This window comes from Pseudobacteroides cellulosolvens ATCC 35603 = DSM 2933 (assembly GCF_001262605.1).
Classification (GTDB): domain Bacteria; phylum Bacillota; class Clostridia; order Acetivibrionales; family DSM-2933; genus Pseudobacteroides; species Pseudobacteroides cellulosolvens.
Map to the genome: position 1 here is coordinate 403,701 of NZ_LGTC01000001.1, position 57,671 is coordinate 461,371.

Annotated in this window: 52 protein-coding genes and 1 pseudogene (2 of these 53 cut by a window edge); 41 read left to right on the forward strand and 12 right to left on the reverse strand. The window is 36.1% G+C overall.

Annotated elements, in window-relative coordinates; all coding sequences use genetic code 11:
• From Bccel_RS01880 to Bccel_RS31160, 17 genes are all read left to right on the forward strand, one after another.
• Nucleotides 1-77: the 3' end of a flavoprotein gene (locus Bccel_RS01880; protein WP_036946690.1), read on the forward strand. 220 nt of this gene lie to the left of the window's left edge; 77 of the gene's 297 nt are visible here — the last part of the coding sequence; the start codon falls outside the window, past its left edge; the stop codon is at nt 75-77.
• Between the two features lie 118 nt (nt 78-195).
• Nucleotides 196-1,104, forward strand: a complete 909-nt coding sequence (locus tag Bccel_RS01885; protein ID WP_036946335.1) for an NUDIX hydrolase — start codon at nt 196-198, stop codon at nt 1,102-1,104.
• A gap of 59 nt (nt 1,105-1,163) precedes the next feature.
• Complete coding sequence (locus Bccel_RS01890) at nt 1,164-1,835, forward strand: cysteine hydrolase family protein (RefSeq protein ID WP_036946337.1); 672 nt, start codon at nt 1,164-1,166, stop codon at nt 1,833-1,835.
• Nucleotides 1,835-3,274: a nicotinate phosphoribosyltransferase gene (locus Bccel_RS01895; protein WP_036946339.1), complete on the forward strand. Its 1,440-nt coding sequence runs from the start codon at nt 1,835-1,837 to the stop codon at nt 3,272-3,274. Before Bccel_RS01890 ends, Bccel_RS01895 begins: the two co-directional genes overlap by 1 nt.
• 39 nt (nt 3,275-3,313) lie before the next feature.
• Nucleotides 3,314-3,850: an RNA 2'-phosphotransferase gene (locus Bccel_RS01900; RefSeq protein ID WP_036946341.1), complete on the forward strand. Its 537-nt coding sequence runs from the start codon at nt 3,314-3,316 to the stop codon at nt 3,848-3,850.
• Nucleotides 3,851-4,275: 425 nt separating this feature from the next.
• Entirely contained in the window at nt 4,276-5,451 is a 1,176-nt protein-coding gene (locus tag Bccel_RS01905) for an endonuclease Q family protein (protein WP_036946343.1), read from the forward strand.
• A gap of 188 nt (nt 5,452-5,639) precedes the next feature.
• Complete coding sequence (locus Bccel_RS31150) at nt 5,640-5,822, forward strand: hypothetical protein (protein ID WP_036946345.1); 183 nt, start codon at nt 5,640-5,642, stop codon at nt 5,820-5,822.
• 72 nt (nt 5,823-5,894) lie between these two features.
• Nucleotides 5,895-7,322 carry a cytosine permease gene (locus Bccel_RS01915; protein ID WP_036946347.1) on the forward strand — a complete coding sequence of 476 codons (1,428 nt, stop codon included), beginning with the start codon at nt 5,895-5,897 and terminating at the stop codon, nt 7,320-7,322.
• 180 nt (nt 7,323-7,502) lie between these two features.
• Entirely contained in the window at nt 7,503-8,687 is a 1,185-nt protein-coding gene (locus Bccel_RS01920) for a lysophospholipid acyltransferase family protein (protein WP_160317677.1), read from the forward strand.
• Nucleotides 8,688-9,124: 437 nt separating this feature from the next.
• Nucleotides 9,125-9,277 carry a hypothetical protein gene (locus Bccel_RS30690; RefSeq protein WP_162838925.1) on the forward strand — a complete coding sequence of 51 codons (153 nt, stop codon included), beginning with the start codon at nt 9,125-9,127 and terminating at the stop codon, nt 9,275-9,277.
• Nucleotides 9,277-10,074 carry a ribosome small subunit-dependent GTPase A gene (rsgA, locus tag Bccel_RS01925; protein WP_242856982.1) on the forward strand — a complete coding sequence of 266 codons (798 nt, stop codon included), beginning with the start codon at nt 9,277-9,279 and terminating at the stop codon, nt 10,072-10,074. The genes Bccel_RS30690 and rsgA overlap by 1 nt, the downstream gene beginning before the upstream one ends.
• Nucleotides 10,047-10,292 carry a ribosome small subunit-dependent GTPase A gene (locus Bccel_RS31155; protein ID WP_242856983.1) on the forward strand — a complete coding sequence of 82 codons (246 nt, stop codon included), beginning with the start codon at nt 10,047-10,049 and terminating at the stop codon, nt 10,290-10,292. Before rsgA ends, Bccel_RS31155 begins: the two co-directional genes overlap by 28 nt.
• Before the next feature lie 482 nt (nt 10,293-10,774).
• Nucleotides 10,775-12,151 (forward strand): pyruvate carboxylase subunit B, encoded by a 1,377-nt coding sequence (locus Bccel_RS01930; RefSeq protein WP_036946353.1) that lies wholly within the window; start codon nt 10,775-10,777, stop codon nt 12,149-12,151.
• A gap of 15 nt (nt 12,152-12,166) precedes the next feature.
• Nucleotides 12,167-12,493, forward strand: a complete 327-nt coding sequence (locus Bccel_RS01935; RefSeq protein WP_036946356.1) for an OadG family protein — start codon at nt 12,167-12,169, stop codon at nt 12,491-12,493.
• A 56-nt stretch (nt 12,494-12,549) separates the two neighbouring features.
• A complete protein-coding gene (locus Bccel_RS01940; protein WP_036946359.1) occupies nt 12,550-12,948 on the forward strand; it encodes a biotin/lipoyl-containing protein in 399 nt (132 codons plus the stop codon).
• A 14-nt stretch (nt 12,949-12,962) separates the two neighbouring features.
• Nucleotides 12,963-14,105 (forward strand): sodium ion-translocating decarboxylase subunit beta, encoded by a 1,143-nt coding sequence (locus tag Bccel_RS01945; RefSeq protein ID WP_036946362.1) that lies wholly within the window; start codon nt 12,963-12,965, stop codon nt 14,103-14,105.
• A 150-nt stretch (nt 14,106-14,255) separates the two neighbouring features.
• Nucleotides 14,256-15,185: a GNAT family N-acetyltransferase gene (locus tag Bccel_RS31160; protein WP_242853230.1), complete on the forward strand. Its 930-nt coding sequence runs from the start codon at nt 14,256-14,258 to the stop codon at nt 15,183-15,185.
• Nucleotides 15,186-15,205: 20 nt separating this feature from the next.
• Here Bccel_RS31160 and Bccel_RS01960 read toward each other — a convergent pair whose 3' ends face one another.
• Complete coding sequence (locus tag Bccel_RS01960) at nt 15,206-15,562, reverse strand: DMT family protein (protein ID WP_036946365.1); 357 nt, start codon at nt 15,560-15,562, stop codon at nt 15,206-15,208.
• Between the two features lie 333 nt (nt 15,563-15,895).
• Here Bccel_RS01960 and Bccel_RS01965 point away from each other — a divergent pair, with 333 nt between their 5' ends.
• From Bccel_RS01965 to Bccel_RS01970, 3 genes are read left to right on the forward strand one after another with little or no spacing between them, the layout of a single operon-like run.
• Nucleotides 15,896-16,561 (forward strand): OB-fold-containig protein, encoded by a 666-nt coding sequence (locus tag Bccel_RS01965; RefSeq protein WP_036946368.1) that lies wholly within the window; start codon nt 15,896-15,898, stop codon nt 16,559-16,561.
• A gap of 2 nt (nt 16,562-16,563) precedes the next feature.
• On the forward strand, nt 16,564-16,734 hold the full coding sequence (locus Bccel_RS30030; RefSeq protein ID WP_154673538.1) for a hypothetical protein: 171 nt from the start codon (nt 16,564-16,566) through the stop codon (nt 16,732-16,734).
• Nucleotides 16,725-21,359, forward strand: a complete 4,635-nt coding sequence (locus Bccel_RS01970) for a DNA repair ATPase (RefSeq protein ID WP_050752993.1) — start codon at nt 16,725-16,727, stop codon at nt 21,357-21,359. The genes Bccel_RS30030 and Bccel_RS01970 overlap by 10 nt, the downstream gene beginning before the upstream one ends.
• 196 nt (nt 21,360-21,555) lie before the next feature.
• Here the strand turns inward: Bccel_RS01970 and Bccel_RS01975 are convergent, their stop codons facing one another.
• From Bccel_RS01975 to Bccel_RS01995, 5 genes are all read right to left on the reverse strand, one after another.
• Nucleotides 21,556-23,853 (reverse strand): DUF5050 domain-containing protein, encoded by a 2,298-nt coding sequence (locus Bccel_RS01975; RefSeq protein WP_050752994.1) that lies wholly within the window; start codon nt 23,851-23,853, stop codon nt 21,556-21,558.
• Nucleotides 23,854-24,081: 228 nt separating this feature from the next.
• Nucleotides 24,082-25,584 (reverse strand): RtcB family protein, encoded by a 1,503-nt coding sequence (locus Bccel_RS01980; RefSeq protein ID WP_050752995.1) that lies wholly within the window; start codon nt 25,582-25,584, stop codon nt 24,082-24,084.
• Complete coding sequence (gene prfH / locus Bccel_RS01985; RefSeq protein ID WP_036946371.1) at nt 25,574-26,218, reverse strand: peptide chain release factor H; 645 nt, start codon at nt 26,216-26,218, stop codon at nt 25,574-25,576. Before prfH ends, Bccel_RS01980 begins: the two co-directional genes overlap by 11 nt.
• An 11-nt stretch (nt 26,219-26,229) precedes the next feature.
• A complete protein-coding gene (locus Bccel_RS01990) occupies nt 26,230-27,333 on the reverse strand; it encodes an RNA ligase RtcB family protein (protein WP_036946374.1) in 1,104 nt (367 codons plus the stop codon).
• Between the two features lie 467 nt (nt 27,334-27,800).
• Nucleotides 27,801-28,802 carry a DNA polymerase beta superfamily protein gene (locus Bccel_RS01995; protein WP_036946377.1) on the reverse strand — a complete coding sequence of 334 codons (1,002 nt, stop codon included), beginning with the start codon at nt 28,800-28,802 and terminating at the stop codon, nt 27,801-27,803.
• A 238-nt stretch (nt 28,803-29,040) separates the two neighbouring features.
• Here Bccel_RS01995 and Bccel_RS02000 point away from each other — a divergent pair, with 238 nt between their 5' ends.
• The 4 genes from Bccel_RS02000 to Bccel_RS02015 all read left to right on the forward strand — a co-directional run bounded on the left by Bccel_RS02000 (nt 29,041) and on the right by Bccel_RS02015 (nt 32,712).
• Complete coding sequence (locus Bccel_RS02000) at nt 29,041-29,907, forward strand: TIGR02452 family protein (protein WP_036946383.1); 867 nt, start codon at nt 29,041-29,043, stop codon at nt 29,905-29,907.
• A 2-nt stretch (nt 29,908-29,909) separates the two neighbouring features.
• Complete coding sequence (gene pnuC / locus Bccel_RS02005; protein WP_036946386.1) at nt 29,910-30,614, forward strand: nicotinamide riboside transporter PnuC; 705 nt, start codon at nt 29,910-29,912, stop codon at nt 30,612-30,614.
• A gap of 13 nt (nt 30,615-30,627) precedes the next feature.
• Nucleotides 30,628-31,635, forward strand: coding sequence for an AAA family ATPase (locus tag Bccel_RS02010; RefSeq protein WP_036946389.1), 1,008 nt, complete (start codon nt 30,628-30,630; stop codon nt 31,633-31,635).
• Between the two features lie 129 nt (nt 31,636-31,764).
• Nucleotides 31,765-32,712: an ADP-ribosylglycohydrolase family protein gene (locus Bccel_RS02015; RefSeq protein ID WP_036946392.1), complete on the forward strand. Its 948-nt coding sequence runs from the start codon at nt 31,765-31,767 to the stop codon at nt 32,710-32,712.
• Between the two features lie 34 nt (nt 32,713-32,746).
• Here the strand turns inward: Bccel_RS02015 and Bccel_RS02020 are convergent, their stop codons facing one another.
• Entirely contained in the window at nt 32,747-33,703 is a 957-nt protein-coding gene (locus Bccel_RS02020; RefSeq protein ID WP_036946396.1) for a substrate-binding domain-containing protein, read from the reverse strand.
• Nucleotides 33,704-34,453: 750 nt separating this feature from the next.
• Here Bccel_RS02020 and Bccel_RS02025 point away from each other — a divergent pair.
• The 7 genes and pseudogenes from Bccel_RS02025 to modD all read left to right on the forward strand — a co-directional run bounded on the left by Bccel_RS02025 (nt 34,454) and on the right by modD (nt 40,098).
• Nucleotides 34,454-35,620, forward strand: a complete 1,167-nt coding sequence (locus Bccel_RS02025) for an ABC transporter substrate-binding protein (protein WP_050752996.1) — start codon at nt 34,454-34,456, stop codon at nt 35,618-35,620.
• Nucleotides 35,621-35,643: 23 nt separating this feature from the next.
• Entirely contained in the window at nt 35,644-36,267 is a 624-nt protein-coding gene (locus Bccel_RS02030; RefSeq protein ID WP_036946399.1) for a class I SAM-dependent methyltransferase, read from the forward strand.
• Between the two features lie 17 nt (nt 36,268-36,284).
• Nucleotides 36,285-36,464, forward strand: coding sequence for a DUF1858 domain-containing protein (locus tag Bccel_RS02035; RefSeq protein ID WP_160317678.1), 180 nt, complete (start codon nt 36,285-36,287; stop codon nt 36,462-36,464).
• 95 nt (nt 36,465-36,559) lie between these two features.
• Nucleotides 36,560-37,252, forward strand: a pseudogene (locus tag Bccel_RS02040) (ATP-binding cassette domain-containing protein); the annotation flags it as partial.
• 17 nt (nt 37,253-37,269) lie between these two features.
• Nucleotides 37,270-38,376 carry a FecCD family ABC transporter permease gene (locus Bccel_RS02045; RefSeq protein WP_036946405.1) on the forward strand — a complete coding sequence of 369 codons (1,107 nt, stop codon included), beginning with the start codon at nt 37,270-37,272 and terminating at the stop codon, nt 38,374-38,376.
• Nucleotides 38,373-39,152 (forward strand): ABC transporter ATP-binding protein, encoded by a 780-nt coding sequence (locus Bccel_RS02050; RefSeq protein WP_036946408.1) that lies wholly within the window; start codon nt 38,373-38,375, stop codon nt 39,150-39,152. Before Bccel_RS02045 ends, Bccel_RS02050 begins: the two co-directional genes overlap by 4 nt.
• A gap of 91 nt (nt 39,153-39,243) precedes the next feature.
• Complete coding sequence (gene modD / locus Bccel_RS02055) at nt 39,244-40,098, forward strand: ModD protein (protein ID WP_036946411.1); 855 nt, start codon at nt 39,244-39,246, stop codon at nt 40,096-40,098.
• Here modD and Bccel_RS02060 read toward each other — a convergent pair.
• Nucleotides 40,081-40,848: a nucleotidyltransferase domain-containing protein gene (locus tag Bccel_RS02060; RefSeq protein WP_036946414.1), complete on the reverse strand. Its 768-nt coding sequence runs from the start codon at nt 40,846-40,848 to the stop codon at nt 40,081-40,083. The genes modD and Bccel_RS02060 overlap by 18 nt on opposite strands.
• Before the next feature lie 234 nt (nt 40,849-41,082).
• Between Bccel_RS02060 and Bccel_RS02065 the strand changes: the two genes are divergently transcribed.
• From Bccel_RS02065 to Bccel_RS02085, 5 genes are all read left to right on the forward strand, one after another.
• Nucleotides 41,083-42,687 (forward strand): dockerin type I domain-containing protein, encoded by a 1,605-nt coding sequence (locus Bccel_RS02065; RefSeq protein WP_036946417.1) that lies wholly within the window; start codon nt 41,083-41,085, stop codon nt 42,685-42,687.
• A gap of 184 nt (nt 42,688-42,871) precedes the next feature.
• Nucleotides 42,872-43,330 carry a DIP1984 family protein gene (locus Bccel_RS02070; RefSeq protein WP_036946420.1) on the forward strand — a complete coding sequence of 153 codons (459 nt, stop codon included), beginning with the start codon at nt 42,872-42,874 and terminating at the stop codon, nt 43,328-43,330.
• A 232-nt stretch (nt 43,331-43,562) separates the two neighbouring features.
• Entirely contained in the window at nt 43,563-43,913 is a 351-nt protein-coding gene (locus tag Bccel_RS02075) for a hypothetical protein (RefSeq protein ID WP_036946422.1), read from the forward strand.
• Nucleotides 43,914-43,923: 10 nt separating this feature from the next.
• Nucleotides 43,924-45,213 carry a WYL domain-containing protein gene (locus Bccel_RS02080; protein ID WP_036946425.1) on the forward strand — a complete coding sequence of 430 codons (1,290 nt, stop codon included), beginning with the start codon at nt 43,924-43,926 and terminating at the stop codon, nt 45,211-45,213.
• Complete coding sequence (locus Bccel_RS02085) at nt 45,200-46,210, forward strand: WYL domain-containing protein (RefSeq protein WP_036946428.1); 1,011 nt, start codon at nt 45,200-45,202, stop codon at nt 46,208-46,210. Before Bccel_RS02080 ends, Bccel_RS02085 begins: the two co-directional genes overlap by 14 nt.
• 83 nt (nt 46,211-46,293) lie before the next feature.
• Here Bccel_RS02085 and Bccel_RS02090 read toward each other — a convergent pair whose 3' ends face one another.
• The 4 genes from Bccel_RS02090 to Bccel_RS02100 form a co-directional block, all read right to left on the reverse strand.
• A complete protein-coding gene (locus Bccel_RS02090; RefSeq protein WP_036946431.1) occupies nt 46,294-47,133 on the reverse strand; it encodes an alpha/beta hydrolase in 840 nt (279 codons plus the stop codon).
• A 520-nt stretch (nt 47,134-47,653) separates the two neighbouring features.
• Complete coding sequence (locus tag Bccel_RS02095) at nt 47,654-47,857, reverse strand: hypothetical protein (protein WP_036946434.1); 204 nt, start codon at nt 47,855-47,857, stop codon at nt 47,654-47,656.
• Between the two features lie 149 nt (nt 47,858-48,006).
• Nucleotides 48,007-48,177 carry a hypothetical protein gene (locus Bccel_RS30035; protein ID WP_154673539.1) on the reverse strand — a complete coding sequence of 57 codons (171 nt, stop codon included), beginning with the start codon at nt 48,175-48,177 and terminating at the stop codon, nt 48,007-48,009.
• 101 nt (nt 48,178-48,278) lie between these two features.
• Nucleotides 48,279-48,623: a S8/S53 family peptidase gene (locus Bccel_RS02100; RefSeq protein ID WP_036946437.1), complete on the reverse strand. Its 345-nt coding sequence runs from the start codon at nt 48,621-48,623 to the stop codon at nt 48,279-48,281.
• Between the two features lie 241 nt (nt 48,624-48,864).
• Between Bccel_RS02100 and Bccel_RS02105 the strand changes: the two genes are divergently transcribed.
• The 5 genes from Bccel_RS02105 to Bccel_RS02125 form a co-directional block, all read left to right on the forward strand.
• Nucleotides 48,865-51,075 carry a glycosyl hydrolase family 8 gene (locus Bccel_RS02105; RefSeq protein ID WP_242853231.1) on the forward strand — a complete coding sequence of 737 codons (2,211 nt, stop codon included), beginning with the start codon at nt 48,865-48,867 and terminating at the stop codon, nt 51,073-51,075.
• A 732-nt stretch (nt 51,076-51,807) separates the two neighbouring features.
• A complete protein-coding gene (locus Bccel_RS02110; protein ID WP_036946440.1) occupies nt 51,808-53,052 on the forward strand; it encodes a T4 RnlA family RNA ligase in 1,245 nt (414 codons plus the stop codon).
• Nucleotides 53,052-53,945 (forward strand): AAA family ATPase, encoded by an 894-nt coding sequence (locus Bccel_RS02115; protein ID WP_036946443.1) that lies wholly within the window; start codon nt 53,052-53,054, stop codon nt 53,943-53,945. The genes Bccel_RS02110 and Bccel_RS02115 overlap by 1 nt, the downstream gene beginning before the upstream one ends.
• A gap of 34 nt (nt 53,946-53,979) precedes the next feature.
• Complete coding sequence (locus tag Bccel_RS02120) at nt 53,980-55,452, forward strand: 3' terminal RNA ribose 2'-O-methyltransferase Hen1 (protein ID WP_036946446.1); 1,473 nt, start codon at nt 53,980-53,982, stop codon at nt 55,450-55,452.
• Nucleotides 55,449-57,671: the 5' portion of a polynucleotide kinase-phosphatase gene (locus Bccel_RS02125; RefSeq protein WP_036946449.1), read on the forward strand. 390 nt of this gene lie beyond the right edge of the window; the window shows 2,223 of its 2,613 coding nt (coding positions 1-2,223); the start codon lies at nt 55,449-55,451; the stop codon falls past the right edge of the window. The genes Bccel_RS02120 and Bccel_RS02125 overlap by 4 nt, the downstream gene beginning before the upstream one ends.

Sequence of the window (57,671 nt, forward strand, 5' to 3'; positions counted from 1 at the left end):
AAGAAGTTGAACCTATAGGGCCAAAAGGCTATCTGGATGTTTTGGTTATTGCTCCGTGTACAGGGAATACACATTAAGTGCAAAAATTAATTATAATCTTATATAAAAAGCATTGACAATTTAGTGGGTAAAGTAATATAATGATATTAACAAATTGATAATAACAAAAAACGAATATTAATAAAGGTGATACTAATGAGTGAAGATACAGTGTTGAATAAACAAGGGCTTACAGAAGAACAGTTTTTAAATAGTTATGATGCTGCTAAGTATGAGAGACCATCAGTTACCGTTGATATGCTTATTTTTACAGTTACTGACGAAGAAAAGAAGAACTACAGGAAATTACCTGAAAAAGTTTTAAGGCTTTTGATGATTAAGAGGGGAGATCATCCTTTCATTGGACAATGGGCACTTCCCGGAGGTTTTATCAATATGGATGAAAATATAGATGAAGGGGCCTTGAGGGAGCTAAAAGAGGAGACGAACATTGACAATATATATATGGAACAGTTGTATACATGGGGGGATGTAGGAAGAGATCCGAGGACCAGAGTTATAAGTGTTTCATATATGTCGTTGGTAGATAGTAAAACTCTTGATATCAAAGCAAGTGATGACGCAGACGATGCTAAGTGGTTCACAGTAAAAAGCAAACTTATTAAAGAACAGAAAACTATGACTGAAAATGGATATATACTTCACAGGTTAAACAAGCTAAGCCTCAATAGTGATGAAGAAAACTTAACAGCTATTGTAAAAAACATAATAACGGTCCAGGGGAAAATAACAAAAGTAGAGAGTGAAGTAGTAGAATCCCACGGAATTGCATTTGATCATCCCAAAATAATTCAATACGCAATTGAAAGGTTAAGGAACAAAATTGAGTATACAGGTATTGCATTTAACCTTATGCCTGAAAAATTTACACTAACCGAGCTCCAGCAAGTTTATGAGGTTATTTTGGATACTGAGCTTCTTAAAGCCAACTTCAGAAGAAAAATTTCAGATATGGTAGTAGAAACAGACGAGTATACAAAGGACGCAGGCCACAGGCCTTCAAAGCTTTTTAAGTTTAACCCTGACTGGGTGGGAATAGGTTAGATCATTGTAAATGGTAGCTGAGATTATTGTGTTTATCAAATAGAAGGGAGATGTATTTTATGAAAAATTTAAATAAGGACGATTTTATAAAAAGGAGCACAGACACATTAGGAGAGATGTTTGATATGCTGACAAAGCTTCCGGTTATAAGATTTAAAGATTTGCAGATAGAAAAAACTGCACTTGTTATTGTGGATATGATTAATGGATTTGCCAGGGAAGGTGCATTAAAAAGCCCAAGAGTTGAGGGAGTTATACCTGAGATTGAAAAAATGTCAAAGGCTTGTGATGAAATGGGGATTAAAAAGCTTGCATTTGCAGACTGTCATACCGATGAGTCACCTGAGTTCGGTTCGTATCCAGTCCACTGCATGGCAGGAACCAGCGAATGGGAAATAGTTGATGAGCTTAAGGAAATCGGTGGGTATAAACTTATACCAAAGAATTCCACTAATGGATTTATTGAAGATGAGTTCCAAAGCTGGCTGGAAGAAAACAAAGACATAGATACATTTGTAGTTACAGGCGATTGTACAGATATATGTGTTCAGCAGTTTGCAACAACATTAAAGACATGGTTTAACAAACAAAACAAGAAGTCCAGGGTTATAATTCCCGTAAACGCAGTACAAACCTATGACTTAGGCATGCACAATGGTGATTTGATGCAGGTTATGGCACTTTATAATATGACAATAAACGGGGTAGAAATTGTAGGAGGTATAGAATAATGAATAAAATGAATTTGACAATGCTTACGGATTTTTATGAGCTCACTATGGCCAACGGTTATTTTGAAAATGGATTGAAGGATAAATGTGCTTATTTCGACATGTTTTTCAGGAAAATTCCTGATAACGGCGGCTTTGCCATAATGGCTGGAGTCCAGCAATTAATTGAGTATATAAAAAGTATCAGGTTTGAAGAAAAGGACATTGAGTACTTAAGAAGTAAAAACATCTTTAATGAACAATTTCTGGAGTATCTTAAAAACTTTAAGTTCAGCTGTGATGTATGGGCTATTCCTGAAGGGACCCCTATATTTCCGAATGAACCTATTTTGACAATAAGAGGTCCTGTAATAGAAGCACAGTTTATTGAAACAATGGTGCTCCTTACAATAAATCATCAGAGCCTTATTGCTACAAAGTCCAACAGAATTGTGAGAGCTGCTGCGGGCAGGGAAGTTATGGAGTTTGGCTCGCGAAGGGCACAGGGTTATGACGGTGCGATATATGGAGCAAGAGCTGCGTACATCGGCGGTTGTGTTGGTACAGCATGTACCATAGGTGATAGTGAATTTGGAATTCCTGCAATAGGAACTATGGCTCACAGCTGGATTCAGATGTTTCCAAATGAGATTGAGGCTTTCAGAGCTTATGCAAGAACATATCCAGACAATTGCACCTTGCTTGTAGATACATACAATGTGCTAAAGTCGGGCGTACCTAATGCAATTAAGGTATTTAATGAAGAAATTGTTTCTAAGGGTTTCAGGCCTAAAGGAATAAGGATAGACTCAGGTGATATAACATACTTATCCAGGGAAGCAAGAAAGATGCTGGATGAAGCGGGTTTTACAGATTGTAAAATTGTGGCTTCCAATTCACTTGATGAGTACATTATTCGGGACATATTAACGCAGGGAGCACAGGTGGACCTCTTTGGAGTAGGCGAAAGGCTTATAACTTCAAAATCCGAGCCTGTATTTGGAGGAGTTTACAAGCTTGTTGCTGTAAATGAAAACGGTAAACTATTGCCTAAAATAAAACTGAGTGAGAATGTGGGTAAGATTACTAATCCAGGATTTAAGCAAACATGGAGACTGTATGACAAGGCGTCGGGAAAGGCGATAGCAGATGTCTTAACAGAGTTTGACGAGATCATAGATGAAAACAAGCCTTATGAATTATTTGATCCCGAATATACCTGGAAAAGAAAAACGGTTACCAATTTTGAGGCGAAAAAGCTCCTTACCAGGATATTTGATAAAGGTGAATGTGTTTATGAAAGTCCTAACCTTAAAGACATTAAGGATTACTGTAAAGAACAGGTAGATACCTTGTGGGATGAGGTTAAGAGATTTGAAAATCCTCACAAGTACTATGTTGATTTATCAGTATCTATATGGCAAATGAAGGAAAGACTTCTTAAGGAGTTTTCAGTTTAGTCATGCTGCAGATGTGGCATTTTGAAAGAAGGGATAATAATGAATTATGTTGGATTAAGTAAGGAAATATCATATGCTTTAAGGCATGCACCATGGGAGTATGAACTTGAGCTGGATGAAAACGGAGCTGTAGATGTTCAGCAGCTTATTGACTCGTTAAGAGAAGATACAAAATGGCAGTTTGTAACCATTAAAGATATTTTGAAGTCTATGGAGTTATCGGATAAAAAACGATTTGAAATAAAAGATGGAAAGATCAGAGCTCTTTACGGGCATTCAATACCTCAAAAATTAATTAAAGAACCCCAGGAGCCGCCTGAGATCTTATATCATGGAACTGCAAGACGTTTTGTTGAATCCATAATGAAAGATGGGCTTTTGCCAAGGGGGAGGCAGTATGTACATTTGTCCTCGGATACCGCTACAGCATCAATTGTTGGAAAGAGAAGGGATTCTTCCCCGGTACTTTTAAAAATTTATGCTAAAAAAGCATGGGATGATGGTGCTAAGTTTTACTATGGAAATGAAACCATTTGGCTTGCAGATAACGTGGATAGCAAATACATAGAGGATTAATCTGAAAATTATCCACTTTAAAAGTATTAATAGTTTTTTTCTTTGAGCTGTTGCTTTGACATGCATGCTACGTTTTCCCAATCTTTAATAAAAATATTATAAAGATTAGGTCTTCTTCTTAATTATAATTTCGCACTGGTTTGTACTTTAGAATGTAAGTTATGTACAAATCATTATCGTTTAAGCCAACAGTGCTAGCTGCGAGCTGCAATGTGTGCCTGGTACCGCAAAGATAGGCATTTCCATCCTTATCCTCTCTGCATCCAGGGTTGTCTAAAATGACTATAATATTAGCCTTTGGGTTTCCCTCACCCCATATAATCCTGGACCTTTTTATGGTGTATTATACTTTAAATAAAGTTTGATTTATGAGTAAATAATAATGCATATTAAGATATAATACTTTTTATAGAAAGGGTTATTTGATGGAAAAATACTTTGTTGACCTGCATGTACATATAGGTCGTTCGTCAAATGGAAAAGAGATAAAAAAAGCAACAGCCAATAACTTAACTTTTGAAAACATTGCTCATGACTCATTAACAAAAGGCATCAACATAATAGGCGTGGTGGACTGTATTTCTCCTTATGTCCTTGAGGATATTGATGAAATGATCGAAAGAAAAGAACTGGTTGAGCTGTCAGAAGGAGGACTTAAGTATAGGGAAAAGCAGTGTATTATACCCGGTGCTGAGATAGAGACCCATGAGAAACATGGATGTAGTGCACATTCCTTATGCTTTTTTTCTACATTAAACAAAATAAAAGCTTTTTCAACAGAAATGAGCAAGCATATGAGGGATATTAGGCAATCAAGCCTTATGAGCAGGCTTACGGGGCAGGGGCTATTTGACATTGTTGATGGCCTTGGAGGGATTTTGATTCCAGCTCATGCATTTACACCCCATAAGAGTTTTTACGGAAATTGCTGCAGCTCTCTACATGAAATATTTAATGACAGATCCTTTTCTAAAATATTCACAGTAGAGCTAGGCCTGAGTGCAGATACAGCCATGGCTAGCCACTTAAGTGAACTGGATGGGAAAACCTTTATAAGCAATTCCGATGCTCACTCAATTCCTAAAATGGGAAGAGAATATAACATATTTGAGATGGAGAATGCCAACTATAATGAGGTTTTAAAGACATTGAAAAATGAGGGTGGAAGAAGGATTGCTGCAAATTATGGATTAAATCCGCTGCTCGGAAAATATCACCGTACATTTTGTGATGTTTGCAATAGGGTAGTGGAGGGAACTCCGCCTGTTTTAAAGTGTCCTGTATCGGATAGACATGCCGTAGTAGTAGGTGTGAGGGATAGGTTGGAACTCATTAGAGATAGGGATGAGCCCGATATTGATAGTAGGCCGCCATACATATATCAAGTACCATTGGAATTTTTGCCAAAGGTTGGTCCAAAAACAATTGAAAAACTGGTTGACAGCTTTGGCAGCGAGATGAATGTTTTGCATGATGTTAGCTTTGAAGAACTTGCAAAAGTGGTCAAGGAGGATATAGCGAGGAACATTGTATTGGCAAGGGAAGGCAAGCTTGGAATCGAGGTTGGCGGAGGCGGTGTTTATGGGAAAATTGAGTTGTAAATTATTGTTTGAGGTTACAAAACCCCACAGATGGTCAACGTCTGCGGGATTTTATATGTCTAGAATGTTGTTGGATTTTAGTAATTATTGTAGAAAAATAGTAGTTAGTATGGTACTATATTAAGGAAGTGAAATGCTATATAAACTTATGTTTTACAAAACATACAATGTTTTGAAGGGGTCTAGAGATGAAAGAAAAAAAAGAATCTGATTATGAAAAACAATTAAATACAAAGATTGAAGAGCGGCTAAGCAAGATGGAAAATTCAGATTATGTATTTGCAAAGCCTTTTAGTAAGAAAGATTATTTAATTACATTTGCAGTTGCTTTTTTCTGCCTTGTACTTATAATTATTGGTGCATATCTATAGTTAAAGATTATATAAAAAGTGATAAATCTATAAGATTATGAACACTTTTAATACAGAAAGAGAGATGTCAAAGTGGGGAATAATGTTAATCAAGAAGTAGAAAAAGAGGCAGTCTTCGGAATCGCACCTATACTACAAAACGAGAAAATATATAGTTTTTTTGATGCGTTTTTGGTGCTGTCAGGCTATTGTATTGCCACATGGAGTTATACTCAGGGGTCGTATCTGGCCACATTGGTAGGTTTTAAACAGTTATTAATCGGGGCTTTTCTGGGAGCCATTCTTATGCTGGTTATTTACCAGCTTCCAGTTATTTTGTCTGTCAGATATGGTATTGATATATGGATATGGCTGCGGTCTGTTTTTGGACAATTTGGAGTTAAAGTCATGACAGTCATTATTATTATCATAAATTTTCCATGGTATGCTGTTTGTGCAGACCTCTTTTCATCTTCAATGACAAATCTGGGGACACTTTTTGGAATAAAAATACCGGATTCATGGCATTCTCTTTTAGGAATTCTATGTGTATTGATTGGAACTTTTATTGCGTATAAAGGAATTGGTGCAATTACATGGACTACACGCATTTTAGTGCCTTTGCTTTTAGGGGTAGGGGTTATAGTGGTTATAGTAGGGTTTAACGCAGTACCCTTTGATGCAATATGGAATTATAAACCTACTAATACGGGATATTCAAAAAATATTATTCCTTATATTATTTCTATAGAAGCCAATTTTGCATTTGTTATCACATTGGTAGGAGGTATGTCAGGAGTACCAAGGCTTACAAAAAATGAGAATTCAGGGTTTTGGGCAGGAGTACTTGGACAAGGCCTATCAGGTTCCTTTTTCGTTGTTGTTGGTGCAGTGATGTCAATTGCTATGCAATATGTAACCGGTAAGATGGTAGATGATCCTACAATGATGCTTGCTACTTTATCAGTTCCGGCACTGGCCCTTGCTTCATTGCTGCTGGTTGCATTTGCAAATATCGGTACACAGGCTGTTGGTTCGTATCTATATGGTGTTATGTTGAAGTCTTCTTTTAAAAAACTGGATTACCGAGTACTTATCATGATATTAGCCTTGTACGTAGGCATTCTTTGCCTTTGGGGCAAGATTATTAAATATTTTGGCTCTTTTCTTACAATCAGTGCATGTATCTATGCACCTTTGGCTGCACTTTTGGTTGTAGATTTCTTCTTTGTTCGCAAACAGAAACTGGCACTTCGTTCGGCATTTGGCATGCCGGGATATCACGCTTATGATTATACACGAGGCATCAACTGGATTGGTTTTCTGTGTGTAGGAGCGGGTATCACAATGTCACTTCTTATTTATAACCCGATTAAGGCAGAGGTACATAATATGTTTCTATTTCGTTTTACACCTACAGGTTTTTCTTTCTTAGGAACCGGAATATTGTATTTCGTTCTTAGCAGGATACCAATTATACGCAAATATCTGCTTCGTGACAGGGAAGAACTTACTGTCTAATTGTAGAGTTGAAAAGAAAAAGGTTTGATAAGGGTACATTATGAAAAAGAATAAAAAGAACAAAAAGATTTTGATCGTTTTATGACGCCACCTAGGCAAAATGTTTTTTTCATGCCTATTATATGGCTTTATTGCTGGTGGGTAACAAGAAAAGCAAAACTTAGAATAAACAAGGTCCGAATGAATGGATTAAAGCCTCCATATTTAGTCCTTGGAACCCATCATGCCTTTATGGATTTTTGTGTAACACCATTAGCTTTATTTCCGTACAGGGCTAATTATGTTTCAGAATTAGAAGGCTTTGAGGCATATGGTGAATGGTTATATCGGCGGATTGGATGCCTTGGAACCAGGAAATTTGTTAATGATCTGGCTTTAGTTAAGAATATCAAAAGAGTGATTGACCGCAAGGGAATTTTGGTATTATATCCTGAAGCACGTTATGCCAATGTCGGAACATATTCTAAATTACCTGAATCTGTTGGCAAATTGGCAAAGATGCTAAAGGTTCCTGTTGTAGTGATAAATATGAGGGGAAATTACTTGCAGTCTCCAATATGGAATTTAACTATTCGAAAGGAAGCAATATTGGATGCTACCATTACCCAAGTATTTACCAAGGAAGAACTGGCTAAAGCAACTGTATCTGAAATAAACGATAAACTGCAGGAATTTTTGGTATATGATGAATATGCATGGCAGTATTTAACGAAACAGGCTATTACATATAAAAAACGTGCAGAAGGAATTGAACTGGCATTGTACCAATGTCCTGTTTGCAAGTGCGAATTCCAGATGGCGTCAGAAGGTGTAGAGTTATTCTGTAAGTATTGTGGTCAACGCTGGTATATGACGGAGTATGGAAAAATGGAGCATTTGCCTCTTAATCAGCATACAAAAAAACACACGATACACACGTTTTATTATGAAACAGGGGAAAGTGCTGTAGATTTTACCCATATACCGAATTGGTATGAATGGCAGCGAAATCAGGTTATTAAAGAAATTGAGAATGGTACATATTTTCTGGATGTGGAAGTGCATATTGAAGCATTACCTAACGCAGTGAATTTTATCGATCTTGGAGAAGGAAGATTGGTACATGATAAAAATGGGTTCAAATTGACATTTAAGAAATATGGGAGTAGCGAAGAGAAAACGCTGCACTTTTTACCAATTACCATGACTTCTATTCATACGGAATATAATTATCGTGGCAATGGGCAGTGTGTAACATTATCAACATTGGATGACACTTATTTTTTGTTTCCTAGGGGTGAAGGGTTTAATGCTACAAAAATTCAATTTGCAACAGAGTATTTATATGAAGTTGAGAAGGCAAAACAAGGCATCAAAATTGTGTAAACAATAGAATGTATTTAATTATTTTTAGTAATTTTGATAATATTTGTTGACAAAATTGGGAATAAACAATAAAATAATATTGTATATAAAAATCATCGTTATTAGATTATTAACACTTTTAATATAGATTGATTTTTATAAAATAAATTCGAAAGGAGTTGTTTTAATGTCTGTAAAAAATGTTGAGGTGGTTTTTAACTAATTGAATATCGGCAGAGGTTAACGTGATTGCCTTGTTAGTTAGGGCTGTTTACTGTTACCTGTGCAGCTTCTTTCGAGCAACCTAAATCGTGTAATAAAAATATCAGCACGCAATTGGTAGCGTGTTTTTTTAATGTTTTTATAACTTTGCCAATAATTGGTAGTGTGCCGTTTAAATCCCGCAGGTGGTCGATATCTGCGGGATTTTTATATTCTTTTTTGAGGAGTGATGAATTATGAAAAGAGCAAAAAGTACTTTTGAATATATGAGGGAAATACGCGGGAGCTGGGTGATAAACCCAAGAACCAGAGTACAGGACAACAATACAAAAAACAAAAAGAAACGCAGGCAGGAAGAAAAGAGAATGATAAAGGATGGGTTAGATTGATGAGTATAATAGATTATGGATGGGACGAGAATTTTTACAGTGAATGTAAAGAAAAGCAGGAGCAAGGCATGTTTCCTGCAAGGGTGATTGCCGATTACGGTCAAATTTTACGGGTAATTGCAGACTCTGGTGAACTGCTTGTTAACAGGCCGATTAATAAAAATGGGGATGGCATACAAATTGCTGTTGGTGACTGGATACTGCTGCAGTATGATGATGAAATCAGGTCGGAACGCATCTGTACAGTCTTAAAAAGGAAAACAAAGTTTTCCAGGGCTGCTGCAGGGATAGAGGTTAAGGAACAGATTGTAGCATCCAATGTTGATACTGTTTTTATTATACAGTCATTAAACAGGGATTTTAATATGAAAAGGCTTGAGAGATATTTGATAGCAGCGTGGAACAGCGGTGCTATGCCTGTCGTTGTTCTTACGAAGGCTGACTTGTGTGATGATGTGGAAAGTAAAAAGTCACTGGCATTTGAAACTGCACCAGGGGTGGAGGTTCATGCTATTAGCTGTGTAACAGGCGAAGGAATTGAAGAAATTAGAAAATACTTTGGAAGGGGAAAAACAGTAGCATTATTAGGATCCTCGGGGGTCGGCAAGTCAACCTTTGTCAATCTCCTTGCAGGAGGTGAGGTGCTTAAAACTCAAGATATAAGAGAGGATGACAGCAGGGGAAGGCACACAACTACTCATAGAGAATTGGTTCTTTTGCCTGGGGGAGGAGTCGTAATGGACACTCCCGGAATGAGGACGTTACTTCCTTGGAAGCAGATGAGGGAATGGAGATAATGTTTGGAGATGTGGAAGAGATCGTCAGGTCTTGCCGATTTTATGATTGCGGTCATGGAAATGAACCGGGTTGTGCGGTGAGGGAGGCTTTAGAATCAGGCAAGCTTGAGGAGAAAAGGTGGAATTCTTGGCTTAAGCTCCAAAAGGAAATGGCTCATCTTGAAGCAAAAAAGGAAGGCAAGTTAAGGCTTAAGGAGAAGCAATGGGAAGGCAGATAGCAAAGATTCAAAAGGAAAATAAGAAGTATTGAAGTTTCTGTATCCTTATAGAAAAGTGGTGTTTATATAAAGGCAAGATTGAAATATTACTTCCCGTTTTGAGCGTTTGTTCACGAGTTAAGTTAACTTAGAAAGCGAAATTATACGGGAAGTTATATTTTCAACATGATTAAGGAGTAGACACTATTTTTCAAAAAAGTTTTGTGTAAATATAAAATTATGATATAATTATAACAGTGTTATGTTGAAAATATATGTTTTTAGCATTAACAATAGATTAAAGTAAATGTTTTGGAATGTTCATTATGTGGTAAGTATTAAGTAAAGTTTTGATTAGATTTAACATGTCTCAATGCAGAGAACCTTAGTTTGAGGTTTTTTTAATGTCTGAGTAATTTTAGTGGTATATATTTCATATTGCTTCTTTGTAATTTTAGCATTGCTATGCTTTACTATATAATATCAAGAAAGGGTGGCAAAAAATGAAGGTGAATATTACGGAAACGGTGCTAAGGGATGCCAATCAATCTCTTATAGCTACAAGGATGCCATATAGTGATTTTGAAGGTATTCTTGAGAAAATGGATGACGTTGGGTATTACTCAATAGAATGTTGGGGAGGGGCAACTTTTGATTCTTGTCTGAGATATTTGAGTGAAGACCCATGGGAGAGGCTGAGGAAGCTTAAATCCAAGCTTAAGAAAACAAAGCTGCAGATGCTTTTAAGAGGTCAGAATATTTTAGGATATAAGCATTATCCGGATGACGTTGTAAGAAAGTTTGTGTCCTATTCAATAAAAAACGGAATGGACATATTAAGAATTTTTGATGCTTTAAATGACTTCAGGAATATTGAAGTAGCTGTCGATGAGACATTAAAATGCGGAGGTCATGCCCAGGGTACAATTTGTTATACAACAAGTCCTATTCATAATATGGATAATTATGCACAACTTGGAAAGCAATTAGAAGGCATGGGAGTCAATTCTATATGTGTTAAGGATATGGCAGGAATAATGGGACCTCAGGAAGCTTATGATCTCATTAAGGCATTAAAGGGCAAGGTAAAGGTACCGATTTTTCTCCATACACATTCTACAACAGGCCTTGGTCCAATCACTTATATGAAAGCTATAGAAGCTGGATGTAACGGTATTGATACTGCTATTTCCACTTTTTCAGGAGGTACTTCACAGCCGGCGACTGAAACACTTAACTATGCATTGAATCAAATGAGATACCAGACAGGCCTAAAAAGTGAGTTGTTAAAAACAATAAATGATTTCTTCAGGCCGGTTAAGGATAAATTCCTTTCTTCAGGGGTTCTGGATCCATATGTTCTTGGAACAGAAACCGATGCTTTGGTTTACCAGATACCTGGAGGAATGCTGTCAAATCTTATAGCACAATTAAAGCAGCAAAATGCCTTGGATAGACTGGATGAGGTTTTACAGGAAACTCCAAGAGTGAGAAAGGACCTTGGTTATCCTCCTCTTGTTACACCTATGAGTCAAATGGTAGGAGTACAGGCAGCTACAAATGTACTGCTGGGAGAGAGATATAAGGCAATATCCAAGGAAGTTAAATCATATGTAAGAGGTGAATATGGTAAAGCACCGGGTGAAGTGGATCCTGATCTTATCAAGAAAGTTTTGGGTGATGAAAAGCCCATAACTAAGAGATTTGCAGATACACTATCGCCTGAATTCGACAAGATGAAGAAAGAACTTAAGGGTATGTGCAAAACAGATGAAGATGTGCTTTCGTATATACTTTTCCCTCAGATTGCTGAGAAGTTCTTTAAGGAAAAGGAAGAGAAAACTGCAACCAAAGTTTCTTATTCAATTATGAAGGTATAAAAGGTGGTGTCGTGAATGACTTTATTAGATAGTTTATTAGTTTCAGTCTTCGGAATAACTGTTGTATTTACCGTTCTGATAGCATTAAGTTTTTTTATCAAGCTTCAGTCTGCTGTTGTAAGTGCTATTTCAAATGACAGTACCAAGGCAGTCAAAGAAGAAATAAAAACACATGATGCTTTAAAGGAGCAGGCTGCTGTTGATACAGGCTGGACTTCAGGAGAATTAAAGCTAATAGGTGTTGACGAAAAGACTGCGGCTATGATTATGGCTATTGTCAGTGATGAGTCAAAAATACCTTTATTAGAGCTTCAGTTTAAATCTATTCGTGCACTTGACTAATAAGGGATGATTTAAAGATTACTAATTGAATTATTATAATGGGAGAGTTGAATAAAATGAAATATATAGTAACCATTAATGGAAAAAATTATGAGGTTAAAGTTGAAAAGGGCCAGGCTACTATTGTAAAGACCACTGAAACAGCTGAAAAAGCATATGTATCTCAGACTGTTTCAGCATCTGCACAACCTGCAGTATCTTCACAGCCAGCAGCAGCAACTTCTGTTGTTTCAGGGGACGGGGAGCCGATTAAATCTCCAATGCCTGGTGTAATCCTTGACGTGAGAGTGTCAGCAGGTGCAACTGTTAAAAAGGGAGATATCTTATTTATACTTGAGGCTATGAAAATGGAAAATGAAATTGCGGCACCGGAAAATGGTGTTATTACAGCTGTTTCAATTGCTAAAGGCACTTCTGTTTCCACAGGTGATGTTCTTGCATTATTGAAAACATAAAGGAGGGGGAAAAAGTGTCTTTTTCATTTGTTGATACATTAGTTAAGATATGGAACGATTCAGGTTTTTCTGCTATTACATTGCAGCAGGGCATCATGGTATTAGTTGCTTGCGTGCTGGTATATCTGGCAATTGCAAAAAAGTTTGAACCTTTACTGTTACTACCTATAGCATTCGGTGTATTACTTGCCAATTTGCCCCTGGCCGGGCTTATGAGTCCTGAAGCCGACGGACAGCCAGGCGGTTTGTTATATTATTTGTATATGGGTGTCAAAAAGGGGATTTATCCTTCCCTTATTTTCCTTGGTATTGGTGCAATGACAGATTTTGGCCCATTGCTTGCCAGACCATCCAGCTTATTGCTGGGAGCCGCAGCCCAGCTTGGTATTTATATTGCTTTTGTAATAGCAATATTACTGGGATTTTCTCCTGAAGAAGCTGCATCAATAGGTATTATAGGAGGAGCAGATGGACCTACAGCTATATTCCTTACCACAAAGCTTGCTCCGCATTTATTACCTGCTATTGCTATTGCAGCGTATTCATATATGGCTTTGATCCCTATGATCCAGCCTCCGCTTATGAGACTTCTTACCACTAAAAAGGAGAGAGAAGTTAAAATGGAGCAGTTGAGAGAAGTATCAAAACTGGAAAAAATAATATTCCCAATTGCTGTAACCATTCTGGTTGTTATGCTTCTTCCATCAGTTGCACCCCTTATCGGTATGCTTATGTTGGGAAATTTATTCAGAGAGTCAGGTGTTGTTGAAAGGCTTTCTAGTACTGTTCAGAATGCACTTATAAACATTGTAACTATATTCCTTGGTACTACAGTTGGAGCTACTGCAGTTGCTGAAAACTTTTTGAAGCCATCAACGTTAAAAATAATTGCATTAGGGCTCATGGCATTTATGTTCAGCACAATAGGAGGATTGCTTTTAGGGAAACTTATGTGCTTTGTAACGAGAGGAAAGATAAATCCTCTGATAGGTTCTGCAGGCGTGTCTGCTGTACCTATGGCAGCAAGGGTATCACAGGTTGAGGGACAAAAAGCAAACCCATCAAACTTCCTTTTAATGCATGCAATGGGACCGAATGTTGCAGGAGTTATCGGATCTGCTGTTGCCGCAGGTTTTCTCCTGGCTGTGTTTGGTTAAGTAAAAAATAAATATATAGAATAAATATATATAGAATAAATATATAGAATTAATATAAAATGAAGGTAACCTTGAATGGGGTTATCTTTTATTTATGTCTAAAAAATTATGTTATAATATGTCTATAAATTAAGGGTTAGGGAGGGAGTTATGGATATAAGAGTATTGGGAAAAAATGATCTACCTCTGGCATCAAGCTTGGTTTGGAATGTGTTTAGCGATTTTGTAGCACCTGGATATGCAGAGGAAGGCATCGAAACTTTTAAAAAGTTTATTCAGCCGGAGGAGCTTGAGAAGTCTATTAACAGCGGTCGTTTTTTTATGCTGGGAGGTTTTGAGGAAGGAATACTTGCAGGGGTTTTGGCTATGAGGGATAACAATCATGTTAGTCTGTTTTTTGTAGATAAGGCATTCCACTGTCAAGGAATTGGAAGAAAATTATTTAATGATGCAGTAAGGATATGTATTAAGAAAGACCCAGAGCTAAATGAGATATCAGTAAACTCTTCTCCATATGCGGTTAGTATATACGGCAAGCTTGGCTTCCATAAAGAGGGCGAGGAAAACATTCAGAATGGGATTACTTACATACCTATGAAAATGGAAATTCAAAAGAATGATAAAAAGAATGTATCGTCTGAAGAAGTTAGACATATTAAGAAAAATGAATTAAGAGACCTGCTGTTGCTTTATAAAGACTTGAATAAGGATGATCGTGAGCTGAAAATTGATGAGTCGTTGATGAATTTATGGGATGAGATATTGAAGGATCCAAGTCAGAATTATCTTGTGTTTTATTTGGGAGATGTATTGGTTGCATCATGTGTGCTTGTTATTGTAAAAAATCTTACAAGAGGAGCCAGGCCATATGGTTTAATTGAAAATGTTGTTACACACAGAGATTGCCGAAGAAAAGGTTATGGTACCAGACTAATAAAAAGGGCAATTGATATGGCAAAGGAAAAAGGATGCTATAAGGTAATGCTTATGTCGGGAAGAGGCGAAGATACCCTCAAATTCTATGAACATATAGGGTTTGAAAGAGGTAAAAAAACTGGCTTTATAATCAGGTTTGATTAGTCGGTTAGCTGCTGTGCACCTTAGAATTTCTTAAATGCAAAGAAAACTGCACCTAAAATACAGATGAATGATAAAACATAATTTAATTTAAAGCTTTCCTTTAGGAAAAATACAGAGAAAAATCCAAAAACTACTAAAGTTATAGCTTCCTGAACAATTTTTAACTGTGCCGTATCAAAATTTTTTGATGCTATCCTATTGGCAGGGATCATCAGGCAATATTCAAAAAAGGCTATACCCCAGCTTAGAAGAATTATAAAGAAAATCGGCATTGAATTATTTTTATATTTAAGGTTTCCGTACCATGCAAAGGTCATGAAAACATTAGAGGCAACTAAAAGAAGAAAGGGCCAGTACTTACTTACAATTGACATCATAAACTACTCCTTGGTTTATCATAGGTTTACATTATGTATACAAAATACTCACAAATATGATAATACCACAAACCCCTAATAGATTTCAATACAAGTGAGTTTATGGGCAAATATGCTAATGCTATGCTGTTATTATATTGGACATATATATATGAAGTAATAGGCATTTTGCGTTTTTTATCGGATGATGCAAAATAATGGGTTTATTTGATAGTAAACGCTGGATTGTTTTTACTGCATTTTTTGGCGTCTAGTATAGAAGAAAACAACTTTGACTTCCATGTTTAGTTGTTATATATTTAACAATGATACTAAATTGTGAGGGGATGAAAGATGATTGAGCTTCTTAAAACGAGTATTGCAGGTGCAAATTTTATTCCCACCTCCATGCTTGTACTAATACTTTTGTATTGGCTAGCGGTTATTATAGGGGCATTGGATGTGCATTTATTCCATATACATATAGATACCGATATAGATACACACATAGATACACACATAGATACCGACTTAGATACTCATGTAGATACTCATGATGGAGGATTGTTTTACACAATATTGGCATTCTTAAAAGTGAAAGATATACCGTTTATGGTAATTGTAAGTATTATTGTGGTTGTCTTCTGGAGTGGAGCAATGTTTTTGCATTTACTGCCCATAAGGACAGGGGGACTATTAAATGCGGTTTTATTAATTCCAGTTTTTATATTTAGTGTAATATCATGCAGATATATTGCTATACCATTAAAGGGATTGTTTGGAAACAACGATAATCTATCTGACAGAGAAGTGATAATCGGAAAGGTTTGTATAGTTTTGTGCAATGTATTCGACGAAAGATTGGGGCAGGCTGAGGTAGCAAGTGATAATAAATCCTATGTTATAAATATTAAGTCAGCAGATGGAGCAAAGATTAATAAAGGTGAAAAAGCCTTTGTAATAAAGAAAGACAATGAAAAAAACTTTTATTTAGTTAAAAAATTTGAAGGGGTGGATTAGTTATGGATTATACAATTCAACTTATTGCAGTAATTGTGGTAGTGGTAATTATAATAGTTTTTGGGATTCTTGCATTATTTTCAAGGTTTTACAGGAAGGTTGACCAGGGTAAGGCTATTGTAAGAAATGGTGTTGGAGGTCCAGTTGTATCATTTGGAGGTATATGGGCCTAAAGAACAGCGTTTTATTGTCCGATGTTTTTTCGGTATATGAGTACAAGGATAAAACATTTACAAAGCTTGACTTGAGTCTTATTGATGATAAGCAGTTTATTGCTGATTTTAATGACCTATATAAATATTATAAAAATACATTTTTTTCCAAGTTTACTTTTAGGGGACCAACCCTTTACATGATTTTTCAGATTGGAAAGAATCCAACTGATATAAAGGTTTTCAAATGGGTGCTGAATGGGTCTAGCCTCACTTATGTGGATTCTCGGAGTGAGCATGAAGTAAGATTTGCTTACCCTAGTGATATAAATTGGGAGAGAACCAGAAGAGAAGATCATCGAGATGGTTTACACCCTCATATTTCTCTTAAAGATAAAGTTTTTGTAGAGACTCTTGATGGTGACCTGACAATTAAGATTGAAAATAATACCAATGTCGGCAAGGGTATTTATTCTGAACCCGTTGAAGACAAAGATCAGACGCTTGATGATGCGGAAGTTTATTATTCTGTAGTGGGATATCTTGTCCTTATTAAGATAAAACCATACAAAGAAGATGAGTTTAGATACTTTGTTTTCAATGAGAAGATTAAAAGTATTGAAAGAATAGATGCTATAAAAGATTCCTGTATACTTTTACCTGATGATCATGGACTTATTTTTCCAAAGGGCTATTATCTTAAAAGCGGAGAAAACAAAATCTTTGATGTGGCGTTGGATAAATGTATTTTTGATAGGAAAGTAGACTCAACTAATGGCGAAGATTTTCAGTATGTTTTCTATAATATGGAAAGCGGAACATATGTTATCTATACTTATAATATAATTGAGCAAAAGATTGAAACGCCTATATGTTGCTCAGGATATTCCTATTTTAAGAATGGTGAATTGATAGTTTTTAAGCATAATGATAGTCCTTGTAAAAACCACATGCTTCAAATATGGCAGACTCCTTTTGTAGGTAAAAACTTTGTCTTAGAGTCAAAGAGCGATTCTATGCTCTATAAGATCGGTAATAAAGAAATTGTAAGAGCTATGGCTGATTGTAGAAATGTTTACAACCTTATCCAAAAAGGTGAAGGTTATCAAGAGATATATATTGATATTGTAAAGGAATCAGAGCATATCGTAGATTCGTACTTTTGGCTGGATAAGGAAGAAGCTTTTAGTATTAAAACCGTTTTAAATGAGATAAAAACTACGGCTTCTTCAACAATTGCTGAATTTGAAAAAGTTATAAGTATAAAGACAAATACTAAAAAGCAAATTGATGATGCTTCTGATAAAACCAAAAAGCTATTAAATGATGTTGAGTTTGGGCATTTTAACTCTATTGATGAGTTTGTAAATATATTAGCAGCCTTAAGAACCCTAAGAGGTGAAGTTGTATCACTAAAAGACCTCAAATATGCAGACGTTATATGCATTGAAGCAATGGAGAAAGATATAGTAGAACAGAATGAATTGTTTTCCCAAAAGTGCATTGAATTTTTGCTAAGGGATGAGGGCTTAAAACCATATGTTGGCAAGGTACAGACTCTTTCGGAAAAAATTATTTCCATATCTAAATCATCTGATGGTAAATTGCTGTATGAGGAAATGAATAATACTTCATTGGATCTTGAGCTGTTAATTGATATTGTAAGTAACTTTAACATAGAGGACCCAACAAAAACTACTGAAATAATTGAAAAGATATCCGCCGTTTATGCTGCATTAAATCAATGGAAATCCAAAGTAAAATCAAAAGTGGATGAATTATTGAGGGGGGAAAGTCAGGCTCAATTTGCTTCACAAATGAAACTCTTAAGCCAATCGGTGGTAAATTTCATTGATTTATCCGATACTCCTGAAAAGTGTGAAACGTACTTAAATAAAGCAATGGTGAGCATCCAGGAATTAGAGAGCAAGTTTTCTGAATTTGATGAATATGTTTCAAAATTAACTCAAAAGCGGGAAGAAATTTATAATGCTTTTGAGGTAAGAAAACAGGCTATTATTGAAAATAAAAATAAAAAATTATTAGCTTTGTTTTCTTCATGTGACAGGATGTTAAAAGGTATTGAGCAAAGGCTTCAAGGTTTTGATACCGTAAATGAAATAAATGCGTATTTTGCTTCGGATATAATGATCCAGAAAGTAAGAGATATTATTGAAGAACTTTCAAAGCTCGGTGACAGTGTTAAGGCTGATGAACTTGCAGCGAGGCTGAAAACTGTCAAGGAAGAAGCTCTAAGGCAGCTAAAAGATAAAAAAGAATTGTATGTCGATAACAAAAATGTTATTAAATTTGGAAAACATCATTTTGCTGTAAATACCCAAAAAATAGATTTAGCATTGATTCCGAAAGAGGGATCGCTGAATATCCATATTACTGGGACTGATTACTGGGAGAAGGTAAGTCATGAGGAATTTAACAAGTTCAAGGGTATTTGGGAACAGACTTTAGTATCTGAAAATAGTGAAATTTATAGGGCAGAGTATTTGGCATACAGGATTTATGAATCATCAAAAAATGGGGTGATAGAAAACTTTGATACTTTAAGCAGATATTCTGATGAAGAACTATCGGATTTTATCAGAAAGTTTATGGAGCCGAGATATAATGATGGTTATACAAAAGGTGTTCATGATGTAGATTGCTTTAAGATATTAAAAGTACTTTTTGAACTTCGAAGAGAAATTGATCTTGTGGTTTTCGCTCCAAAAGCCAGAGCTTTGGCATTTCTGTTTTGGAGTAGTTACGAGGATGTTCAATTTAAGAAGATAATTAAAACCAGGCTTTCAGAATTGTCAAAAATATTTTTATACTTTAATACAAAACCTTCATTAGATGAGATTTGTGATGAACTTGCAGTAAAAATAAAGGATGCTTTAAGCAAGTACTCGTTTGTTGATGAGGCATATGTAAAAGAAGCTTCAGAATATTTGTGTTTGGAGCTTTTAAGGGGAGATTGCTTCGCAAAAAGCTTTGAGGTGCAGGAAATGCAAAAAGGTTTTATTGAAAATTTAAAAACTAAAAATGCTTTTGATGTTTTTAATGATTCACTAAAAGCCGTTTCCTGTGATTTGGAAGGTGCTTATTACCTTGTCAGGCAGTGGTACTATGCGTACATAGATGAAACAAAAAATAAAGATGGAATAGAGTTCTTAGACGAGTTTATCATATCTTTTATATTAAGTGGCAATATAAGATATAGAGAAATAAAAACAGGAACAAAGATTAACATAAAAGGGTTAATCGGTGTGCATCCCAATATTGTAAATGGCGAATATATGTTATCCTATAACAGCTTTATCAATAAGCTTGAATATTATTGCGAAAACACTGCACAAGACTTTGGCAAGTACCAAGAACTAAAAAATATTTATATTAAGAAGATAAGGGGAGAATTGCGTCTTGACGAGTTCAAACCAGCTGTACTATCATCATTTGTAAGAAATAAACTGATTGATGAAGTCTATATTCCGCTTATTGGAGACAATCTTGCAAAGCAAATAGGGGTAGCAGGTGATAATAAAAGAACTGACCTTATGGGAATGCTTTTACTTATTTCGCCTCCCGGATATGGTAAAACAACATTGATGGAGTATATTGCAAACAGGCTCGGCGTGATTTTAGTAAAAATAAACGGGCCTGCAATCGGAAATAGTGTAGTATCATTGGATCCCGATATGGCTAACAGTGCAAGTGCAAAAGCTGAACTAAGAAAGCTCAATATGGCTTTTAAAATGGGAAACAATGTCATGATTTATGTTGATGATATACAACATTGCAATCCTGAATTTTTGCAAAAGTTCATACCTCTTTGTGACGGTCAGCGTAAAATAGAAGGTGTTTATAATGGTGTTGGGCAATCATTTGATCTTCGCGGCAAAAAAGTGATTGTAGTAATGGCAGGTAACCCATATACTGAAAGCGGAGATATGTTTCAGATTCCTGATATGCTGGCTAATAGGGCAGATGTTTACAACCTAGGGGATATGCTTAGGGAAAATGAAAAAGCATTTAAATTAAGCTATTTAGAAAACAGCATCACATCCAATCCGGTACTTGGCAAGCTTTCCGGAAAGGGGCAAAAAGATATATATACACTTATAGACATCGCTGAAAATGGAATGAGAGAGGGCCTGGATTTTGAAGGAAGCTACTCAGCGGAGGAGATTAACGAATGTGTAGAAGTAATTAAAAAGCTAAACAGGGTAAGGGATATTGTATTAAAAATCAATATGGAGTACATACATTCAGCAGCTCAAGCTGATGAATACCGGAAAGAGCCGCCATTCAAGCTTCAGGGCTCCTATAGAAATATGAACAAGATTTCGGAAAGAGTCTTGGCCGTTATGAATGATGAAGAGCTAAACGGGGTTATTCTCGGTTCTTATGAAAATGATGCACAGACACTAACCACAGGGGCTGAAGCCAATTTGCTAAAGTGGAAGGAACTTGTTTTCGGTCTTGAGGAAAAAGAAGAGCTGCGTTGGAATGAGATTAAGGACATTTATAATAAAAACAGAATGGCAAAGAGCAGTAATAAGATTGACCAGGCTGTGATAAAATTGGGTGACTTTTCAGATAAGCTTGAATTGATTAGAGATGTGTTGGAAAAAGGATTTGGAAAGTAAGGGTTAGTATTAGGGGCGGATTGGTAAAATAATCCTCCCTTAATATATTACCAATATGTAGATTTAATTAATTAATAATTAATAATATTAAAAGGCAGCCTGCTGCATTATGTTTAATTAAATGCAGCAGAATGCCTTTTTCATTTTAATTTCTATGAAGCTCTGGTGAATATCAACGCCATCATAAGTTTGACCATTATTCCAAAGCAATTCTATTTGAACCATCTGTTTTTATCCTGTAAAGCTTTCCTGCATCTGATGCATTTTTATAGTAAATATACTCACCAAAAACTTGCATATCAACACCTGTAACTTCGGCAACACTGTCTGCAGTAAGCTTTGTTCTTTCTGTGCCATCTATTTTATTCTTGTATATGCTTTTTTGATCTGAACTATTTATATAATAAATCCAGTCATTTATTATATGTTCATCATGAACATAGTAGTAATTCACTCTTCCGTTATCTTTTGGAAATATACCAGTAAGTTCATCAGAAGGTATATGTGTTTTGTTGTAACCACTTAAGTCTGATTTTACAAGCCTTGCTCCTAAACCATAGTTAAATGCCTTATAATATATAGCATCGCCTATAACATCAACCCATATAACTCCGTTATCTGTATTAAATACCGTATTGTTTGAGCCATCCAAATTCATTCTATTTACTTTAAAGTCTTTTGTATAATAAATACTTTCCCCTGCTGCTTCAATTTCCCATACTTTTCCTTCACAAAGCTTGGTTCTTGATGTACCGTCTGTTTTTATTTTATAAACACTACTTCCGTCTGTCTCATTGATATAATAGATCCAGTCACCATAAAGTAAAATCTGGATTGCCTTATCGTCGCATAGATTCATCTTTTTCTTTGTGTCAAAAGGCATTTTAACTATATTTTTATTACTGTTTATAAAGAAGTATTGGTTATCAGATACAATGACATTTCTTTTCTCTCTATTTTGTAAGTCAAATACTGCTCCATCAGTACTGCACACAGGATATGCCTCTCTATCCCATGTATACTCAATACCCATCTGCTTATCGGAAATGTTGAAATGATAATAACTTATGTCACTCTTTCCATTATCAAGGTCTTTATCATTAGATGTTGGATCAACTTGGTAATAAACTCCATCTATCTTAACTATATTCCATGCATGTAAATTTGAAGTGTTTTTAGACGCTACTTTGCCACTTAAAAATTCAGCATTTCCAGTTACCATAATACACTCGATTCCAACGGCATTTAAGAGTATCTGAAGTGACCTTGCATATCCGTCACAAACTGCTACATTCTCCATCAGTGCTCCATATGCGGTATGACTCTTGGATGGAATTGTATCATTTTTGAAGTTTTCCATATCATATCTTACATGCATAGCAATATAATCATGTAATGCAATTTCTTTTTCCAATTCTTTCATTTCAGGCTTAATTACGTTTGCTATTATTTCTTTAACCTTCTTATCAAACTTATTATATTTGTCAATTAATTGCTGATCTATTTTGCTGGGCTTGTCATACTCTTCTATGTAAATTGCCTTTGTATTCTTTATTTCTTTTAACACACTTATGTCTGTAAACGGATTGTGTCTAATATGAAGATAATCCATCTTCTTCAGATTTTTAAGGGGCGAAAGGTCAAAAATCTGGTTATAACGCAGATCAAGCCCTGCTATATCTTTTAATTCTTTGAGCGGTCCTATATCCTTCACTTGGTTTTCCATAAGCCAAAGCATCCATAGTTTGGTTAAATTCTCTAAAGGATAAATATCGGATATTCTGTTTAGGCTCAATTTAAGGGTTTTAAGTTCGGTAAGACATCCAAGCCTTTTAATATCCTTAATGTTGTTCTTCATTAAATTAAGCTCTGTAAGCCCTCTAAAGTATTGCAGGCCTTCAATATTTGCTATACCTTTATTCTCAAGATTCAGGGTTTTAATTTTTTTAGCATCGGTTGTTGTTATACTTCCAGTTGTCTTTTTCAATGCTGATCTTATTGCTGCTTCCAGCTTGGCATCTGAAAACTTTATTGCTTGAGGTGGTATTATACTTACTATTTTAGCTTTTGCTTCCCAATAAACATCCGTTCCAAGACTCTCGGCAATAAACCTTGTAGGTACCAATGTCCTACCGCTTATTACCTTGGGAGGTACATCTATTTTAATAAGCTTACCATTTATATAGGCATTTTTGTTATTTATTGTAAGTTTAATGGTTTTCCCTTGTTTTTTTCCAATTACTGTTTTGGTCTTTTCGTCCCATGTTACTGATGCACCAAGTCCCTCAAATATAACCCTTAAAGGAACCATTGTTCTTCCTGATATAATACTGGGCGGTACATCAAATGTCAAAAATTTGTCATCAATTGCCACTTTAATGCTATTATCATCAGATTCTGCTGCAAAAGCCTGTGACTTAAGCAATATTAAGCTTGAGCAGAGAAATACTGCCAGAATAGCACTTAAAATTATTTTGATCCTAAAACTTCTCATTAATTTCTCCCCTTCATATAAATTAAAAACTGCAAAACATTTATCCTCAAAACGCTAAAGGATATATACTTATACAGTTTATCATTTTCATCTGCTGCCTTCAATGTAGAAAATTATTTAATATAACGTATTTATATATGTATGTATTGACCCAGTATGTATCTAAACAGATATAATTTTCAGTTAAGCTTTGCACACCATAATTTCTCACGACAACAATCAAAGTTCCTAGCCTTTAATTGTAAGTATTGGTTCTATCCGTGCAACTACTTTTGCAAGTCCATTATCCACATGTGTCTTAATAATAGGGGTTATTTCCTTGTATGCGTAAGGTGCTTCCGACTTAATTTCATCTTCCCACTTTTTAAGTATATCAGGTCTGCTTTTTATATCCTGTTTATTTGGGTCAATTGGTGTAATAACCTTAAAGTGGTTAATAAAATCTCTAAAAAGTTCATTACTTGCTTTTTTAGCATTACCTCGAGAGAGACTTCTTCCTGCACCATGGCTCGAACTAAAGAGGCTTTCCCTGTTACCCAGGCCTGCAAGTATAAAACTAGAGGAGCCCATGGAACCTGGGATAAAAACAGGTTCTCCATAATATTCATAATTGGTCCCTGACATTTGGCTCATTCCTCTGGAGGGGCAGGCACCTTTCCTGTGAAGAAAGTAGTTTTTTCCACCTAACTCTTCTTTCCACACAAGGTTGTGGGGAGAGTCATACAGCAGCTTAAAGTCAAATTCTCCTATTATTCCGTTTAATGCTTTATAGACCATCAAACCTAAAAAGAGCCTATTGGCAAAGGCGAAATTGGCGGCATTTGATAACAGTGACCAAAACATGTTATATTCGTTCATGTACTTTTCTGAATAGGGCAGAATGTAAATATCATTATCTGGTGCCTTGATATCTTTAGGATAGATTCCTTTTACCAGTTGCCTAAAAAGCATACCGCTGTGGTGCCCGATTGAAATTGAACCTGTATGTATCATTATAACAACTTGACCCTTTTTGATTTTCCAGGCATTAGCAATTTGATTATCCAAAATCTCAGAAACCTTCTGTATTTCTACAAAGTGATTACCGCCTCCGATTGAACCAATTTGCTCATCATAAGACAAATCCCTGCTGCCCATAAAATCCTGAAGGCCAATAACCTGGTCGGTTATCATTGAGCCAAGACTACTTATATTCAGAATATCCAACTCTTGCTGTTTTGGATCGTAGAATTTCCATATACCTTTTGATTTAGCTATATGGGAGGTCTCTAAAAGACCTATGATTCCCTCCCTAAGGGTTGACTCCCGTTGTATACTGTTCATTGGTATATCCCTGCCGCCTTCAAAAAATATATGGCGGATTCTTCTTTCAAGGTCAGGAAGGTTTGACTTTATACAATCCTCCTTAAGGTCAGTTGTATAAAGCCGCATGCCGCAATTTACATCATTTCCGATGGCTTGGGGGACAATAAAACCATTGGTAAGCATTACTGTACCAATAGGTATGCCAGCACCCTTATGAAAATCAGGGGTTATGGCAACTTCGCTGATATCTGCCTTTGTATCCATGAAAAAATCCTTATCTACTGCTTTGATTCTTTCTATCGTATCTGATAAGTTCAGTAGATTGTTAAGCTCTTCCAATGCATTGTTTTCAAATCTTACATCAGCATTTTTGAAGAATCTAACAGGAAATTTCTGTTTGCTGAATTCATCAATATTATGGTTCATTATAGATCTCCTTCAATTTAAAGCTGCTGCCCTCATAAACCCTTACAGGATTGCCTCTTTCAAGGGTATTATGCTGCATCCATACGTCTTTTTTGTGTTTTTCATTTTCTTCGTTATTTCTAGTTCTAACAAGTGCGGAAAGCCTTGCAAGTGCCAGTTTCTTATTCATGTATTGTGATCTTTCCTCGCTGGCAGTTACAGTAAAACCCGTTGGAAGGTGGAATGCCCTTACGGCAGTTTCCACTTTATTTACATTTTGCCCCCCGGGGCCTGAACTCCTCATGGATTCAAACTTTACATCCTTTTCGTGAAATTCAAGATTTTGGGGTGGCTTTAAAACCTCAATATTTATAAACCAGTTTTTCCGTTTGTGATTGGGTCTGTATGGACTTTTACAAATCCATAGCATTGTGCCGCTCACTATATTGATATCGTCCATGTTGTTTGCACTATCATCAATGTCTAACGAAAGTAGGGCTGATTTGAAATTTCCCTTAATGTTTCCGGGTTCTGCATCGGTTACTCTTGATTTAATGCCTTTATCGGCACATTCTTTTTGAAACTCTTTTATAAAAAGGCTTACTGCCAATTCGCATTCATCAGGACCTCTTCCTGAACTGATTTGTATCCACATATATCCTCCAATTATGCTTTATAGGTTATTATAGGTTTAAAGGTTGCAATAATGTCTATAAGTTCAAAATCCAAAAGACTTTGAATAACAGTGTCAACGTTTTTATAAGCTTCAGGTGCTTCTTCGAAAAGCAGACTGTTATCGCTACAAATTACACGGCTCTTTAGGGCTGTTGATTTTATGCTTTCTCTGGTATATTTACCTTGTAGCCTCGACTTGCAAAGGCTGCGTTCCCACTTGCGACCTGCACCATGTGCAAGAGAATAACACGAGGTTTCAGTATTATCTTTTGGCATTACCAGATAAGAAAGCGATCCTCTGGAACCTGGAATAATAACAGCACCTGTATCAGAAGGTGAAGCACCTTTCCTGTGAATATAGTGCTGTTTTTGATCAAGTTCCTTCATAGTTATACTATTGTGGCAGGAGTCTAGCAGCCTTTCATTTTCAGTGCCTGCTCCAACAGCCTTTAAAATACGGTATGATATCATATCTCTATTAATAAGGGCCCATTTCACAGCATCATCATGCTTGGAAAGATAATTGCGGGCTGCATCGGAGCTAATAGGAAGACCTTTTTGTGCTTCATAAAGCCTGATGCTTTCATCCAAAACAGCCTGACCAAATCCCCTTGAACCGCTGTGGACAAGAAGTGTTATATGACCTTTATCAAAACCCAGGCTTTTGAATCTATCTTCATCAAATATTTCATTGACTTCCTGAAATTCTGCAAAGTGGTTTCCGCCGCCTATAGTACCAAGGCTTTGACCTAATGGGGAAGAAGTGGGGTCTAACCCTGAGTCATCCGGTAATTCTATTTCCTTAAGGCTAGCAATCGACTCAAGTTTTTTAATAATCTTATCGGTTTTAATTTTCCTCTTTTCAATTGAAGTGGTATAAATGCTCATACCGCAGCCGATATCATTACCAATAAGATGGGGGTATATCATATCTTCAGTGATTATTGTGCAGCCTACAGGTGTCTTGCCGGGATGAAGGTCAGGTAATCCGGCAGCCTTAACGACTCCTTCTAGAGTGCAGAGCTTTTTAAGATGAATGACTGCATCCTGCTCAAGCCAATTCTTTTGTGATGAAATAATAGTTAAATTGTTCATATATATTTGTTTCTCCTTTTATTCTCAAATGTTGATCAACATTACCTGTAAAAAAAGCATAAAAAACCGTGATTATAGTAAACAGCGTCTACAAACACGGTTTTTATAGGGAAGCAGATTAGGCATTTGTAATAACAAATACCATAATTTTGCAACAGTTTTTTGGCAATAAAAAAACACGATAACCCATCGTGAATTTAAATAGCATTTATACTACCAGGTGACGGTTACTTATAGTTTGACCTTAAAAAGCATAACAAAAAGGATAGTCCCTTAACGTATAGCTCTTAGGTCGGGTATTAAATTATATTTTAAGCACCTCTAAATTTATTGTTGTCATTTTCAACACTCCTTTCACCTAGTAAACCTTAAATTACTATTTAATTATATAATAGTATAATGCTAATAGTCAATATTTGTAATGATATTGAAATAATCCTTTATAAAAAGGTTTTTGAATAGTTTATTTAAAGAAGAAGGCTTTTGTAAATTGTTAGCATCATCTCTTCAACAGTTTTGTAATCAGGTTCATCAGGAAGGACTGTGTTTGATGCAGCATATTTAAATTGTTTTTCGTAATCGTTCACCATTTCAAATATTTCATCATAGCTGTATTTTCCATTGCGAATATTGAGAAAAAGCTCATGTTCCTTATCTCTATATGTATTAACTCCTTTACCTTCCAATATCTCAGTCCCTGTAACCAAAAGGCGTATTAGATGCATTGCATGCTTATTAAGGTGCAGTTCATCCTTTTTACTATTTCGGTGGTTAAGTTTTGCGTATTCCTTAACAATATTGTGCATATCGGAATAAATGTTTTTGAAGTCACGCAGGGGATAGTGGCTTAGGTTTATATCAATAAATATCTCGGTTTCCACATCTTCCTTATCCGATTTATCTATATATAATTGGATTTCACTGTCTGTAAATGATTTATAGGTTCTCTTCAGGTGGTCCATCTGCCCTAATATGCTGTTTAAAATATGCTGTTCCTTTTCCTTTTGGGGATAGTTATCCCGGGCAAGGGCATTTTGAAGCCTTCGTAACTGTGCTGTTGCATAGTTGCCAAAGCTTACTATGGCTCTTTTTGATAGAAATAATCCCACATTGTCCCTTATAAGCTTACCTTCTTTTGTAATAACAAGGAGATGATCATCTCGAGTGCCCAATATCTCAAGTACATTGGGGTTACTGTTTAAGCAGAGGTTTATAAATTTCTTAAGACCATAAATAACAGTATCGGTTATTCTATCCTCAAATTGTTCAAAGTTGGATAATCCCATTATAACCTGTCTGGTTTCCAAAGTGACGCCTCTTATGTCAATATCACTGGTTTCAACATTTGTGCCATATGCTATTGATCCTGCAGTGGTTAGTATCAATATATTGGTTCCAAGGTTTGGGTCTGTCCTTATAAAGTTATACTCTTCATTAGAAAGTTTTTCCTTTATCGAATTTATATCCATTGTTCTCTCCTTTGATTACATCTTCATATATAAATTATATAACTTTATCAGGATGTATCAAGTAAGGAATGATTAAAATATTACTTCCGATTTCTATGTGAGTGTTGACGAATTAAGAAAACACATGTGCCAAGTTGCTAAAATTTAAAAAAACATTGACAAAGTCATAGAAATGGTAATATAATGATATTAACAAAATGATAATAACAAAGAATGATTGATAGAAGGGGGAGGAACTATGGCAGGAATAAACAATAGAGAGAAAAGAGTAGAAATTGCAAAGGAAACACTTGAAATTCTGGATAATGGCTTTTATATAAATAGTGACGGTGATAAGATTAGCTTTAAGGATGATCTTGATTATGCTGTTTCAAACTCGACATTATATAAGCCAGATATACCTGAAAGTATTGAGAAATCTGTAAAAGATCTGCTGAATCTAAATAAAGGAAGGAAATGCAGCATTGAAGTAACAGGTGAAACAACGATAACAGCATCATTGAGGCTTATAAATCAGCAAGGAATTAATGAGACAGTTTGTCTTAATTTCGCTTCAGCCAAGAATCCTGGAGGAGGGTTTCTAACTGGAAGCCAGGCACAGGAAGAAAGCCTTGCAAGGTCCTCCGGACTCTATCCTTGTATCTCACATATGAGTGAAATGTATGAATATAACCGGAGTCGCAGGACTTGCCTCTATTCAGACTATATGATCCATTCTCCAAAAGTTCCCTTTATAAGATATGATAGCGGAAAGCTTATGGATAAACCGGTTCTAATATCTGTTATTACTGCTCCAGCTGTAAACGCAGGGGTTGTAATGCAAAGGGACAAGGAAGATCAGGATAAAATTGGAGAAGTAATGATAGAAAGAATCAGGAAGATACTGGCTGTAGCGGCAATCAACAACAGCAGAGCAATAGTTTTAGGGGCTTTTGGTTGTGGCGTATTTAAAAATAAACCCGAAGATGTGGCAGAATATTTCGAAAGAGTACTTATAAAAGAAGGATACAAGGTTTTGTTTGATAAAATTGTTTTTGCTGTATATGAGAAGGCGGAGGATAAAAGGAATTTTAATGCCTTCAATAAAATGCTTGGGGGGAGTTAACAATGAATATAAAAGGATGGAATTTGTTTGAGATTATATGGCTAACTGTATTTTCAGCCATAATGCTGGTGCTTTCATTTTTTTGGAAGACTGATGTTCTGGGTATTACAGTTTATCTTACAGGAGTTATGTGTGTTGTTCTTGCTGCTAAAGGAAATGTATGGAACTATATTTTCGGAATATACAATTCAATTGGATATGCATGGATAAGCTATCAGAATAAACTATTCGGAGAAGTTATGTTAAACCTTTTGTTTTATGTTCCAACCGGAATAATCGGATGGTTTATGTGGAAAAGGCAAATTGATAATGGAAATACTGTAATTATGAGAAAAATGAGTTGGAAGGGTATTGTGGGACTGATAAGTTTATGTATAGCTGCAACTATAGGTTACGGGATTTGGCTTACCACCTTTAAAGGACAAAACACACCATACCTCGATGCTTTTATTGTGGTGACATCTATAATTGCAACTCTTGCTATGATGTTTCGGTTCAGAGAGCAGTGGTTTTTATATATAACTATAAATATTGCTCAAATAGTAATGTGGGGCATTAGGCTTTCAAACGAGGGAATTGGAGCTGCTGCAATGACACTTATGTGGATTGCATATCTTGTAAACAGTGTATATGGTTTGTATAGATGGAGCAAGGGTACGAGCGATACTAATTTATCAAAAGAAGATGACAAAGCATGGATTGCATGAGAGGTGGTAAAATATGAAGAAAACAGGTTTGGTACTAGGCAAATTCGCTCCCTTACATAAGGGGCATCAGTATATAATTGAAACGGCATTAAGAGAAATGGATGAGCTCTATGTGATGATATATGATACTGATCTGATTGAGGTTCCATTACATGTAAGGAGCAGGTGGATACGCACCCTTTATCCTAAAGCTAAAGTAATAGAGGCTTGGGACGGACCTCAGGAGGTTGGGGATACACCTGAGATCAAAAAGCTTAATGAGGATTATATACTTCAAAGGATGAAGGACATAAATATAACCCATTTTTACTCAAATGAATTTTATGGGGATCATGTAAGTAAAGCATTAGGGGCACAGAATAGGCAAATTGACTTAAATAGGGATACATTCCCCATATCTGCAACAATGATCAGAGAAAACGCATTTAAGCATAGGGCATTTATTAATCCATTAGTATATAATGATTTGATAATCAAAGTGGTTTTTGTAGGAGCGATGTCAACCGGGAAAACCACCATATGCAGTCAATTGGCAGATAAATATAATACGGTATGGATGCCTGAATATGGCAGGGAATACTGGGAAAAGCACCAAGTCAATAGGAGGATAACAGCTGAACAGATGGTTGAAATTGCAAAGGGACATATTGAGAGGGAAGATAAACTCTTTTATGAATCAAATAAATATTTCTTTGTTGACACAAATGCAATAACAACCTACATGTTTGGAATGGACTACCAGGGATATGTACTTGACGAGCTTCAAATGATGGCACTTAAAGCACAATCAAGGTATGATTTATATTTTCTGTGCTGTGACGATATTCCCTATGATGATACATGGGACCGTTCGGGGGATCAGAAAAGGCAAGTGTTTCAAAAACAGATAATTGCCGATTTGAAGGAACGGAAAATTCCCTATGTTGAGCTTAGAGGGTCTTTGGAAGAACGCATGAGTGTGGTGGACAGGGTTTTAAATAGGTTCAGGAAGTATGACAACCCTGCATATCTTGGTGTCTAGAAAACTATAGTGTATGTTGATATACATGTTTAGAAAAATGTTTTGCATTAAAAACGTAAAATGATTATTGCAAAATATAAATCAAATAGAATTATTAATAAATTAATAAAATGGAAAGAGGTCTTGGATATGATCAGGCAAATGGATAGAATACTTGGGGGATTATGGGGATTATTAATAGGAGATGCTTTGGGGGTGCCATACGAGTTCAATGACCCTTCAGATCTTCCGCCAAAAGATAAGATTGAATTTAATCCGCCTGATGGATTTGTTAGGTCACATAGGGGAGTATTGCCGGGAACATGGTCTGATGACGGAGCACAGGCTTTGTGCCTTCTTGATTCGCTGCTTGAATGTAAAACAATGGATATCCATAACTTTGCATCAAAGCTTCTTGCTTGGTATGAAAATGGCTTATGGGCGGTTGATAATAAGGTTTTTGATGTTGGAAACCAGACTGCAGCTTCATTAAGAGAATACAAAAATGGAATGCCGCCGAACAAATCAGGCTTTATAATACCTGATGGCAAGGGTAACGGCTCACTTATGAGGGTATTACCCCTTGCACTATGGCATAAAGGTGATAATGAAGAGCTGGTATACTTTGCCCATCTCCAATCTCTTGTGACTCATGGGCACGAGATAAATCAAGTATGTTGTGCATTATACTGTCTATGGGCTAAAGGAATGATGAATGATCTGCTTGTTGATGAAGCCTACAAGGGAGCAGTAAAGGAATTAAGGGAAATATATAGGAAGGATTCTCAGTATTATAATGAACTGGAATACTGCTTAAGGCCGGATGATGAACCCTTTGGCAAGGGGGGAGGATATGTAGTTGACTCCTTTAGAAGTGTCAGAATGGTTCTAAATAATGAAGATTCATATGAAGCTGTTGTCAAGGCTGCTGTCAGTTTAGGCCATGATACTGATACAACTGCTGCAATTGCAGGAGGATTGGCAGGGATAGCATACGGTTTTGACAGCATGCCGGATCGCTGGGTTGCTTCATTAAGGGGGAGGGAAGAGTTACACACTCTTATTAATGGACTACTTTTGCATCATGGGGTTATATGAGGGATAAAAATAAATGCAATACTTTCAACATTTTTTATGTTTCCGCAACGATTTGACCGATTTCTGTCAGATCATATCCACCTATTCCTTCTAGTTCCATTTTTAATTCCTGAGAACGGAGAATTTCAAGGACAGCTTTAAAGGGGGCTTTTTCCATGTCCTCTTTTTTTATTACCATTTCATACCTTTCTGTTTGCAGTGGTATAAATTCAATTCCTTTTACCTGCAATCCTGACTTCTCATTACCGAGACCCAAATCTGCACCGCCGCGTGCAACTGTACTTGCGATGGCAAGATGGGATGTGCTTTCACGATTATATCCCTTTATATTATATGACGGTATACACAGCTTTCTGATATGTTCATCTAAAAGTACTCTGGTTCCGCTGCCTTTTTCACGATTTATTATAGTTATATCCTTTCTTTTTAAATCTTCCCATCCTTTTATATTTTTAGGATTGCCGTACGCAACATAAAAGCCTTGAAGGCGGCATGCAAGGTGAATTATAACTGCTGGTATTCCAGGCAGCATTCTTCTTACATAAGGAATGTTGTACTGTCCGGTATCTCCATCCCATAGATGTGCGGTAGCCAGTTGGACATTGCCCTGATATAATTCATAGAGGCCGTTATAGCTTCCGACATATGAGCGTAAAGCCTGTATTCCGTTTGGATGTAACTGCAGGTATCTAGACAGAATATCCAATAAAATATCCTGCCCACAGATAACAAAACCATTAATTTTAGGTAATTCGTCATTTAACGGATTATAAGATTTTAACCTCTCTGAAATGAGACCGGATTGGTCTTCGTTTTTGATGCTCTTTGATTTATTTTTATATGATTCTACGTCTTTTGAATCAACCCTTACTTTTTTTCCAACTCTATAAGAGTTTAACTCTCCACGTTTAATCAGTTCATAGACTGTGTTCTTTGAAATTTTTAATATGTCAGCCACTTCTTGAGGCGTTAAGGCTGAATTGTCATTCATAATCATCTTCCTCACTTTGGTTTAATGTTAATTCACAAGTGATATAAAAGTGTAAAACGTTATATAACTAAACAAAAATATACTAAAGGTTATATTTGGATATATTATATCTTATAATTGAGATAAAAGCAATAATACAGGTATAACTGGAAGGTAGTGCTGCAATTAAACCTATTGTTTTATGCATAAGAATATCAAAAATGTTACGAGTTTAATTTCGAAGATGATGAAATGTTCGAGTTTTGTGGATGTGTATTGTTTATTGGAAGTGAGAGAATGAAAAATTTTACAATATTTTATTCATTGCTATTGATTTTTTTAAAATGCAGATATATAATAAAACATGATAAAACATAATAAAACATTACAAAAAGTTATATCCAAGTTAATAAGTGTTATGCCATGTCTTGAATTGCCATGTCAGCAATTAGGACAGCATGTACATGTGTAACTCAATGATGAGATTATGACTCCTGAATAGGCGTTATGGTTTTGTCGTTTTTTATATTTGCAGAAACTCTAATTTGTTGTGGTTATTGTAATGAAGAAGCGTCTTTTGCTGATTATCTTTTGGAAGCTTATCATTATTTTAGTATGACCAACGAATACTTTGTAAATAAATCTCCAGGACGAGATAGTTATGCGATAATAAGCAGAATATAGTCGTCACTGGGGATTTTTTGATGTGTGGGAAATTGAGCTAGTTTTGTGTGTATTAACTCTGAGAAATGCAAGAAAGGAGACGGTTAAATGAATTATTTATTGAAATTTTTCAAATTTAGAAAAATGGCATATGGTTTTATGTTGGCAGTATTTATTGCAGGAGGTTTTACTGCTTGTGGTGGCAAAGTTGATAATATGCCCCAAGAACTGAATCAAAACAAAACTGAGTATAAGGCTGCCGGTGCCGATAGTCAGTCATTTGAAACAAAAAGCTTTACAGATACAGTTGGCAGAACAATAACAGTCCCTGTAAACATTAAGAAGGTTTATTCATTGAGTCCTGTAGGTAATATAATAATGTATTCACTGGCTCCGGACAAAATTGTTGGTTTAAGCAGCAAGGTTGAAGAGGATGATAAAAAGTTTCTTTCGGAAAGCTATATAAATCTTCCTGTTCTAAGCGGCAATTTCGGAATGAATAACAAAATGAATGCAGAAGAAATTCTAAAGGTAAAGCCTGATGTTATTATCAATATGGGGAATGTTGATCATACATCAGTGGATGGATCCCAAAAGATTCAGGAACAGCTTGGTATACCTGTTGCATATATCGGATTTGATATTAAATCCATGGACATAGCTTATAAAAAGCTTGGAGAACTTTTAGGAGAAAACGACAAAGCGGCAAATCTTGCTGATTACTGTAAAAAAGTTATTGAAGATACAGCTGATACTGCAGCAAAAATTCCAGAGGACAAGAAAGTAAGGGTATATTATGCCGAGGGTGAAAAAGGAATGCAGACAGACCCCAAGGGTTCACCCCATACAGAGGTTATAGACCTTATCGGTGCATTAAATGTTGCTGATGTAAAGATGCAAAAGGGGTATGGCCGGTCATCCGTATCAATGGAACAACTACTTAAATGGAACCCTGAAATTATTCTGGTTTGTGCAGATGCAGGAACTACAAATGAAAAGAATCCCTATAACTATATAATGAGTGATAGTACAATGAAAAACCTTAGTGCTGTAAAAAATAAAAAGGTGTATCAAGTGCCGTATCACCCATTTAACTGGATTGACAGACCGCCTTCAGTAAATCGCATTATAGGAATCAAGTGGCTTTCAAAACTTCTTTATCCAGATTATTTCAAATATGATATTAAGAAAGAAGTAAAAGAGTTTTACGATTTGTTTTATCATAAAAAACTTACTGATGATGAAGTGAATTACATACTGAACAAAGCGATATAAGAAATGTGGTGGAGGTGTTATTTATGAAAAGCAAGGCATATGAATTTGATGAAATTGCAAATGGCACATTCTTGCCAATCTATCCAATTATTGCACAGCAGATTAAAGAAAAGACTGGAATTGACACAGGAAAATGCCTTGATATAGGAAGCGGCGGAGGACACTTGGGTCTATCAATGGCACAGATTACAAAAATGAATATTATTTTTTTAGACAAACTTAATGATGCTTTGGAAATTGCGTCAAAACGTGCCCACAATTGGGGTCTTGCAAAAAGAACTACAACTCTTCTTGGTGATGTATTAAATATTCCTTTGGAAGATAGGTCTGTAGACTTGTGCATAAGCAGAGGATCGGTATGGTTCTGGCAAGATCAGAAAAAAGGTTTCGAAGAAATTTACAGAATTTTGGTGGATGGTGGTATGGCTTATATAGGAGGAGGGTTTGGTAATAAGGAACTAAAAGAAGAGATAGATAGGAAGATGAAGTTAAGGGATAGTGAGTGGCCAAGAAGCAGGGAAAAGTATGTTGAAGGTAATACGGTGCAGCACTTTACGACAATTTTAAATGGCTTAGGAATTTCCAACTTTGAGGTAAGCGATGATGAAAAGGGGATATGGGTTATATTCAGAAAGGTAAAAAATTAAATGAAAGAGGTGTCGTCATGAAAATAAACAGTCAAAGCAATGTAAAAGAAATTATAAATAAGTATCCACAAACCTTACCGATCTTTTCAACAGTTGGTTTTAATGGCTCCAGTATAGATGATCTTATGGATGAAGTTGGCGAAACCTCCATGTTAAAGACTATACTCGAAGTTAAGGATATAAACCAGGATCAGTGAGGAATTTCAAACTGGGAACCTTAAAAAGATGGATTTTGGGGATGTGATTGTATGAGAGAATATATATTGTCGGTATCATTGGATGAGTGGCACCGGGAGAAATTATTTGTATTGTAGGTTCTACTGGTTCGGGAAAAAGCAGGCTTTTAGCAGATATAGAATGCCTTGCCCAGAAGGATACTCAAACAGGAAGACAGGTACTTATAAATGGAGAGGTGCCGCTTGTGGATAAGCGATTTTCCATTGGCAACAGGCTTGTGGCTCAATTATCTCAAAACATGAATTTTATTATGGATCTTATGGTAGAAGAATTTGTGGCAATGGAAGCTGAGAGCCGTATGATGCAAAATGTTGATGAAGCTGTGAATAGGATTATAAAATGTGCTACTGAACTGGCTGGAGAAAAGTTTACTTTGAGTACACCTGTAACCTCGTTAAGCGGAGGCCAGTCGAGGGCGTTGATGATTGCAGATACGGCACTATTATCCGCTTCGCCCATTGTGCTAATAGATGAGATAGAAAATGCAGGGGTGGATAGGAAAATGGCATTGGAACTTCTTGTAAAAAAAGAAAAAATTGTTTTAATGTCTACTCATGACCCCATCCTTGCCCTGATGGGTGATAAAAGGATTGTTATAAAAAATGGGGGTATCAGTAAAATTATTGAAACAAGCAGCAAGGAAAGAGTAAATTTGGAGTTTTTGCATAAGTTGGACAACAAACTTTTAGAGCTTAGAAACAAGCTAAGAAACGGTGAAAAAATAGAGTTTAATATGTTTGGGTTTTGAATAGAGGAGGGGTTTTTATGCAGCAGGCAAATGATATCACATTAAAAACAAATATAAAAACAAATATAAAAACAAATATAAAAACAATTGACACAACAAGGAATAAGGAAAGAAGAAATGTAAATACAGTTATGATGATACTGGTACTGATGCCTGTTGCTGTTTTCTTCTTATCCTTTACCTTGGGACGATATAATATAACCATATCTGAAATAATCAATACATTGGTTTCAAAAATACTTGGAATTGGTGATGTTTCCTCCGAAACAGTAGAAACTGTTATTTTAAAAGTGCGAATCCCTAGAATTCTTGCTGCTATGATTATCGGTGCAGCACTATCGGTTTCAGGTGCTTGCTATCAGGGGCTTTTTAAAAACCCCATGGTTTCTCCAGATATACTTGGTGCTTCTGCGGGAGCTGGTTTTGGTGCGGCATTGGCGATACTGTTGTCATTTGGAATTGTGGGAATCCAGGTTTCCTCATTTCTTTTCGGATTAGGTGCTGTGGTGTTGACCTTACTAATAAGTTCTATTATTGGAAAAGGAAATAATGCAGTATTGGTTTTGGTGCTTACAGGTATGGTGGTTTCCACATTGTTTTCGTCCTTTATATCCCTTACAAAATACCTGGCAGATCCCAATAGCAAGCTTCCGGAAATTACATTCTGGCTTATGGGAGGTCTGAGTACAGTGGTAATAAAGGATGTGCTTATGATTTTGGTTCCGATCCTTTTAGGAACTATACCTCTTATACTTTTGAGATGGAAATTAAATGTGCTGTCCTTTGGTGAAGAGGAGGCGAAAGCCCTTGGTATAGATACCTCCAAAATAAGAATGACAATCATAATATGTTCTACCCTCCTAACAGCTTCCTCTGTTTCGGTATGCGGTATGATAGGATGGATAGGGCTTATAATACCGCATTTGGCAAGAATGTTGGTTGGTCCCAACTACAAGGTTTTACTGCCTGCTTCTCTTCTTATCGGAAGCACATTTTTGCTATTGGTAGATGATATAGCAAGAAGTGCCTTTCCGCTGGAGATCCCACTTGGTATACTTACTTCAATTATTGGTGCACCGTTTTTTATTTATTTACTTGTAAAAGGAAAGAAGGGATGGATATGATGTTGGAAGTTAGAGATGTGTCTTGCGGCTATGGAAAGAAAATGGTGGTCGAAAAAATAACTTTAAATGTGGTAAAAGGAGAAATACTATGCCTTTTAGGGCCTAACGGTGTTGGAAAGACCACTTTTTTTAAAAGTATTCTGGGATTTTTGAAGCTAATGGGAGGAGAAATACTCTTGGATGGAGAAAATATCTCCCAAATCCCCAAAAGCCGTTTTGCAAAGGTAGTGGGGTATGTTCCTCAAGCTCATACGCCTCCATTTCCCTTTTCTGTTTTGGATGTGGTTTTAATGGGAAGGACTGCCCATCTTGGCTTGTTTGCATTGCCATCCCAAAAAGATGTGAAGATTGCTGAAAATGCACTTGAAATGTTGGGAGTATCCTATCTTAAAGACAGGGTCTATACGGAGATAAGCGGTGGAGAAAGGCAAATGGTGCTAATTGCCCGTGCTTTGACCCAGGAGCCCAAGGTTCTTATAATGGATGAACCAACATCCAATCTGGATTTTGGAAATCAGATAAGAGTGCTGGAAAGGATAAAAAGACTTTCGGAAAAAGGTCTTGCTGTCATAATGACTTCCCATTTTCCAAATCATGTTTTCCTTTGCTCCTCAAAAGTTGCATTGATGCAGCATAGGAGTTTTTTAGTTGGAAATGCCGATGAAATCGTGACGGAAAAAAATTTAAAATCTGCTTATGGAATAGATGTAAAGATAACAAGTGCAATGGATCAAAAAGGAAATATTATTAAGGCATGTATTCCTTTGATCAATTAATTGCTAAGTTAGAGAGGTCAAAATATACGGAGAATATTTGATGATTTAATAAATAAGATACCATTATTATATTAAAAGAGGGCGGTTTATTATGTATATAAAAGATGAAATGATTGAAAGATTTCTTAGTGAGGATATACCTTATTTTGATTTGACAACACATGTTTTAGGAATTGGAAACTACATGGGAGAGATAAGTTTTACGGCAAGAGAAGATATGGTTTTATCCTGTGTTGAGGAAGTGACTAAAATCTTTGAAAAGCTTCAAATAACAGTTGTTAAAGCACTTCCTTCAGGTACTGAGATTGGAAATGGTGATATTTTTTTAATCGGAAAAGGTTTGGTTTCCAATCTTCACATGGCCTGGAAAGTTTCCTTAAACATTTTGGAATATTACTGCAGTGTTGCAACCAGAACAAAATCGCTAGTTGATAAAACCAGAAGCGTAAATCGTGATATTTCAATAGTGACGACCAGAAAGTCTATCCCAGGTACAAAGGAGCTTGCCATAAAAGCAATAATTGCAGGTGGTGCTCTTCCTCACAGGCTTGGACTTTCGGAAACTATTCTGATTTTTAAGCATCATTTAGCTTTTCTTGGAGGATATAAAGGACTATCTGAAATGATAAATCAAATAAAGGTAAAATCCTGTGAAAAGAAAATTATTGCTGAGGTTGAAAATGAGTGGGATGCTATTCTTCTTGCTGGGTCGGGTATAGATAGCTTGCAATTTGACAAGCTAAAGCCGGATATACTGGCTTCCATTGTGGAAAAAGTAAGGAAAATAAACCCTAAAGTCACATTGATTGCCACAGGGGGAATAAACGAGAAAAATATTTTGGAATATGCATCCACTGGGGTTGATGCAATTTCCACTTCATCTGTTTATTATGGAAAGCCTTCTGATATCAAGGTTTTGATAGAAAGATTACCAGACCTCCTTTAATGTCTCTTGAAATAGTGTATTCAAAATACTATAATCAGAAACGTTTGTCTTTTTAACTGATTTGAGGTGGTTCTCATAATAACTGATCTTACTCCTTAAAAATTCAATTAATAGAGGACTTTTGGGCTCGATATCAATTTCCAGCCCGGAAGTCTTTTTATTAAGCAATTTTTCTATCTCATTTATCAAGGCACCATCGAGAACCTGATCTGTCATCAGCTTAACAAATTCCATAGGTGGCATGGTATTGTTTTTCTCAATCCACATACAGGCAAGAAGAGGTCTTAAAATATAAAAATATCTCTTGATTTTTACCTGATCGGTACTCATTATCTCCTGGTATTTGTTTCTAGCAATGTGAAGGTAGTGGTAAATAGTAGGTACAGCAGAAAAGAAGTCAGGTAAAAGATCCCTCATTTTTTGAGCCAAGCTGTAATTTTCCATATAGACAATAGGTGAACTAAGCCATTCTAAAAGCGGTGGGTTTGACTTCTTATATAGCTGCAATGCCTTCTTTAAGTCCCAGCCGTTTATATCAAGCAACTCATCTATAGGGTATTCTAGGTAATCCTTTTTTTCATCGATTGACAAATACCAGTCAATTGGTCTTATGTATATAAAACGTGCATCATAGTCGCTGTCTTTTGAAGCAAAACCCCAGCCCCTACTGCCCGATTCAACAGCATAAAGGATTTTTATGTTGTTTTCTTTTTCCATCTCATTAAGTTTTGATAATATAATGTCCCTCATTTTTACCTCCATCTTGAAAATATTATATAACATATAATCACAATGTACAAAGCTTTAAATTATTTTATAAAACACTAGAATAATGCATATTGGCAATAATATAAAGCGTTATGCATGGATAACGATAATAGTGCTGAATTAAGATGGTACAGTAAAGCAAAATTGACAAAAATATCTAGATGCTATAAGATGTTAATATAAATATTTAATTAATTATACTTAGGGGGTATGTACATGAAAAGAGTATTTGCTTATATTTTGTTCCTAGTTTTAGTTTCAACTATTTCGTCGGTGTGCTTAACTTATGCTGAAGAACAAACGCCTGTTTTTGAAACCCAAAAGGTTAGTGGTTATTTGAAAGCAGACGGCTCTTTAAGTAATGCCGGTGGAAACTCTGGTTTTAAAGTTTACATTCTAGGGTGTACAATTGAAGCAATATCAGATGATAATGGATATTTTGAGGTGGTTGGTCAATTTGGAAGCAGTGATGATTTAGTTGTAAGTATAAAAAAAGATAATTACCTTACAAGATATGTGAATATCAATCCTATAAACAAGTATGTCTTGTTAGGATCGGCAGAGACACCTATTGAAATGTGGGCAGGAGATATAAACCAGGATAATTCGGTAAATATGTCCGATATAGTGGCTATTGCTGCTTGCTTCAGTACTTCAAAAGGTGAAAGTAAATATAAAGGAAGTATAGATATCAATGGTGATGGTGCTGTAAATATGTCAGATGTAGTCATAATAGCAAGGAATTTTAACAGAACTTCAAACGACTACATAAAACCTCAAATTAATATTGATGGAAGCCAGCCAATTATGACACCAACACCAACTGCTCCAATCATACAATATAATTCCTTGATGATTCCTTATGCAGACTATAATATTACACCAGGAAGGAATATAGTGTTTTGTTCTACTTTCCAAATAGCTTGGGATCAGCTTAAAAAGGAGGTTGGCGAAGATGTGATTTTAACCGGAAAACCATTAACTGCTGATTTTTTAAATAAAGGTTTTGACTGGTCGAACTCCATATCCAAGAATAGTTATCTAGCTGCAGGAGGTAAAGGAAATATAGTAGATGGCATCAATAGTAATTTGAAGGCAATGTTTGGTGAAGATGCTCCAATTGTTGAAAAAGTAGATCCGGGCAAATATATATTCTACGCTTTCTTATTAAAGGAAATGAAATTTGCTACAGCTTTTGTAGATACAGACCCGATATATTTTAAGGACTCAAGTGGCAAAACCGAACAGGTAAAGTCTTTCGGAATAAGGAAGGATGGCTATACTAAATACAAAGATCTTGTGAAGCAGGTTCAACTATTTGATTATAAAAACAATGATGATTATATTGTTAAACTATTGCCAGAAGACACAAATGAAGAAATTATTCTTGCCAAGGTTAAACCTGATGATACTCTTAATAATACATATAAAGCAGTAATGGATAGAATCAATAATTCAACCCCGTCAAACTTAGGTTTGACAGATACAATAAGAATACCTGAGGTAGACCTTTATATGGAAAAAGATTATGAAGAGCTAAAGAGCACTATTACCAATGGAACATTAAAATACTGCAGAATTGAAAAAGCATATCAGAATGTAAAGTTCAATCTTGACAAAGAAGGGGCAAAGCTTGCTTCGGAAGCAATAATAGTAGTTGCGACACCAGGAATGGGACCACATGTGGATACATCAAAGCATTTGGTGTTTGACAAGCAGTATATGATATGCCTTAAGCAGAAAGATGCACAGAATCCATATCTTTTAATCTGGGTTGATAATCCCGATATATTGGTAAACCCAAATGTTTCAAGCAAATAAATTAAGATTAAATGTATTAAGCATAAAAAAGAAATAACAAGCATTATATTGATTAGCTTGTTATTTCTTTTTGTTTTCAATTTTTCACAACAACAATTAAGATTGCAAACTTTTTGTCTGTAACTGTATTTATAGGTGATTTATACTAATAAAGTAGTTTGAATTTATTAGAGAGGTGATACATATGATGCTTGCTGAGGCTTTGGTACTTCGGGCGGATTGTCAAAAGAGAATGGCTCAGTTAAAGGTGAGGCTGGAAAGGTGTGCAAAGGTTCAGGAAGGAGAAGATGCACCTGAAAATGCACAAGAGCTTTTTACGGAATTTAAAAGCGTAATAAACAATCTTGCTTCATTAGTTAAGAAAATAAACAAAACCAACAGTGTAACAAGTTTTAATGACAATAAGACATTGGCTGATGCTTTGGCAGATAGGGATGCAATAGCCCTGGAAAGGGATGCATTGGAAGAACTCATTGAGTACGCCACTATCAAGTTTGACAGGTATGCAAGGTCTGAAATCAAATATATAAGCAAGATAAATATAGCTGATACACAGAAAGCAAAGGATGAGCTTTCAAAGAAGTACAGGGAACTGGACTTTAAAATACAGCAAAGGAACTATAATGTTGAATTGGTAGATTAGTAAAAATTTTAACCTGGGTAGTATTCTTTATAAAAGCGAGCATTACCCGCCAACTGGGTTAGTTGGAAGTAGAAGTCTTAGCCGATGGGGCCGGTCCTAAGCATTTAACAAATCAGCCTCAGTATAAATTATTGGATTGATAGTCCTTTATATTTAATGATGTAACGTCACTACCACATGCTGGTTTATAAAGAATATGAGGGTGGGATTGGGGATTTTAAGGGGGATTCTTATGAGAAATTGGACTGAAACTAAGGCTTTGGAAGTTATTTTAGAAGCCGGTGCCGAAATAACAGGTGCAAAATTTATCTTGGTTAAAGGTGGATTAAATGGTCTTGCAAGCTGTTCAGCAATGGATTACCTCAAGAGACTGAACTATAAATTTAAGATGATGAGGGCTTCAAGGCCCACAGCAACCAGAAAATCCGGGGATAGTATCGCCGGTATTTCTGGTTTGTCACAAAAAAAATTCAAGGCTGCAAAGCAGCCGGGAGGTTTTGTTACAAATAAAAAATTATGGTACAATATTGATGATAAACCATTGAATAAGCAGGTGAATGGGAGAACAAAACTAACTGCTTAAGGAGCAATGTATGTTTAGTGATTTCATCAAACATTATAATATAATCAGAGATATTCTAAGAGACTGCTTTCTTTATGGCTGCTTTTCCAGGGATGGGCTTGAGAATAAAAGAAATGTGAGCTCCAGGAAGGTAAGCTATGAAATGCGTCGCATTCAGCAGTATGTTGAAGATGAGTATATAAAAGCCGATAAGGATGGCAGGTATAAGCTTTTAAACCTTACATATGATTTTATGAAACACTCCAACAACTTTCTTGTTAATACATATATGACAAAAAGCTTTACTCGAAGTGACCTTCTATTATACTTTTATGCTTTGCTGTTTATCCAATCAAGGAATGAGGCCTGTTCCTTGGAAATGATAGAGGATGGGCTAATTGACCAAGGGCTTTTGTCAATTGAAAAAATAAGCAGCAAAACTATCGAAAGAAAGCTCAACGAAATGTGCAAAAGCATTGGAGTTTTGGATTGTGAAGTTGTTAAGAGAACCAAGTATTACTCGGTCTCCAAAGACATTCTCTCGGGATTTAACGATGAAGAGATAAAAGAAATTCTTATCACTGTTTGCCTGTATAAAAATATAATATTTCCTGTTACCTTCGGTTATTATGTGGAACAGACCCTTAAGGATTATTTGAACTATGAAAGAAACGACAAGACGGATAGTGTGAAAATTTTTAATTTCAGAAACCTGCACTTTCATCCTGTTATAGAGGAGCTGGTGTTGTGGGATCTGTTAAAAGCCATTCACGGTGGAAAGAAGATTAAACTTAATTATCATGTACCGAAAAGGCAGGATACAGGTTTTGTTAATAATATATTAAGCCCTTATAAAATTAGATATGATGTAAGACATGGAAGGTTTTACCTTGTTTCTTTTGATGAGAGCAAGAAATGCGTTGTTTCAAGGCTTGACAGAGTTGAATGTGTTGAAGTTATGGAGGAAACATTTAATAGAAATGAGTTTCTAGACGAGTTTGAGAGTCAGATGTGTCTAAGTTGGTCAAGTATATCGTTAGATCGTGGTAAAGTACCTGAAACTGTGAAGCTGGAAGTTATTATAGATGAGGAAACTGAAGGCTTTATAGTAGATAGAATAATTAACGAGGCACCAAATGCAGTTATGGAAAAACTGGGAACTGGAAATTATCACATAACATTTAATGTTAATGACAGTAGTGAAATCATACCGTGGATAAGAGGATATGCAGGGTATGTCAGGGTTCTTGAGAGCAGGGAACTGGCAGAAAAGCTTCGCAAAGACTGGGAGGAGATGCTTTTATCATATGGAATTGTTTAGTGAGGTTAAAAACAGATATTTTCAGCTGGTACAAAGAATAATAAATGAGTGTGCAGATGGCAAAGTCAAGGCTGAAATACTTAAAATAATTGATGAAGGTGAATTTGAGCAAAAGGTTATAGGCAAAAACCAGCAATCTTTTGCGGATATAATGCTAAATAGGTGCGATGAGGGGGAAAACTTAAACCTGCTGACCCAAAAGGAGGGTAGGTTTTATCCAGCGATGGAGGGAGCAGGAAGTCCGCCTGTGCCTGTTAGGTTTACCATTCTGGAAAAGTTCTGGCTTAAAGCATTATTGGATAGTGAAGGTGTCAGGATGATTTTGAGCCGGCAAACTTATGAGAAATTGAAAAAGGAACTGGAAGAAATAGACACTCCAATAAAGGATCAGTACATAGAAATGACAAATACCATAAAACTACCGGAAATAGCCGATCAGGAGGCGTATTCAAAAAATTTCGGAGTTATTTTAAGGGCACTTGTTGATGAGAGACCAATAAGGTATACCAATACTGATAAAAAGGGAAATGTTTACAGAGATAAGCTTGCACTGCCTGTTGGTATTGAATACTCTATGAGGGATGGACGGTTCAGGGTCTCAATGTACTCCATAGACGATAACCGACCCATAATGGCTAATATTTTTACCCTCACAGACTTGAGAATTGTAAACGAAGATGTGGGAATAGACAGAGAAACCGCCAAGAAGCTGCTCTTTGAGCAAAAATACTCCAGTGAACCTATAATATTGGAGGTAACAGATCAAAAGGCAGCCATGGAAAGGTGTTTTATGTGCTTTTCCGGAATGGAAAGGACTGCACGGGACTTAGGGAATAATAAGTACGAGATGAGGCTTAATTATTATCTATTTGAGGAGGAGAACCTGATTCGCAATATAATTTCATTGGGGCCTTATGTTAAAGTGATTTCACCACAAAGGATGGTTGATGAAATTGTTAAAAGGGTTAGAAAGTCATTGAGTTTGTATAAGGAATAAGATGTTAAGAATGGTTAAAATTTTATTGAGGTATTTGTTCAGTATAAAGGTTGTCATAGAGACTAAGGTAATGATTATCATGTTCACTTGTTGTAGAACTCAAGGTATTTTTCCATGTTTGTCTCCCAGTATTCGGATGAGTGATCTCCTTTACTAATAATACATGTTGAATTAATACCTCTTTTTATTAAAGCCTCATGTATCTTTTTTGTATCGTCTACAATCCCATAATCATTCTCACCGCAGTCCAAGAATACTTTTATGTCGGAAAGCTCTTTCTCACGTGCAAATTTAACAGAATCCATACTGCTATTTCCTGATTTACCAGAATACAGCCAACTGTCAAAAGAGCTTTCCGAATAGTCATATATCCATGATGCAGGACTGTGACCCCCAACTTTTCCGAAGATTTGAGGATGATGAAGTCCGATTTGAAGTGCGATAAAGCCTCCCATGGATACACCTCCAATGTATCTGGACTTGCTGGAGTTGATAGTGTCGTATTGTGAATCTATATATGGAACCAGTTCTTGGCAAACATATTTCTCAAACAAATCACTTTCTCTATTTTGACCGCTTGAATCAGTCAAAGTCAAGCTGTTTAAAGTCTTGGTGCATACTATTATCATTGGCTTGATCCTGTTTTGGCTTATTAATCTATCTGCACAACTGTCGGCATTAAGATCATCAAACCATGACCATTCACTGCCTGAAGCACCATGCAGTGCATACAAGACAGGATATTTTTGACCATTACCATATCCGCTTGGAAGGTAAACCGTTATATTTAAATTACCGTCAAGTATCTTGCTGTTAATCAAATTTTGAACTACTTCTGAATTTATTGATACAGTATTTTCAGAAGAACATCCAAAAAGTATAATAAATAAAGTTACTGATAATATGAATTTTGAAAGTTTCATAGAACCCACCCAGATTTAGATTTATAAACTTATTATACAGTTAAAATTATAGTTATGTAAAATGTAATGAGGACGTGTGAGAGAAAACTAGGTGCAATAAAGGTAATGTGAATAGAGAGTTTGATAAATTGTGGTGCGTTACGCACCACAATTTATCATGACAATAAACAAGGCTGAAAAATCGCAAGTGATTTTTCAGCCTTTTGATTTAAGTTTGGCTCAATTAATAAATATGAGCTGGAAATGAAGGTGAAACTACAGACACACTTGATACTGATTTGTTATCCAAGCCAGTTAGGCTAAAATAATCAACTGTGGCTCTGCTCTGTGAACTTCCGTAGTGTAAAAATGCGTATACTGCATTATATGTACTGTCATATCCTTTAGGTGTAAGAGTGAATGTCTTACTTCCTTGAATTATTTTTGGAGTAACAACGGTAGTCCCGTTTGAATTTTTGTAGCTGAAAACTGGTATCTGATATCCAGTTGCAACACTGGATTTAGTGGAAATATATGTAAGTTATTGATAGTCATCAGAATATCCTGCTGGCTTTACATATGAAAAAATTGCACGTGTTACACAAGCCCATGAATAAACACAATCTCCACCATCAATTTCAGTTGTTTTTCCTATCGAAGTTATTGTACCAACAATAGCATCATAGAAAGTCATTGCTGTTCCATATACAGGAACTTCACCAGCACCTATTTTTATCAGATTCATTAATCCTGCTTGCCACTTGTAATTTGTGCTTATTGCTCGTGAGCCACTTTCTTTCAAATTTGAATTCTTAGTATTTGCATCTGCAATGAGCCTTTGAACTTCATATGATTTTCCGTTATAAGTATATGTAACTGTGTAAGTAGACCAGTCTACATTTGATGCATAAGGTTTAGCAACACTGGGAGTAATAATATTTTTATCTGATGTCTTTGATTTTTAAATTTTTTCACAACTTCACTTGATGATAGCTTTTCCACTCCAAGATTTTCAAGCTCTTTTTCAATCTTAGTTATCTTATTAACATCGACTTTCTTTTCCAATAATAGCTTGTCCTTAGTATCAAATAATTATTCGATTTTAGTCTGCCTATCTACTTCTACATTAGTTTTAGCTGCAAAAATACCTGTGTTAAATGATACAGCTAATCCAATTGATAAAGTTTATCCTGTATGTTAGAAATGGGATTTTTTCTATTCTGATTAACAAGTGATATAAAAGCTCCCCAGGCTTGAGTTCCAAAGCTTGTACCACATAAGGTGGTCCATCCGGTTTTACTTGAATAGATGGATACTCCTTTTTCAGGATCAGCGAAAAACGAAACATCAGGAACAGCCCTATGACTATTTGAAATGATACCACATTTTTTCTGATATTCCGGTTGGAATACATAATTGCTTATTCCACCACCAGAACTGGACCAGGCAATTTCATCTTTTATTAAATTTCTATGGCGATTTAATTCGATTGTTGTTCCACCAACAGCCATAACATTATTTAATACTGCTGGCCATTGCTATAAAAAAAGTGAGTGCAGGATTGATGCAAATTTAGTGAAAAAAGTTGAAAGTTAGTGTGCAGTGATATTGAAAGCTAGCATAACAATGTTGAATGATAATTTTAAGCTGTACTTTCAAATATCGACATAAATATATTCTTTTTACGTATTTTGAATTATGAGAGATTTTTATATTAGTTTTATTTAATTTTTTAAAGGAGGATTGTACTAAATGAGAATGAAAAAATCGATTATTTGGGTACTAGTATGCAGCATAATAGCTTCGTATTTTGTTCAATCAAGCATCACTACAAGAGCTGCGACACCTGATGTTCCTTCCGTAGGAGTATATGAATCAGGGGTATATAGGAACCTGTTTAAAGAGATGGGAAAAACTGATGCTGAAATTCAAGCAAAATTGGATCAAGCATGGAGTTCGCTTTTTGAAGGAGACAGTAACCATACTATTTATTATCCAGTAGGTAGTGATGAGGCATTTATTAAGGATGTCAATAATAATGATTGTCGTAGTGAAGGTCAATCATATGGAATGATGATATGTGTTCAAATGGACAAGCAGACAGAGTTCAATAAACTTTGGAAGTTTGCCAAAAATCATATGTATCATAGTAGTGGACAATATAAAGGATTTTTCGGTTGGCAATGTAATGTAACCTCTCCATATAATCTTAAAGATAATACCCCTGCTTCCGACGGAGAAGAATACTTTGCAACAGCTCTTTTATTTGCTGCAAGACGCTGGGGTAATGGTACAGGAATTTTCAACTATGAAGCTGAAGCTCAAGCATTATTAGATGCCATGCTCCATCAAGCCGATGATGGACAAGGCTATAATATGTTTAATAACAACTCAAATCAGGTAGTTTTTTGCCCAAGTGCCGGTAATTATGATTTTACTGATCCATCATACCATCTTCCCGGTTTCTATGAATTATGGTCTTTATGGGGACCTGAAAGGGACAGAGCAAAATGGAAAACAATTGCAGCAACAAGTAGAAGTTTTATGCAAAAGACAACCCATCCAACAACAGGCTTGGGACCTGATTATGCAAATTTTGATGGTTCGCCAAAGAGTGTATCATGGGGTGGAAATCATCAAGATTTTATGTATGATGCTCATCGTATAGCGAATAATATTGCTTTTGACTATGCATGGTGGGCAAAAGACTCTTGGGCAATAACTCATGCAAACAGGATACAAGATTTCTTTATGAAACAGGGTTTAACAACCTATACCAACACTTATACCATAAGTGGTAAGCCGACAGGTAATGAACATCAAATGGCTCTTATAGCTATGAATGCAGTTGCAAGCTTAGCGGCTACAAAATCACAAGCATATGACTTTGTTAATGAATTGTGGAAATTGAATCCCCCAGGGGGCACAAAAAGGTACTATGATGGATGTTTATTATTCTTTGCCTTACTTCATTGCAGTGGTAACTTCAAGATTTGGGGTGGGCCAGAAGCACCGCAAAATACTCCAACCAATACTCCAACTCCTACAAAATATTCTCCAGTGCCTACTATATTGGGAGATATAAATAATGATGGTGTTATAAATATGGCAGATGTTCTCCTTTTGGCGATTAAATTCAATTCAACAGCTGGTGATGGTAAATATTTAGCATCTTATGATTTGAATAACGACAATACAATAAACATGGCTGATATTTTGGTAATTGCAATTAATTTTGGAGCCATTGTCCCTGTAGCTACAGCTACTCCAACAAAAGCTCCAACAAAAGCTCCAGCAACTCCAACCAGCACAAAGATTCCATATACTTCAACACCTACACCTGTTCCTTATACTAAAGTTGTAGCTTTGACATTTGATGATGGGCCAAGCAGTCAAACGACTCTAGTGCTTGATAAATTAAAAAAATATAACGCTAAAGCTACTTTTATGCTTATTGGAAGTAAAATTAGTTCTGCAGATGCAGTGATGAAAAGAATTGTAAGTGAAGGTCATGAATGTGGAAACCATTCATGGAGTCACCAAAGCATGAATGGAATGGGAGCTTCATCCATAAGCCAGGAGATTAGTCAGACTAATTCTGCAATTAATAAGTATACAGGTTCGGATCCGAAATTTTTCCGTGCACCAAATCTTGCAGTTGGAGGGTCCATGGCTTCTACTATAAAATTACCATTTGTAGTAGGGGTTATAGCACAGGATTGGAATGGAGGATCAGCAACAACAGCACAAGCAAGAGCAGATAAGGTAACAAGTGGTGTTAGAGACGGATCTATTGTTTTAATGCATTGTACTCAACCAGGATTCCATCCCACACCTGAAGCCCTGGATATTATAATTCCAAAACTTCAATCACAGGGGTACAGTTTTGTTACTTTAAGTGAATTATTTAAAGCAAAAGGTAAAACACCTCAAGCAGGTGTGTCATATGACGGTGCTTGGTAATTCAAAATACATATAACTGCCAAGCAATAAAGGTCAACGGGTAGGTTTTAGGAGGCTTCAAAAATATTGATATTACTGTTTTCCTCTATAAAAATTGACCAAGGTAATTTTTCAAATCTCCTAATTATTTAGGATGTATGCTCTCGGAAATTCCGAGAGCTTTATTTTTATTTAGTTATATGATTGTTGAGACTCAACTTTTTTGTTTCATCCACGCAAATTAGCAAAATTCGCAGGATCAATGATGTACAAGATGCTATTTTGCAAACTTTTTGTCTTTAAATGACCTATATATTTTATTATACTTAAATTGTTCCTTAGCTAAGATTTCATATATGGTCTTGCGGTACCTTTTACAGATATAGTAAAAGGTATGCCTGAAGAAAACAAAAATTATTGAAGTTAATGGTTGACAATTGATTGGGTTATATAATAAAATTGAGCGACAAGTTTTTGGGTTAATGTCTCGAAATGATGATGTGTTTTTAAATTCAAATTTATAAGAGAGGAGATTTTTCAATGTATAAAACATGTTTGTATTCAATATTTGAAAGTATTTTATCGCATCTATCTATACGCATTGATGTCATGGAAACTAATATACATTGGCTTGATCCTCTATTATTAAATTATCAATATGAAAATTGATTTTCATTAAATAAATTTATGATTGATAGAGTGGTTAAGTCTTTAAGAGATTTAACCACTTTTTATTTTGGTGAGGTGTTAAAAATGCAAGATTATACTTGGAATCCGATATTTAACCTGGTTATAAAAATTAAAAACGATTACATAAATACATTCGGATCACTTGATACATATGAGTTTAATGAATGGATGGAAAGGCTTGATAAAAGGCAATACAATGATATATTCAGCCATCTTAAGGTTAAGCAGGTTAATAACAATATATTGATTAGATACGATACGGAAGATATGGATAGGGATATGTGGAAGGATCCTGACAGTATTTTCAGGGAATGCAGGAGTATTGTAATAGATTTGGTTAATGAAGAACTGGTAATTGTACCGTTTAAGAAATTCTTCAATCTTAATGAGGTTCAGGAAAACAGGATAGAAAATATTGAAAAAGAATTGACAAATGCCAAATCCATTGAGATTACCGATAAGCTCGATGGCTCAATGCAGTGTGCAAGGTATTATAAGGGTGAAGTATTTATTACAGGAAGTATGGCATTAGATAGGAAAAACTCATGGCGTTTAGAGGATGGGTTTAGTAAACTTTCTCAAAACCATTTGCAAATGATAACTCAAAATCCGGACTTTACATTTATTTTTGAATATATAAGCATCAGAGATTCACATGTGGTTACATATAAGCCTCATCAGGAAGGGATGTACCTTATAGGTATACGGAATGTTTTTGACGGAAGGCAGCTTTCATATAAGGAAATAAAGGACTATTCATGTAAATACGGAGTTCCAATGACTCAAATAGAAGGCTGCAGCTTTGAGAAAATAATGCAGGATGCCAAAAAATTAAAATCCGGTGAAAAGGAAGGTTGGGTAATTAATATTGACGGACACATGGTTAAGCTTAAGTGTGATGATTATGTAGACCTGCACCGCGTTTTGAACAGGTTTTCATCAGTTAATACAATAATAAAGTGTATAGCCGATAATACATATGATGACCTAATAAGCAAAGTTCCTGATAACTATAGAGATAGAATAAATAAAATAGCCAAATACATATATGGATATTTGAATTCCATGAATGAGAAAGTTGAGATGTATTATAAAAAAGCACCAATAGATGATAGGAAGGAATACATGATATGGGTAACCGTCAACTGTCCGGTAGAAATACAGGGGTACATGAGGCAGAAGTACCTTGGGGCTGAGTATCATGTTCTAAAAACCTGTTATCAAAAAAGCACAAAGTACAAAAAACTTCATGAGATGGGTCTGGAAGAAGAATTATTCGCATTTTCAGATGAGTTGGAGGCGATATAATGAACCAATTTATAATGATAACAGGGCTTCCCGGCAGCGGTAAGTCTACTATTGCAAAGGAGTTGGCGAAAGCACGCAATGCAGTGCTGCATTCATCAGATGATGTAAGGCAAGAACTGTTTGGTGATGCAAATAATCAGGAGATGAATGACCTTGTTTTTAGGGAATTAAATACAAGGATTTTAAGTGACCTGAAGGATGGCAAAAGCGTTGTTTATGATGCAACAAATCTTAATTATAAAAAGAGAAAAGCATTTTTAGACCGGATGAAAATAGAATGCCGCAAAGAATGTGTACTGGTTGCAACACCTTATGAAATATGTTTGGAAAGGAATAACGGGAGAGAAAGAAAAGTGCCTGATGATGTAATAGAAAAAATGTATAGAAGCATCTTTATTCCACAGTATTACGAAGGCTGGGACCATATTGATATAGTATTTAATGACACAGGTGTTTATAATCTTGATGAGTTTATAAAGGAACTTATATCCATTGAACAGCATAATCAACATCATACATTGACAATAGGCAAACACTGTGAAAAATGCATGGAGAATATAAAGGAGCAAAGTACAGAAGAAAGCTTGGTTACGGCGGCATTACTTCATGACATAGGTAAAAAATTTACTAAAGCCTTTAGCGATCTAAAGGGTAATCCTACTTCTGAAGCACATTACTATGGTCATCAGCATGTTTCTGCATATTTGAGCTTGTTCTATTTAAGGCATTTGCCGATAGAAAAGGTATTGGAGATAACAAACTATATTCAATGGCATATGAGACCATTTGATCTGCATTCAGGTAAGTCAAAACTAAAAGCTACAAGGCTTCTGGGTAAAGATTTTTATGATAATTTGCTGCTTTTGCATGAGGCTGATACCAAGGCAAAATGAAGCTATAAAATATATATAATGAGGAGTTGAGAAAATGATACTTACAATTACATATAAACAATCTCCGGCAACGGATTTGGGATACCTTTTATATAAAAATCCATACAGGCCGCAGACCTTTGAGCTAAGCCACGGTAAAGCCCATGTGTTCTATCCTGAAGTGACAGATGAAAGGTGCACCATAGCACTGATCCTAGATATTGATCCCATTGACCTGGCTAGGGGGAAGAAGGGTTCGAGCGGTGAAGGCGGCTTGTTTGATTATGTAAATGACAGGCCATATGTGGCATCTTCATTTTTAAGCGTTGCCATATCAAGGGTTTTCGGTACTGCCATGGGTGGAAAGTGTAAGGATAGACCTGAGCTTGCCCAAAAACCTTTGCCTTTGGAAGCCAAGATTGTAATGCTTCCGTTAAGGGGTGAGGAAGGGGTTTTTAAAAGGCTTTTTGAGCCTTTAGGTTATGAGGTTATATATGAGGGAATTGATCTTGATGAAAAATTTCCGGAGTGGGGAAAAAGCAGGTACTACAATCTGACTATTAAAGGAGAGGTCCGGATTCAAGAACTATTAAACCATATATATGTGCTGATACCGGTTCTTGATACCGATAAGCACTATTGGGTCGGTGATGATGAGATAGAAAAGCTTCTTCTTCATGGAGAGGGATGGCTTAATAAACATCCAGAAAAGGGATTTATTGCAGGTAGGTATCTTAAAAGAAAAAGAAGCCTTATAAATAAAGCTTTTGAGAGGCTTATGGAGGGAGTAATTGCAGCAGAAGATGATGGCGAGGGTTTGGATGATACCAGCTCAAATAATGATTTATTGGAAAATGAGTCCAAAAGTCAAATGTTGGAGAATCAATCCAAAGATGAGAGCATAGTTGATGATAAGCCTGAAAGGAAGCTCAATTTGAACCAGCAGAGGCTTGGTACCGTAATATCGGTTTTGAAAAGTGCAAATGCCAGGAGGGTTATAGATATTGGATGCGGAGAAGGCAAACTTCTGTCACTGCTTCTTAAGGATAGAAGCTTTGAAGAGATAGCTGGTGTGGATGTTTCATACAGCGTACTTGAAAGAGCTATGGATAGACTGAAAATGGAAAGGCTGCCGCAGATGCAGAAAAACAGGATAAAACTCTTCCAGGGCTCGCTGACATACAGGGATAAAAGATTTCAAGGGTATGATGCTGCAACTGTAATTGAGGTTATAGAACACCTTGACATAGGAAGGCTGAAGGCTTTTGAAAAGGTGCTTTTCCAGTTTGCAAGGCCAAAGACAGTTATAGTGTCTACACCCAATAAGGAGTACAATTTAAACTATCAAAAACTCCCGGAAGGGGATTTGCGTCACAGGGATCATAGATTTGAATGGACACGCAGTGAGTTTTTGGAGTGGGCTGACGGAATTACAAATAGATATGGGTACAAAGTTAGGTTTATTGAGATAGGTGAGGTGGACGAAGCATACGGCAGTCCTACTCAAATGGGGGTGTTTACATTATGAAATTGACAGTACCTGAACTTAGTTTAATTGTATTGGTAGGTGCCTCTGGAAGTGGCAAGTCAACCTTTGCAGCAAAGCATTTTAAGGCTACTGAAGTGATATCATCGGATTTTTGCAGAGGTCTTGTATCGGATGATGAAAATGACCAGAGCGTTACAGATACTGCATTTGAAGTATTGCACCATATAGCTTCCCAAAGGCTTAAGCTTGGTAAGATGACGGTAGTAGATGCTACAAATGTACAGGGGTCTGCAAGAAAGCCCCTTGTGAAGCTGGCCAGAGACTACAACTGCCTTCCTGTAGCTATTGTATTTAACATGCCTGAAAAGGTGTGTCTTGATAGAGATAAGAACAGGGGTGACAGGCAGGTTGGCGAGCATGTCATAAGAAGGCACAGCATGCAACTTCGAAAGTCCATAAGAGGCCTTCAGAAGGAAGGATTCAGATATGTTTATGTTTTAAACTCACCTGAAGAAGTGGAAGAAGTGGTATTTGAAAGGCAGCCCTTATGGAACAACTTAAAGCATGAACATGGACCTTTTGATATTGTAGGGGATATTCATGGCTGCTATGATGAACTTAAGCTGCTGCTGGAAAAACTGGGGTATACAAATGTTGATGCACACGAAAAAGGATTATTCAACAAAGATTATGGTCTTATGCACCCTGATAACAGAAAGATCGTGTTTTTGGGCGACCTTGTTGACAGAGGGCCCCGGGTTGTTGATGTGCTCAAACTTGTTATGGGTGCGATAAAGTCGGGAAAAGCACTGTGTGTACCTGGAAACCACGATATCAAGTTATTAAAGAAGCTTAAGGGAGGAAATGTCCAAATAACACATGGATTGGATAAAACATTGGAACAGCTTCAAAAGGAACCTCCTGAATTTATAGAGGAAGTTAAGAAATTCATAGACGGTCTGGTTAGCCATTATGTACTTGATGATGGAAAGCTTGTTGCAGCCCATGCAGGAATGAAGGAGGAATTTCAAGGAAGGGGCTCGGGTAGAGTGCGGGAATTTGCACTATACGGAGAAACCACAGGAGAAACTGACGAATATGGTCTTCCTGTAAGGTATGACTGGGCATCGGATTACCGCGCAAAGGCTACTGTTGTATATGGTCATACTCCTCAAGTTGAAGCACAAATGATCAATAACACTATAAATATTGATACTGGCTGTGTTTTCGGGGGAAAGCTTACAGCATTCAGGTACCCAGAAAGAGAATTGGTAGAGGTTAAAGCATTAAATGCATATTATGAATGCCCCAAACCCTTTTTGAAAGAAGGCGAAGATGCTAAGGAATTTCAACCTGAGCGTGATGATGTACTGGATATAAATGATGTTCTCGGTAAAAAGATTATAGGAACAAGACTTTACGGCAACGTTACAATACAGGATGAAAATTCAATAGCTGCACTTGAGGTGATGAGCAGATTTGCAGCTGATCCCCATTGGCTGATCTATCTTCCTCCAACAATGTCACCTAGTGAAACAAGCAGTCAAGAAGGCATTTTGGAGCATCCTTATGAAAGCTTTGAATATTTTAAGACACGAGGAGTCGCAAAGGTTGTATGTGAACAAAAACATATGGGCTCCAGGGCGGTTTTTGTTGTATGCAAGGATAATGAGGCAGCAGTAAAACGGTTTGGAGTCACCGATGGTACAAGCGGAATTTGTTATACTCGTACCGGAAGGCACTTTTTTGAAGATATGGAACTTGAGTCATCACTTGTGGACAGGATAAGAAAGGCCCTTGATAAGTCTGGATTCTGGAATGATTTTGATACCGACTGGGTATGTCTTGATTGTGAATTGATGCCGTGGTCTGCAAAAGCACAAGCACTGTTAAAAGATCAATACTCTGCTGTGGGTATTTCCGGAAGGGTAAGCCTTAATGAAGCGGTTAAACTCTTAGAAGAAGCTGTTATGAATAAAAATATATCCTTTGATGTTGATAAACAAACATCGGGACAAAATGCTGATCTTAATGTACTTTTAAACAGGTTCAAGGAAAGAAACGAATATCTTCACAGGTATGTTGATGCTTACAGGGTATACTGCTGGAACGTAGAATCAATAAATGATTTGAGGCTTGCACCATTCCATATACTAGCCACTGAAGGAAAGGTACACTCTGATAAGGACCATTTATGGCATATGGAAAATATAAAGAAATATTGTGCCAGCGAAGATAAGCTTATTATGGCTACAAAC

Excerpts from the sequence above, each read along its gene's own strand:
- Bccel_RS01905 (WP_036946343.1), top strand. The coding sequence starts at position 4,276 with ATGGAAAAATACTTTGTTGACCTGCATGTACATATAGGTCGTTCGTCA.
- modD (WP_036946411.1), top strand. The coding sequence starts at position 39,244 with ATGTATATAAAAGATGAAATGATTGAAAGATTTCTTAGTGAGGATATA.
- Bccel_RS02110 (WP_036946440.1), top strand. The coding sequence starts at position 51,808 with ATGCAAGATTATACTTGGAATCCGATATTTAACCTGGTTATAAAAATT.
- Bccel_RS02080 (WP_036946425.1), top strand. The coding sequence starts at position 43,924 with ATGTTTAGTGATTTCATCAAACATTATAATATAATCAGAGATATTCTA.
- Bccel_RS01940 (WP_036946359.1), top strand. The coding sequence starts at position 12,550 with ATGAAATATATAGTAACCATTAATGGAAAAAATTATGAGGTTAAAGTT.
- Bccel_RS01975 (WP_050752994.1), bottom strand. The coding sequence starts at position 23,853 with ATGAGAAGTTTTAGGATCAAAATAATTTTAAGTGCTATTCTGGCAGTA.
- Bccel_RS01920 (WP_160317677.1), top strand. The coding sequence starts at position 7,503 with ATGAATGGATTAAAGCCTCCATATTTAGTCCTTGGAACCCATCATGCC.
- Bccel_RS31150 (WP_036946345.1), top strand. The coding sequence starts at position 5,640 with ATGAAAGAAAAAAAAGAATCTGATTATGAAAAACAATTAAATACAAAG.
- Bccel_RS01930 (WP_036946353.1), top strand. The coding sequence starts at position 10,775 with ATGAAGGTGAATATTACGGAAACGGTGCTAAGGGATGCCAATCAATCT.
- Bccel_RS01900 (WP_036946341.1), top strand. The coding sequence starts at position 3,314 with ATGAATTATGTTGGATTAAGTAAGGAAATATCATATGCTTTAAGGCAT.
- Bccel_RS02095 (WP_036946434.1), bottom strand. The coding sequence starts at position 47,857 with ATGAATCTGATAAAAATAGGTGCTGGTGAAGTTCCTGTATATGGAACA.
- Bccel_RS01890 (WP_036946337.1), top strand. The coding sequence starts at position 1,164 with ATGAAAAATTTAAATAAGGACGATTTTATAAAAAGGAGCACAGACACA.
- Bccel_RS02085 (WP_036946428.1), top strand. The coding sequence starts at position 45,200 with ATGGAATTGTTTAGTGAGGTTAAAAACAGATATTTTCAGCTGGTACAA.
- Bccel_RS01935 (WP_036946356.1), top strand. The coding sequence starts at position 12,167 with ATGACTTTATTAGATAGTTTATTAGTTTCAGTCTTCGGAATAACTGTT.
- Bccel_RS30030 (WP_154673538.1), top strand. The coding sequence starts at position 16,564 with ATGGATTATACAATTCAACTTATTGCAGTAATTGTGGTAGTGGTAATT.
- prfH (WP_036946371.1), bottom strand. The coding sequence starts at position 26,218 with ATGTGGATACAAATCAGTTCAGGAAGAGGTCCTGATGAATGCGAATTG.
- Bccel_RS02070 (WP_036946420.1), top strand. The coding sequence starts at position 42,872 with ATGATGCTTGCTGAGGCTTTGGTACTTCGGGCGGATTGTCAAAAGAGA.
- Bccel_RS01995 (WP_036946377.1), bottom strand. The coding sequence starts at position 28,802 with ATGGATATAAATTCGATAAAGGAAAAACTTTCTAATGAAGAGTATAAC.
- Bccel_RS31160 (WP_242853230.1), top strand. The coding sequence starts at position 14,256 with ATGGATATAAGAGTATTGGGAAAAAATGATCTACCTCTGGCATCAAGC.
- Bccel_RS01895 (WP_036946339.1), top strand. The coding sequence starts at position 1,835 with ATGAATAAAATGAATTTGACAATGCTTACGGATTTTTATGAGCTCACT.
- Bccel_RS01885 (WP_036946335.1), top strand. The coding sequence starts at position 196 with ATGAGTGAAGATACAGTGTTGAATAAACAAGGGCTTACAGAAGAACAG.
- Bccel_RS02090 (WP_036946431.1), bottom strand. The coding sequence starts at position 47,133 with ATGAAACTTTCAAAATTCATATTATCAGTAACTTTATTTATTATACTT.
- Bccel_RS02000 (WP_036946383.1), top strand. The coding sequence starts at position 29,041 with ATGGCAGGAATAAACAATAGAGAGAAAAGAGTAGAAATTGCAAAGGAA.
- Bccel_RS02030 (WP_036946399.1), top strand. The coding sequence starts at position 35,644 with ATGAAAAGCAAGGCATATGAATTTGATGAAATTGCAAATGGCACATTC.
- Bccel_RS02115 (WP_036946443.1), top strand. The coding sequence starts at position 53,052 with ATGAACCAATTTATAATGATAACAGGGCTTCCCGGCAGCGGTAAGTCT.
- Bccel_RS02075 (WP_036946422.1), top strand. The coding sequence starts at position 43,563 with ATGAGAAATTGGACTGAAACTAAGGCTTTGGAAGTTATTTTAGAAGCC.
- Bccel_RS02050 (WP_036946408.1), top strand. The coding sequence starts at position 38,373 with ATGATGTTGGAAGTTAGAGATGTGTCTTGCGGCTATGGAAAGAAAATG.
- Bccel_RS02015 (WP_036946392.1), top strand. The coding sequence starts at position 31,765 with ATGATCAGGCAAATGGATAGAATACTTGGGGGATTATGGGGATTATTA.
- Bccel_RS02060 (WP_036946414.1), bottom strand. The coding sequence starts at position 40,848 with ATGAGGGACATTATATTATCAAAACTTAATGAGATGGAAAAAGAAAAC.
- Bccel_RS02010 (WP_036946389.1), top strand. The coding sequence starts at position 30,628 with ATGAAGAAAACAGGTTTGGTACTAGGCAAATTCGCTCCCTTACATAAG.
- Bccel_RS01970 (WP_050752993.1), top strand. The coding sequence starts at position 16,725 with ATGGGCCTAAAGAACAGCGTTTTATTGTCCGATGTTTTTTCGGTATAT.
- Bccel_RS02100 (WP_036946437.1), bottom strand. The coding sequence starts at position 48,623 with ATGGCTGTTGGTGGAACAACAATCGAATTAAATCGCCATAGAAATTTA.
- Bccel_RS01965 (WP_036946368.1), top strand. The coding sequence starts at position 15,896 with ATGATTGAGCTTCTTAAAACGAGTATTGCAGGTGCAAATTTTATTCCC.
- Bccel_RS02020 (WP_036946396.1), bottom strand. The coding sequence starts at position 33,703 with ATGAATGACAATTCAGCCTTAACGCCTCAAGAAGTGGCTGACATATTA.
- Bccel_RS02035 (WP_160317678.1), top strand. The coding sequence starts at position 36,285 with ATGAAAATAAACAGTCAAAGCAATGTAAAAGAAATTATAAATAAGTAT.
- rsgA (WP_242856982.1), top strand. The coding sequence starts at position 9,277 with ATGAGTATAATAGATTATGGATGGGACGAGAATTTTTACAGTGAATGT.
- Bccel_RS02045 (WP_036946405.1), top strand. The coding sequence starts at position 37,270 with ATGCAGCAGGCAAATGATATCACATTAAAAACAAATATAAAAACAAAT.
- Bccel_RS02120 (WP_036946446.1), top strand. The coding sequence starts at position 53,980 with ATGATACTTACAATTACATATAAACAATCTCCGGCAACGGATTTGGGA.
- Bccel_RS02065 (WP_036946417.1), top strand. The coding sequence starts at position 41,083 with ATGAAAAGAGTATTTGCTTATATTTTGTTCCTAGTTTTAGTTTCAACT.
- Bccel_RS01990 (WP_036946374.1), bottom strand. The coding sequence starts at position 27,333 with ATGAACAATTTAACTATTATTTCATCACAAAAGAATTGGCTTGAGCAG.
- Bccel_RS02105 (WP_242853231.1), top strand. The coding sequence starts at position 48,865 with ATGAGAATGAAAAAATCGATTATTTGGGTACTAGTATGCAGCATAATA.
- pnuC (WP_036946386.1), top strand. The coding sequence starts at position 29,910 with ATGAATATAAAAGGATGGAATTTGTTTGAGATTATATGGCTAACTGTA.
- Bccel_RS01960 (WP_036946365.1), bottom strand. The coding sequence starts at position 15,562 with ATGATGTCAATTGTAAGTAAGTACTGGCCCTTTCTTCTTTTAGTTGCC.
- Bccel_RS02025 (WP_050752996.1), top strand. The coding sequence starts at position 34,454 with ATGAATTATTTATTGAAATTTTTCAAATTTAGAAAAATGGCATATGGT.
- Bccel_RS01980 (WP_050752995.1), bottom strand. The coding sequence starts at position 25,584 with ATGAACCATAATATTGATGAATTCAGCAAACAGAAATTTCCTGTTAGA.
- Bccel_RS30690 (WP_162838925.1), top strand. The coding sequence starts at position 9,125 with ATGAAAAGAGCAAAAAGTACTTTTGAATATATGAGGGAAATACGCGGG.